The organism is Bradyrhizobium lablabi, assembly GCF_018131005.1.
GTDB lineage: Bacteria > Pseudomonadota > Alphaproteobacteria > Rhizobiales > Xanthobacteraceae > Bradyrhizobium > Bradyrhizobium lablabi_D.
On the sequence record NZ_JAFCJK010000005.1, the window covers coordinates 461,374 to 516,906 of the forward strand.

Below are 55,533 nucleotides of genomic sequence, written 5' to 3' on the forward strand. Positions count from 1 at the left end.
AGGTCGCCTCGGGCGAGCGCACTGGATGAGGAAGGGCAATGACGATCAGGACAATACTGGTGGGCGCGAGCGGTGGTGCAGCCGGCAACGGAGCCATTGAGGTGGCCTGCACCCTGGCATTGCGCTTCGGTGCGCATGTCGAGGGCTATCACGTGAAGTTCGATCCCAATGAGATCATCGCCGCGGCAGCCGGCGGCGGATTGCCGATGCCCGTGGACGATGTGTGGATCGGCCGGATCATGGGAAGTGCCGACGATCTTGCCTCCCGCACGAAGGAGAATTTCCTCGCGACATGCGGCCGCTACGGCCTGGCGCAGGCGGACAAGCCGCCGCAGACCGGCGCCAGCGCGGCCTGGCTGGACGAGGTTGGGCGCGCGCCCGCGCTGCTCAGTGACCGCTCGCGCTTTTTCGATCTGGTGGTGCTCGGACGGTCGGACCGCGTCGTGGATCTGCCTGCGAGCGACGCCATCGAGAGGACCCTGCTGCATTCCGGCCGTCCGGTTCTGCTGGCCCCGTCCACCACGCCGCCCCCGCCAATCGGAGAGACGATCGCGATCGGGTGGGACGGCTCGCCGCAATCGGTGCGCGCCGTCATCGCCGCGATGCCCCTGCTGCGAAAGGCGAAGAAGATCATTCTTCTGACCGTGGGCAAAAAGCCGGAGGCAAATCCCGAAGCGGTGAGCGAATATCTGGGCTGGCACGGCCTGGCCAGCGAGCGGCAGATCATCCACGCGGTGTCCGGGGTCGGAGCGGGCGAGCAGCTTCTGTCATCCGCCCGGGAGGCGGGCGCCGACATGCTGGCGATGGGCGCCTTCGGTCATGCCACCTGGCGGGAGATGCTGTTCGGCGGAGCCACGCACACCATTGTCGGAACGAGCCTGTTGCCGGTGCTGCTGACCCACTGAGCCGGACCGCGCAGCCCGCTACCGCTACCGCGTGATCCGGAAAAGTGTGTCGCCCGTAGCGCGGATGAGCGAAGCGTAATCCGCCATCCATGACGTGATGAAGGAGAGGCGGGTTACGCCAGGCCAACCGCCCTGCGTGCTATTGCGTCTTCAGGACCCCGTTCGCGTAATCGTTCTTCGGATCGTACCCGGAGTCGTGCAGATTTCGGAGATACGTGGCATGGTCGCTGCTGTTGACGCCCGGCGGGACGACCGGAGGCGCGGCCACGTCGGTATTTGCGTTCGTCACGTTGTGATGATGAGCTCGATGATGAGCGGCCAAAGCGACAGAAGTTGAGAGAGTGAGGATGGCAAGGCCGAGAAAAATGCTTTTTTTGGTCATAGTTACAACTCCTCTGTGCATCCGCCCCAGGAGCGCAGATGTTCAAATTATAGCGAACAGCGGCGCTCCTCCGTTCACACGTTCGCGCGAGCGCTCGCGCCGCTTCGCACATTTTTGTTTCTGTTGATTGCTAGTTTAGCCCGCAGGGCCGATCAGCGAAGTGAAGAACGAGTCGGTAGTCGGTAGGGCGGATCAGCGTAGCGTAATCCGCCATCCAGTATTTGAAGAAGAGGCGGGTTACGCAATGCTAACCCGCCCTACGCGACTCATCATAGGCTTTGCGAGGGTCTTCACGACGCATCTTCCCAAGACGTTAAGCCCGTCGGGAATGGCGGGCTTCGTTCGTACCGCTAATGTCTCGGGTCGGATGCCTGGTGCGTTTTCAAACTGCCGCTGCGAGATCGCAGCGCCCGATTAGGGTCACCTTCGCGCGAAGCTCTCCCAGGGCCTGAAAACGATCTGCCTGGCAAGTTGGCTGTAGAGTTCACAAATCTTCTGCGACTCGGCGACGAAGTTTGCATAAACCAGCTTTGCGAATTCGGTCTGAACCTCAATCGCCTTGTCAAGCGATCGCACGGCCATCAGCTTCTCGACAAAGGACCCGGTCTCCTGGAGCGACTTCTCTGCATAGTCCCTGTAGGCATTTGCGATAGTTTGAATATGGACTGGACAGTCGTCCGACCTGACTTCGCCGATCGAAGGGGCATCCGCCTGTACGGGCTCGCTCGAGGGGAGATCCACCGGCGCCGTTGTGCCGATTGGAGGAGCATCCATCGCTGCGACTTCGCCGATCGAGGGCTCGGGTGCCTCGCTTGAGAGAGGCTCGGCCGCAGTTGCGCCGTCCGTGACAGTGTCCGTGTCCGTGTCCGTTGAAGCGACCATGGCGCCGATCAGTTCTTCCTGCTGCTGCTCGAGCTTCGGGCTCTGCTGCTGTTCATCAGGTTTCTGGCCTCGCTGCTCTGCCTTCCGGCTGCGCTGGCGTGGCTTGCCGCGCGGTTTGTCCTTCTGTGTAGTCGTCATTGCTGAACTCCCCTGTTCCGAATTAAACCAGAGGCCAAGACTCCGCCATGTTTGCGATGAAATCGCGGTTCTGCCATGTTCGTTACGCGACGTTGCTGTGGTGGGTGGAACCCTGCATGGAACGTCGCGGAACTTAGTGCGCAGCCATTTCTTTTGACGTCAGCCCGATCTTCGCTGGCCATCCGTCGGGGTTGGCACATCGATCGCGTTCTTAGCAAGTCCGTTTCGCTACGGCACCGCGCGCCCGATGCGGTCATGCCGGTTCGGCGCGATATTCAATACGCTGACTGCCCGCAGATTGTGCAGACTGGCTGGATTATAGGACGGATGGGCTAGCGTAAGCCGCCATCCATGATGTGAAGAAGGAGAGGCGGGTGACGCCAAGCTAACTCGCCCGACGCTGCCGCGGAGGTGGAGGTTCCATCTGTTGCTGATCGAGGCGACGAGGACGCCGAACAAGGGCGATGTCTCGACAGCCGCGCCACGGAAAGTGGTGTGACGGCAACTCGTGCACAACAAGCCTGTTGTGATCGCCGTAAGGATGAAGTCAACGAAAATTGGGGTTTCGATGCGGCAGTGGCGCTGCATCCAGCGGCCGCGAAGAGCCAACGACGGTATGCGCGCCGACGGCGCTGCCCATGCTGTAAGGAACAGGTTCAAGCAGCTCGCTAAAATTCAGGACGAGCGCCCAGCGAACCCTTCGTCAACACTTGAAACAGCAGGCCTCCGCCGCCGCGGAAGGGATGCCTTTGTCGCGAACCTCTTCTTGCCGGAGGCCTCTTGTTCGACGCCAGCTTCCTGCCTGTTCACACGCTGTAGAAAATCTTGATTCCCCACAGCAAGACGACGATGGCCGATACAAGCGTGGCCACCGTTAGTGCACTCTCTAAGGAAGCGACTCTCATACTACTCTCCGCTTCCCAGCCCCGTTAGCGATCTAGTTGATTCGTTAATTCCACTGCAATTGCGCCGTCGAAATGCCTTGAACGCTGCGGCGGGTTGTGCCCTTGGGGCCACACATCTCCGTAGAATCCCGGGTTGGCGGTGCCTGATCATGCGCCCTTTGCTCGCCGCAGTGAGGCGCGCGCTTGGACGGCGAATGAGCGAAGCGTAATCCGCCGTCCATTATTTGATGAAGGAGAGGCGGGTTACGCCAAGCTAACTCGCTCTACGCGCTCAGGAAGCCGCCTTCTTGTCTCGTAGGTCCTTAGCGGCGGCGGAAGTCGTCGCCTGAAAAGCAAGTGACTTCGCAACTTGATCTGTGCCACCGGCAGTTTTGAACAGGGCTACGACTGATTCTATCGCCTTACCTATCTCCGATGTATCCAACTGCGGATTCGCCCAGCCCGCCGCAGCATGCGGCGTCGTGTGGAATCGGGAAAGACTCAAGTAAGTGAGAATGTGAAAGATCACGTTGTTTCTGAAGCCAGCGCCCTCATCCGGGAAGTGAGAAGCTAGCCACTTTGCAATCTCGCGCTTAGCAAGGATTACATTCTTGAAGGAGTCGAGATCATAACCTTCAGAAAACAACGATTGATAGTCGACGTCGGATTTAAGCAACGAATTCGGCCTCCCGCGCGCATCGCTCGATCTAAATAGAAAGGCCGCCATCAGGGCCTGAGCCAACTCCGAAAGAGTAACGATGGAGGAACGCGCCTTGCCGGCGTTCTTGTATTGATTTTTACGCCGTTCATAGAAAAGGCCACTCGCTTTGAGATGGTCTTCAATATTTCGATGCACGCGGTCCATTCCTCGAAGATACGGCTTCGGAATATGAGTTTGGCTATTGGTCGCTTTAATGATCTCGTCCCGCACCTTTTCGTTGGGCGGCACGATGATTTTGGCCAGCACCATATTTTTGCAACGCAGGGCCTTTGTTTCAGGTTTCACCGCTAGGTCGTTCATGAACGTAAAGATCACATTTGACGTCTGAAGACCATTCACCAGGAGCGGCTCAATCATTGCCAGCTTCTTCCCTTTCTGGTCGGCGTTAGAAGCGACAATTGTAATGCCGTTGTTCAACCACCAAAAATCCTCTTCAGCGAGGTTTTCGAGGGTTGACCAGATGGCATCATTCACTTCAGTCTTTCCGAGAAAGTCCCTAACGTTCGCGTCGAATAGCCCTCTAATCAGATTTCCTTTTTCATCGCTCAGAAACGCGATAAGAGCCTCTATCGTCACCAAACAGGCAAATGAATCGCCGTTGTCTGAGGAAATCGACTGCTGCACTTCCAGCTCTTTTTTCCTGGTGTTTGGCAGCCGCGAAATGGCAACGAGTTGCTCGGCGCCATAGAAATCGACAGCGACGTCTGTGGTAGCAGCGCGTCCTGCAAGATCACTCTTCAGCGCCGCTGCGGTCGCATGTACCGTCGCATGTATGTTTGCAGTGCTACCTGATGACGCGTAGTAAACTCTGACGCGAATCTTCGAAATTCTTCCTGCGGATGCCAATAAGGCCTTGCGAGCCAGCGCAAATTTGTCCTGCAACAACTGGCTGTACTGGGGCAGATATGCCGAGTACTGCTGATTAAGATCAAGTAGGTCATTTACCGTCCCGCGAATACTTTTCAACGGGTTTTCAGCGAAGGCGTCCGTCTTCTTCGACTGGATGAGGACAATATCGATTTCAAGAGGGCCCTTCTCCGGCAATTCGTCCGTCTCTTCACCCGATAGGGCGGCGCCGTTAACGACAACGAACATTGCATCGATCTGACCGTCGCCGCTTCCATCGGTCATGCCAGCGTCGATTTCGTCCACACTCAGATCGTATGGCATCATCAAGAGCGAAACTGCAAGGTTCTCGAATGCTTCTGACGCGTCGGTTGACAATTGCTTGGAGCGCTCCTCGACTGCAGCATCGAGCAGCGTCTTATAAGTCTCATCTGACATTGGGGTTTCCAAATTTCTTTGCTTCGAAAAAGCATCGGCGGCGAATCTTGCGAGTTGTTACCATGGCCCATCACAACCCAACAAGACGCCTGCTTCGCGCGAACGTAGCTCGCTCGCCCATCAAGGGGACGCTCCACTGAAACGTAAGCCGGCACCTAACCGCGCTCAGCCCCAGCCCCCCGCAAAAATGAATCGCCCAGATTCCAAAATGCGCGTTGTATAAGACCTATATGGGCCAATAGGCACTTCGTATCGCGCGCAAATCCGAAATTCCCCAACCCGATCAACGCGATTCACCCTGTCCACTCCTCCCGCAGAAAATATTCCTCTTCCGGCGTCGGGCAAATCAGCGCTGGGACTCCGCCCGTCTCACCCGACACGAGGGGCGGCTCGCGATCGTCACGAACGTGGTGTGGGATGCGGTGGACGCTGATTGCGCGGCTGACGAGCGCGCATGAAGCGGACGGCGAAGTCGCGTGGTCCTGACGCCCCAGTGGCTGGCGTTAAGTTGCGTGGGATTCGTTCTTTCGCAGCGACGGTGACAACCAAGCCCGGTCTCGCCGGGGAGAGCGCGAAGTAAGCCGTAAACCATCGCGCAGGGAAGGCCGGGATGTTTCCGGTTACACCTGTGGTCCTACCCCGTGCTTTTTGTTGCACGGGACCCGCGGGTGCGATCGGCGCCCGGTCTTCCCTGCGCCCTCGATTGATCGAGAGGGCGGAACGACAAGCAAAGCTCGGACGGTTCACGTCGCGAGAACGCGAAGGCGTATCCTCACGTTCAGGTCGCATCACAGTCATCCCGGGGCATTCATGCTATGCTTCGGCCGATGCGAATCCGGGTCTTCCTGCAACGGCTTGATGCAATTGCGGGAATTCCCTGTGGCGGGGCTGGGAGAGCCTGTGTATAACGCGACCTTTCCTCGACCGTCCCTTAAGTTGCGGTTTTTGCTCAGGAGTTGACGATATGTCCGAGCGGTGGAGCCCCGATAGCTGGCGCTCAAAGAAGGTCGTTCAGGTGCCCGATTATCCCGATGCCAAGGCATTGGCCGATGTCGAGGCCCAGCTTGCGACCTTTCCGCCGCTGGTGTTCGCAGGCGAAGCGCGCAACCTGAAAAAGGCGCTGGCGCGGGTCGCGGCGGGCGAATCCTTCCTGCTCCAGGGCGGCGACTGCGCCGAGAGCTTTGCCGAGCACGGCGCCAACAATATCCGCGACTTCTTCCGCGTGTTCTTGCAGATGGCCGTCGTCCTCACCTATGCCGGCGCGCTGCCGGTGGTGAAGGTCGGCCGCATCGCCGGGCAGTTTGCAAAACCGCGCTCGTCGGCGACGGAGAAGCTGAACGGCGTCGAACTGCCGAGCTATCGCGGCGACATCGTCAACGACATCGCCTTCACGCCGGAAGCGCGCACGCCCGATCCGCAGCGCCAGTTGATGGCCTACCGGCAATCGGCGGCGACGCTCAATCTGCTGCGCGCGTTCGCGACCGGCGGTTATGCCAATCTCGGCAGCGTGCACCAATGGATGCTCGGCTTCCTGAAGGATTCCCCGCAGTCCCGCCGCTACAAGGAGCTCGCCGACCGCATCTCGGATGCGCTGAACTTCATGCGCGCCTGCGGCCTCGATCTCGAGAGCCATCCCGAGCTGCGCGCGACCGATTTCTACACCAGCCACGAGGCGCTGCTGCTCGGCTACGAGCAGGCGATGACGCGGGTCGATTCCACCACCGGCGACTGGTACGCGACGTCAGGCCACATGATCTGGATCGGCGACCGCACCCGCCAGCTCGATCACGGCCATGTCGAATATTTCCGTGGCATCAAGAACCCGATCGGCCTGAAATGCGGCCCGTCGCTGAAAGCCGATGAGCTGTTGAAGCTGATCGATTTGCTGAATCCGGACAACGAGCCGGGACGCTTGACGCTGATCAACCGCTTCGGCTCCGACAAGGTCGGCGAGCATCTGCCGGGCCTGATCCGCGCCGTGCAGCGGGAAGGGCGCAGCGTGGTGTGGTCGTGCGATCCGATGCACGGCAACACCATCACCTCGACCACGGGCTACAAGACCCGGCCGTTCGACCGCGTGCTGTCGGAGGTGAAGTCGTTCTTCCAGGTCCACGCTGCCGAAGGCACTCACGCCGGCGGCGTGCATCTCGAAATGACCGGACAGGACGTCACCGAATGCATCGGCGGCGCGCGCGCCATCACCGAGGAGGATCTCAACGACCGTTACCACACGGTCTGCGATCCCCGACTCAATGCCGAACAGTCGATCGACATGGCCTTCCTGATCGCCGAGCTGCTGAAGCGGGAGGGCGTCGGCAAGGCCAAACCGATGCCGGCGGCTGCGGGGTTGTGATTTGGGGGCTGTGACTTGCTGAGGTTCTGGCGGGCCACCATCAACTCGCGCAACGGGCTGGCCTTCGCCATCCGCTCGGAGCAGGCGATTCGCGAGGAGGTGGCGGCGCTGGTGCTCTCGCTGCCGCTGGCGTGGCTGATCGGCGCCACCGTGATGCGCCGCGTCGAGCTGGTCGCAGCCGTCGCGCTGGTGCTGGTGATCGAGCTGCTCAATACCGCGATCGAGAAGCTCGCCGATCGCCTGACCATGGACCACGACCCGCAGATCGGGCGGGTCAAGGACATGGGCTCGGCCGCGGTCGGCGTCGCGCTGGTCATGTCCGGGCTGTTCTGGCTGTTTGCCCTCGCCGAGCGCATGGGCGCGTTCTAGGAGCATGATGAGATTAAGTCGAACGGTGATGGCGAAGCCTCCCTCTCCCCCGTTCTTACGGGGTCGAGACGAGCGGAGCTCGCTCTTAGAGGGCCGGGGTGAGGGGCTGCTTCCGCATACACGGCGATCGACGGACTCGCGGCGGCTCCCCCTCACCCGGAACGCATCTGATGATGCGTTCCGACCTCTCCCCGCACGCGGGGCGAGGTGTGCGATTTTCTGCAATCGCACCATGATCGGAAGGCGATTGAAGTTTGCTCTTGCGCAGGACTACATAAGGGTATGAGCGAACAACAGATCAAGATCACGCTGGCGCAACTCAATCCGACGGTCGGCGACGTCACCGGGAACGCAGCCAAAGCGCGCGCGGCGCGCGACCAGGCGCGGACAGATGGCGCCGATCTCGTGGTGTTCTCGGAACTGTTCATCTGCGGCTATCCGCCGGAAGACCTGGTTCTCAAGCCCGCGTTCCAGTCGGCCTGCCGTGTCGCGATCGAGGAGCTTGCGCGGGAGACCGCCGATGGCGGTCCCGCCGTGCTGATCGGCACGCCCTGGGTCGAGGAAGGCAAGCTCTACAACGCATGCGCGCTGCTCGACGAGGGCCGCATCGCGGCGCTGCGCTTCAAGGCCAATCTGCCGAATTACGGTGTGTTCGACGAGAAGCGGCTGTTCGCGCGCGGGCCGGCTTCGGGTCCGGTGACGGTGGCCGGCGTGCGGGTCGGCGTGCCGATCTGCGAGGACATCTGGCTCGAGGAATCGGAGGAATACGAGAACGTCGTCGAGTGTCTGGCCGAGACCGGCGCGGAAATTCTCGTCGTGCCGAACGGCTCCCCCTATGCGCGCGACAAGAATGACCTGAGATTGTCCATCGCGGTCGCCCGCGTCACCGAAAGCGGGCTGCCGCTGATCTATCTCAATGAAGTCGGCGGTCAGGACGAACTGATCTTCGACGGCGCCTCCTTTGCGCTCAATGCCGATCTCTCGGTCGCGGCGCAGCTCCCGGCATTCGAGGAGAGCATCACGACGCTGTCCTGGCACAAGACGGCGGACGGCTGGCGGTGCAACGGCCCGGTGACGGAGGTGCTCGAGGGCGACAGGGCCGATTACGCCGCCTGCGTGCTGGGGCTGCGCGACTATGTCCGCAAGAACGGATTTCCAGGCGTGCTGCTCGGCGTCTCCGGCGGCATCGACTCCGCGCTGTGCGCGGCGATCGCGGTGGACGCGCTCGGCGCCGACAAGGTGCGCGGCGTCATGCTGCCGTTCCGCTTCACCGCGCAGGTCTCGCTCGACGATGCGGCAAAACTCGCGGCGGCGCTCGGCATTCGCTACGAGGTGCTGCCGATCGCCGACGCCGTGAACGGGTTCGAGAAGATTTTGGCGGCGGTGTTCGCGGGCCTGCCGCGCGACATCACCGAGGAGAATCTGCAGGCGCGCGCCCGCGGCACGCTGTTGATGGCGATCTCCAACAAGACCGGCGCGATGGTGGTGACCACGGGCAACAAGTCGGAAATGTCGGTCGGCTACGCCACGCTCTATGGCGACATGAATGGTGGCTTCAATCCGATCAAGGATATCTACAAGACGGAAGTGTTCCGCCTGTCGTCGCTGCGCAATTCCTGGAAGCCGGACGGCGCGCTCGGCCCCTCGGGCGAGGTGATCCCGGTCAACATCATCACGCGCCCGCCGACCGCGGAGTTGCGCGAGAACCAGACCGACCAGGACTCGCTGCCGCCCTACGACGTACTGGATGCGATCCTCGAGCGGCTGGTCGAGCGCGAGGAGCCGCTCGCCGACATCATCGCCGCCGGTTTCGACAAGGACGTGGTGACGCGCGTGGATCGCCTGCTCAACATCGCCGAATACAAGCGAAGGCAGGCGGCGCCCGGCGTCAAGGTGACGCGCAAGAACTTTGGCCGTGATCGCCGCTATCCCATCACCAATCGCTTCCGCGACACCGGCAAGACCTTGCCCCAGCCGGACGAGACGCTCGTGACCCGGGCAAGCCGCGCCTCGGCGGAAGCGTTCGAGGGGTAAATTGGGTCGAGTTCAGCTTCGGCTATTGCTTCGACGGAATGAAGGTCGGCCCGACCGTGCGGATTCCGCTGCTGGACGGCGTGGTCGCGGTTGTCGTCGTATCAGCCGTGGCCGGTTGCGGCTGCGGGTTGGCCGCCGCCGGAGCAGCCGGTGCGCCCTTCTTGCCGGCAGGCGGCTTCGTCACCTGCTGCTGTCCGCGCTGCTGCATCTTCTTCGCGCTCTCTTCGGTGACGATGATGTCGCCCTGCTGCTCGGCGGCGGCCTTGTCGTCGATCGATTTCAAGGCCTCCGACCAGGTCTGGCCGGCTGCCTTGCACGCGCAGGACGGATTGAACTCGGTGCGATATTTGAACGCATTCGGCAGCGAGCTGTAGGGCTGGCCGCTGATCGACACCGCCTGGTTGATGTCCTCGCCGGGATTGCGATAGGTGAACAGGTTCGCCTCCGCCGCGGGGCAGAGCGCCTTGCAAGTCCTCTCGTCATCGGCGAACCGCGCCTGCACGGTGGCGAAGGAGACCGGGAAATAGGCGCCGTCGCAGGTGCGGACGCAGACGGTGCGGTAGGTGCCGGACTGCCCGCCATAGTCGGCGCTGGGCGGCGGCAGCGGATTGACATTGTTGCCGCCGAACAGATTGTCGAGGAAGCCGCCCGGTCCGCGCGCGGCCGCGGCATATTGCGGGCCGCAATTGTTCTGCGCGAGCGCGATCAGAACGGAGCGGCGCTGGTTCTCGCGTTCACCGCCGCCGAGCCCGCCGGTGCGCAGCCGCTCCAGATTCGAGGTCATCTGGTCGAGATTGGCACGCATCTGCTGGATCTGGTTGTTGACCGGTCCGCACTGCGCCGAGTTGTTGTTGAACAGCGAGAAGAAGCCGGAACTGTCGCAGCCCATGCGCCTCGCCTGCGACGTGACGCGGTCGAGTTCGGCCTGCTGCCTGCCGGCGGCATCCTGGTAGCGGCGGATCTGGTCCTCCCTGGCCGGGTCGCCGCCCCCGCGGTCGATCGTCGCCAATTGTCCTTCGAGGCGGCTGCACATCGGGTTGGGTTGCGCGCTCTGCTGGGGTGGCCCCGAGGGCGGGCCCGGATCCATCTGCGCGAACGCGTCAGAGGCGGGCAGGGCAATGCCGGCCAGCAGCGCGCAAGTCAAAAGCCATCGGAAGGAGCGAAGATCGGGGGTCCTGGGCATATCCGGCCATTGCAACGACGCCGCGCGGCGTGAACGCCAATCGCGCGGCCAAGGCGCCCGCAATAGCCTTTTCTCGGGGCAGCGTCACGTCGTTTCCGGGGCACCGGTATGGCAAAAAGCCGGGCGCGGCCAGCCGCTTGGAAGGATTTTCAGCGCTGGCAGGTGATGGCAACATACTCGCCGCAGCTATTTTTCGTGCATTTGCGGTTTGCAGCGTGCGGAACCGCGTTGGTGATCTCGTCGGGATCGACGCGACGGAAGCTCGTGGCCTTTGCAAAATCGCGTGACTGGCAATAGGCCCGAGCTGCGTAGGCTCCGCATTTGTCGCCGCGTGCCAGGCACTGGTCGATGCCGTAGCCGTCGGCCTCGTTGGCGACGATGAAGACGCGACTATCGGCGACGGCCGCCGAGGCGGCGAGGAGGCCAATGCTGGCAATCAATGCTGAAATGGGCCGCATGGTGCACCGGTGAAAACGCGAGAGATCGGCATGCACCGGATAGGCCCAAATGCTTAATAATGATTAATCATGAGGGACTTGGCGCCAATTTCGGCTGCGAAATGGGCGCAAACTGCCCCTTGACGCAATTAAAGGGCCGTGAGAGAGGTGGAACCATGAACGGTCACCTCGCCATCTGCAGCATTTGCCGCGAGATTATTAGCTAGCGATTCGCTGGCTGAGGCCGTCTTTTCTCAATCACTCTGAGATCATTGGACCGCCCGGCCGCAACGGATGGGTTTCCATGGAATTGCGCCTTTACGATACGTTGACCCGGGAAAAGCGGCCGTTCGTGCCGCTCGATGCCAACAACGTCGGCATGTATGCCTGCGGACCGACGGTCTACGATTTCGCGCATATCGGCAACGGCCGCGCCGCTGTTGTCTTCGACGTGCTGTTCCGCGTGCTGCGCCATCGCTATGGCGCCGATCACGTGACCTATGTCCGCAACGTCACCGATGTCGACGACAAGATCAACGTCCGCGCCGCGCGGGATTATCCCGGCGTGCCCTTGAACGAGGCGATCCGCAAGGTCACCGAGCAGACCTATCAGCAATATCAGGACGACGTCACTGCGCTCGGCTGCCTGGCCCCGACGGTGCAGCCGCGCGCGACCGAACACATTCCGGAGATGCGGGCGATCATCGAGAAGCTGGTCGCCGGCGGCTTTGCCTATGTCGCCGAGGATCACGTGCTGTTCTCGCCACAGGCGATGAACGCGGCCGATTCCGCGCTGCCGCGCTACGGCGCGCTGTCGAAGCGGACGCTGGACGAGATGATCGCCGGCGCCCGCGTCGATGTGGCGCCCTACAAGCGCGACAACACCGACTTCGTGCTGTGGAAGCCGTCGAAGCCGGGCGAGCCGTCATGGCCGTCGCCTGCCGGGATCGATGTCGAGGGACGGCCCGGCTGGCACATCGAATGCTCGGCGATGGCCTGGAAGCATCTCGGCGAGAAATTCGACATCCATGGCGGCGGCATTGACCTGGTGTTCCCGCACCATGAGAACGAACTCGCGCAGACCTGCTGCGCGTTCCATTCCGACCGCATGGCCAATGTCTGGATGCACAACGGCTTCCTGCAGATCGAAAGCGAGAAGATGTCGAAGTCGCTCGGCAACTTCTTCACAATCCGCGATCTGCTGGCCGATTGGCCGGGCGAGGTGCTGCGGCTGAGCATGTTGAGGACGCACTACCGATCCCCGCTCGACTGGACGCTGAAGGCGGCGGAAGAGGCCGCGAAGACACTCGACGACTGGTACGCGGTCGCGGCTGACGCCGAGCCCGGTCCGCCGCCGCCGGCGATGATCGAGGCGCTCTACGACGACCTCAACACTGCGCAGGCGATCGCGGTCCTGCATGGTCTGCGGAATGCCGCGTCTAGCAGCGAGGCGAGCCGCAAGGAGCTTGCCGGCTCGCTCCATTTGCTCGGCTTCCTCTCGGAAAGCGCGGCGGCGTGGCAGAGCCGCAAGCGACGGGCGAGCGGCATCGACGCCGGCGCGGTCGAGGCGTTGATCGCGGAACGCAGCGCGGCGCGCGCGCGGAAGGATTTCAAGGAATCCGATCGCATCCGCGACCAGCTTGCCGCCATGGGCGTTGTGATCAAGGATTCCAAGGACGGCACCACCTGGGAGATCGCACGATGAGCGGTTCCACACCCACGCTGCGTCCGTTCCTGCCTGCCGATACACCGCTGCTCGCGGCGATCTTCGCCGCGTCGATCATGGATCTGACCGGCGACGATTACAGCGAGGCCCAGCAGGAAGCCTGGGCGATGGCGGCGGAGGACGAGGAAGGCTTCGGCAAGAAGCTCGCCGGCCAGCTTACGCTGATCGCGATGCTGGAAAACGCGCCGGTCGGTTTCGCCTCGTTGAAAGGAGCCGACCACATCGACATGCTCTACGTGCATCCGAGCGTGGCCGGGCAGGGCGTCGGCGCCGCGCTGTGCGACGCATTGGAGAAAATCGCCGGCGCCCGCGGCGCCAAGACGCTGACGGTGGATGCAAGCGACACCGCGCTCGATTTCTTCCGCAAGCGCGGCTACGTCGCGCAGCGACGCAATTCGGTTACCGTCAACGACGAATGGCTTGCCAATACCACGATGCAGAAGACACTCGACGGCGCACCAGCGCCCGGAGGCCGCGCATGAGTCGCGAACGCCTGTATCTCTTCGACACTACGCTGCGCGACGGCGCGCAGACCAACGGCGTCGATTTCACGCTGCAGGACAAGCGGGTGATCGCAAGGATGCTGGACGAACTTGGCATCGACTATGTCGAGGGCGGCTATCCCGGCGCCAATCCGACCGACACCGAGTTTTTCAGCAGCAATCCCGGCTTCGATCATGCGCGCTTCACAGCCTTCGGCATGACGCGCCGGCCCGGGCGCTCCGCCTCGAACGATCCGGGATTGGCCGGAATCCTCGAGGCCAAGGCGGATGCGATCTGCTTTGTCGCAAAGTCCTCCGCCTATCAGGTTCGCGTCGCGCTCGAGACGACCAATGAGGAGAACCTTGCCTCGATCCGCGACAGCGTTGCCGCCGCCAGGGCGCTGGGCCGCGAAGTGATGGTCGACTGCGAGCATTTCTTCGACGGCTACAAGGAGAGCCGCGACTACGCGCTCGCGTGCGCCAAGGCTGCCTACGAGTCCGGTGCGCGCTGGGTGGTACTGTGCGACACCAATGGCGGCACCATGCCGCACGAGGTCGAGGCCATCGTCGGCGATGTCGTCAGGCATGTGCCCGGCAGCCATGTCGGCATCCACGCCCATAACGATACCGAGCAGGCGGTCGCCAACTCGCTCGCCGCGGTGCGGGCCGGCGCGCGGCAGATTCAGGGTACGCTGAACGGGCTTGGCGAGCGTTGCGGCAATGCCAATCTCTGCTCGCTGATTCCTACGCTGCGGCTGAAGGGCGAACTTGCTGACAGGTTTGAAATCGGAGTCACGGCAGAGAAGATGGCGACGCTGATGAAGGTGTCGCGCACGCTCGACGACATGCTTAACCGTGCGCCCAACCGTCACGCGCCTTACGTCGGCGAAAGCGCCTTTGTCACCAAGACCGGGATCCACGCGTCCGCGGTGCTGAAGGATCCGCAGACCTACGAGCACGTGTCGCCGGAATCGGTCGGCAATCACCGCAAGGTCCTGGTATCGGATCAGGCCGGCCGTTCCAACGTGATCGCCGAGCTCGATCGCGCCGGCATCGCCTACGACAGGAGCGATCCGCGGCTGACGCGCCTCGTCGAGGAATTGAAGGAGCGTGAGGCGGCGGGCTTCGCCTACGAGTCGGCCAATGCGTCGTTCGATCTGCTGGCGCGGCGCACGCTCGGCAAGGTGCCGGAATATTTCAAGGTCGAGCAATTCGACGTCAATGTCGAGCAGCGCTACAACGCCAACGGCCAGCGCGTCACGGTGGCCCTTGCAGTGGTGAAAGTCGACGTCGCCGGCGAGCGGCTGATCTCGGCCGCCGAAGGCAACGGCCCGGTCAATGCCCTTGACGTCGCGCTGCGCAAGGATCTCGGCAAGTACCAGAAGTACATCGAGGGCCTGAAGCTGATCGACTACCGCGTGCGTATCCTCAATGGTGGCACCGAAGCGGTTACGCGCGTCTTGATCGAGAGCGAGGACGAGAACGGCGAGAGCTGGACGACGGTCGGCGTGTCGCCGAACATCATCGACGCCTCGTTCCAGGCGCTGATGGATTCGGTGATCTACAAGCTCGTGAGATCATGCGCTCCGGCGTGAGGCCGGTGCGCGCCGAGAGCGGCGTCATTTGCGAGCATAGTGAAGCAATCCATATCACCGCCTGCTACACGATGGATTGCTTGGTCGCTGGCGCTCCTCGCGATGACGGGGAGAGAAGGATGCTTGCATGATCGACCACGTCTCCGTCGGCGTCAGCGATCTCGACCGCGCGACGCAGTTCTATGAACCGGTGCTGGCCGCGCTTGGCCTCGCGCGCCTCGTCACGCGTCCCGCGACCGTTGGCTTCGGCAAGGCCTACCCCGAATTCTGGATCAATCTGCGCCCGGCGATGCCGCCGGTGCCGCATGAGAGCGGCACGCATATTTGCCTGCGCGCCAAATCCACCGCCGAGGTCGACGCCTTCCATGCTGCCGCGCTCACGGCGGGCGGCCGCTCCGATGGCGTGCCGGGCTCGCGGCCGCACGACCGCGTCCGCTATTACGCCGCCTTCGTCCTCGACCCCGACGGCAACCGCATCGAGGCCGTGACGTTTCCGGGAGAATAGGGGTTACAGCCGCCGCGCCACCTCGGGTGCGAGCTCCTTGGCGCCCTTGGGCACGTGCGCGGCCGCGCTGCGCAATCTCGGCAGGATGTCTTCCACGCGGTCGGCCATCAGGACGTTGACGTCGAGGGTTGCACGGATGAACCCGGTCGCGCGCATATGGCTCAAGAGCGAGAGCAGCGGTTCCCAGAAATTGTCGATATTGGCGAGCAGCACCGGCTTGGAGTGCCGGCCGAGCTGCTGCCAGGTCAATTGTTCGACCAGTTCCTCCAGCGTGCCGACACCGCCGGGCAGGGCGACGAACGCATCGGAGCGCTCGAACATCAGCCGCTTGCGCTCATGCATGTCGGGCGTGACGATCATCTCCTGAACGCTCGTCAGCGCGTTCTCGCGCGCCCGCAGAAATTCCGGGATGATGCCGGTGACCAGGCCGCCGTGATCCAATGTCGATTTCGCCACCGCGCCCATCAGCCCGATCGAGCCGCCGCCATAGACCAGGCGGACATTGCTCTCGGCGAAGCTCCTGCCGAGCGCGATGGCAGCTTCAACGAAACGCGGATTGTTGCCGGGGCCGGAGCCGCAATAGACACAGACGGTTTTGATTTGATTCATGCAATCCATGTGGCACTGCAACGTAAACAGCGTCAAGAGTCCGATATGGGGATCGAGGACCGGAAAGTCCCGTAAATTCACGCGAATCACGAAAGAATTTGATCACAAGTCTGTACTGAACATTCAAACAATCTATATGACGAGGACAATGTCAAACCATGGAAAAGATGTGACGGCGAGCCGGTGCGCCGTTTCGGGACTGGTAGCCTGCTGATGGCGCCCTCACAGCCCCATGTGCCTTCTGTCGAAGCGCTCGCGGCGGCGGCGGCCGCCAACGAGAAGGCGACGCTGATCGGCACGCTCGTTCATCTCTGGCCCTATATCTGGCCGGGCGATCGCGCCGACCTGAAGATGCGCGTCATCTGGTCGGTGGTGTTGCTGCTGTTTGCCAAGCTCGCGACGCTGGCGGTGCCGTTCACCTTCAAATGGGCGATCGATGCGCTGAACGGCACGGGCTCGGCCCCCGTTGCGCCCGGCAACTGGATGGTGTGGCTCATCGCATCACCGCTGCTGATGACGGTCGGCTACGGCGCGGTGCGGATCATCATGGCGGTGCTCACGCAATGGCGCGACGGCATCTTTGCCCACGTTGCCATGCATGCGGTGCGCAGGCTTGCCTACATCACCTTCGTACATATGCACGAGCTGTCGCTGCGCTTCCACCTCGAGCGCAAGACCGGCGGCCTGACCCGCATTCTGGAGCGCGGCCGGACCGGCATCGAGACCATCGTGCGGATGGTGATCCTGCAGCTCATCCCGACCATCGTCGAGGTCGCGCTGCTGTCGGCCGTGCTGTTCTGGCAATTCGACTGGCGCTACGTGGTGGCGGTGCTGCTCACGGTCGTGGTGTTCATGTATTTCACCTATGTCGCGACCGAATGGCGGATCGAGATCCGCCGCAGGATGAACGATTCCGACACCGAGGCGAACACCAAGGCGATCGATTCGCTGCTCAACTACGAGACGGTGAAATATTTCGGCGCCGAGCAGCGCGAGGCGCGGCGCTACGACCGCTCGATGGAGCGCTACGAGCAGGCCAGCGTAAAGACTTACACCTCGCTCGCGCTGCTCAACACCGGGCAGGCGATCATCTTCACCGCAGGCCTGACCGCCACCATGGTGATGTGCGCCTACGGTGTCCGCAAAGGCACCCACACCGTCGGCGATTTCGTCATGATCAACGCCATGATGATCCAGCTCTACCAGCCGCTGAATTTCATGGGCATGGTGTATCGCGAGATCAAGCAGGCGATCATCGATATCGAGAAGATGTTCGAGGTGCTTTCCCGCAACCCCGAAGTGAGGGACATCCCGACCGCGAAGCCGCTCGCCGTCTCTTCGGGCAGCCTCCGCTTCGAGGACGTGCGCTTCGCTTATGAGGCCGACAGGCCGATCCTGAAGGGCGTCAGTTTCGAGGTGCCCGCCGGCAAGACGGTCGCGATCGTCGGCCCCTCCGGCGCCGGCAAGTCGACGATCTCGCGGCTCCTGTTTCGCCTCTACGACGTCTCCGGCGGCCGGATCCTGATCGACGGCCAGGACATCAAGTCGGTGACGCAGGCCTCGCTGCGCGCGGCGATCGGCATGGTGCCCCAGGACACGGTGCTGTTCAATGACACCATCCGCTACAACATCCGCTACGGCCGCTGGAACGCTGATGACGCCGAGGTGGAAGAGGCCGCGCGGCTTGCGCAGATCGACAATTTCATCCGGATGTCGCCGAAGGGCTATGAGACCCAGGTCGGCGAGCGCGGGCTGAAACTGTCCGGCGGCGAGAAGCAGCGCGTCGCGATCGCGCGCACCATACTCAAGGCGCCGCCGATCCTGGTGCTCGACGAGGCGACCTCGGCGCTGGACAGCCACACCGAGCATGAGATCCAGGAGGCGCTGGAGCGCGTCTCGCGCAACCGCACCTCGCTTGTGATCGCGCACCGGCTTTCGACCATCGTCGGTGCCGACGAGATCATCGTGCTGGACCAGGGCCGGATCGCAGAACGGGGCACGCATGGGCGGCTTCTGGCCGCGGGCGGCCTCTACGCCAGCATGTGGAACAGGCAGCGCGAAGCCGAAGCGGCCCGCGAAAAGCTCGCCCAGATCGACGACAGCGGCGAGGCGCCGAACCGCCTGCCGCCGGCGCTCGCCGAGCCGATCCCGGATTCCGTACCAGACGCCGACGAGAAGCCCTTGCCGACCGCCGCCGAATAGTCGAAGTAAGGCGCGATCTCCCGCCAGAGGGGTGGGGAACCACAGCGAGCTTAGATGTCGATCGCCAATTCGATCCGCGCTCAGATCCCGCCTATTCATCCGGAGGGCTATCCCTTCATCGGCGGCTTCGCATTGGCGAGCCTGATCCTGTTCTGGATCTGGACGCCGCTCGGGTGGATCGGCACGGTGCTGACCATCTGGTGCGCGCTGTTTTTCCGCGATCCCGTGCGCGTGACGCCGGTGCGCGACGGCATCGTGGTGGCGCCGGCCGACGGCCGCGTCTCGATGGTCGTACAGGCGTTGCCGCCGGCCGAACTCGGCCTCGGCGACAAGCCGCTGCCGCGGATTTCGATCTTCATGAGCGTGTTCAACTGCCATGTGAACCGCAGCCCGGTCACGGGCCGCATCGACCGCATCGCCTATCGGCCCGGCGCCTTCATCAATGCCGAGCTCGACAAGGCGAGCGAGGACAATGAGCGTAACTCGCTCGTCATCTCGACCCCGAACGGCCGGATCGGCGTGATCCAGATCGCGGGGCTCGTGGCGCGGCGCATCGTCTCGTTCGTCAAGGAGGGGCAGTCGATCGGCGCCGGCGAACGCTTCGGGCTGATCCGCTTCGGCTCGCGGCTTGACGTCTACCTTCCCGAAGGCACCAAGGCGCTGGTCTCCGAAGGGCAGACTGCGATCGCCGGCGAGACCATCCTGGCCGACTTCCGTGCCGCCGATCCGGGGCGGACGTTCCGCGCCGATTAACTCTGTCTTTCCTGGCGGATCGGGCGGTTCCACGCGCGATGGCGGAGCGGGGCCGGGGTTGCTATATTGGCGGATATGATGCTGCACGATCCCGACCAATCCGACTATCGCCGCCGCCGGTTTCGCCCGATCCCGGTGCGCATGCTGGTGCCCAATGTCATCACGCTGCTTGCGATCTGCGCCGGACTGACCGCGATCCGGCTGTCGACCGAAGGGCGGATGGAGCTGGCGGTCGCCGCGATCGTGTTCGCCGCCATCCTCGATGGCATCGACGGCCGCGTCGCACGCATGATCAAGGGGCAGTCGAAATTCGGCGCCGAGCTCGACAGCCTTGCCGACTTCGTCAATTTCGGCGTCGCGCCGGGCCTGATCCTGTACTTCTGGCAGCTCCACGAACTGAACAATGGCGGCTGGATCGCCGCGATGGTGTTTGCGATCTCCGGTGGCTTGCGGCTCGCGCGCTTCAACGCCTCGATCGACGATCCGAACAAGCCGGCCTTTGCCACGAATTATTTCACGGGCGTTCCGGCGCCGGCCGGCGCGATCACCGTGCTGCTGCCGGTTTATCTCGGCTTCCTCGGCGTGCCGATGCCGCCGGCGGTGCTGACCGCGTTCTACACGCTGCTGGTTGCGTTCCTGATGGTGTCGCGCCTGCCGGTGTTCTCCGGCAAGACGGTGAAGATGCGGGTGCCGCCTGAAATGGTGCTGCCGGTGTTCGTCTCGGTGGTGTTCTTTGTCGCGCTCTTGATCGGCTATCCCTGGCATATCCTGTCGGCTGGTTCGGTGCTCTACCTGATCAGCCTGCCGTGGGGCTGGAAATCCTACCGTGACCACGAGCGCAACCTCGCCGCGCAGACGCAAGCCGCAAGTGCGGATGCGCCCGCATCGCCTCCCGCACCGACCTATACGTCGCCGGTCACCGCCAGCGATCAGGACGACCGTCCGACACGGCTGAACTGACGCGCGGCAACGTTCTGAGGACCTCGCGATTGGGAGCAGTGCGGGCCTCACCAAATATCAGCCATTCGCGTTCCCCGAGTTGGGTTCACGGCCGATCTCGGCTATAGGCGGAGGCCGACCAGCACAACCAATAATCAGGAGAAACGCCGTGACGACATCCGCTTCCGCCCCGCTGCCTTCGTCCGTCCTCGCAGCGTTGGCGCGCTACGACACCCCGACGATCTGCAATGCGATGGAGATCGTGGCGCCTGAGCGCAGATTGATCGGCTATACAGTGAAGCCGCTGGTGTGTCCGTTTCCCAACCTGCCGCCGATCGTGGGCTATGCCCGCACGGTGACGATCCGCTCGGTGCTGAAATCGGGCCTGTCGGCCGAGGAGCAGTCGAAGCGCCGCATCGAATACTACGAATATGTCGGCACCGGCTTCGGTCCACGCATCTCGGTCATTCAGGACATCGATGGCCCTGACGTCGGTTATGGCGCATTCTGGGGCGAGGTGCAGAGCAATGTGCACAAGGCACTCGGTTGTCTCGGCGTCGTCACGGACGGCTCGATCCGCGACATCCCGCAATGGGCGCCGGGCTTCCAGGCCCTGGCCGGCTCGATCGGCCCGTCGCATGCCTGGGTCCATGCCGAAAGTTTTGGCGGCGAAGTTCGTGTCGCCGGCATGACGGTGCGCTCCGACGATCTGATCCATGCCGATTGCCACGGCGCCATTGTGATCCCGCATGATGTTGCAGCAAAGCTTCCCGAAGCCGCCGAACTGTGCGGCCGCCGCGAGACGCCGATCCTGGAAATCGCGCGCTCCAGGGATTTCTCGCTCGAGAAGCTGAAGGAGGCGCTGAAGCGCTCGGCGGAGATTCACTGACGCAGTATCAGCGTCTTCAGCGGAATGGCGGGCCAACAGGCCCGCCATTGTGTATTCGGGGTTGAAATGGTCAGGCCGATGCGATCCGGGTGACGTCGGAGATCCCGCGAACCGTCATGTCGAGGGCGACGTAGAGGATCACCAGCAGGCCGACATAGGCGATCCAGCGATGCTTCTGCAGCAACCGCGCGATGAAGGCGGCTGCCGCGCCCATCATCGCGATCGAGAGCACCAATCCGAAGATCAGCACGATAGGTTGTTCGCGCGCGGCCCCTGCGACCGCCAGCACGTTGTCGAGCGACATTGAGACATCGGCGACGATGATCTGTGTCGCGGCCTGAACGAGCGTCTTGCGCGGCGGCTGCTTGCCATCCGGCCCATGACCGGCGTTCGTTTCATTGGCGGATGAGCGCAGTTCGCGCCACATCTTCCAGCACACCCAAAGCAGCAGGATTCCGCCCGCCAGCAGCAGGCCGACGATCTGCATGAGCTGCGTGGTGACGACGGCGAACAGGATGCGCAGGGCCGTTGCAGCACCGATGCCGATCAGGATCGCCTTGCCGCGTTGCCGCTCGGGCAGGCCGGCTGCCGCAAGGCCGATGACGACGGCGTTGTCGCCGGCAAGCACGAGATCGATGAGGACGACCTGTAGCAGGGCGCTGAGCGTTTCGAGCGAGACAAATTCGGACATGGGTCATGCTCCCCTTGGCGTCGGGGAGTGGCTCGATGTCGACGTGGGGGTCGCTATCCGGCGGAAGAGGAATCCACCGTGATGCAAGATTGCGCCACGGGTCGAAGCGGGGCCACTCCAACTTGGTTCCAGTCCGACATCGCAGCTTGCGGCTGCCAGAGGGGCCCGGCCTGGGATTTACGGTCGCGAGTTCGAACGATGGGCGGGCTGTTCCTCGAAGAACAGCGCCGCCTGGTCAGGCTCGCCGAGGATCGCCGCCGCGCACCCCATCAAGGTGAACGCACCGGCGAGATCCCACAGGTTCAAGGTCGCGGACGTCTTCTGCACATGAATTGCGAGCGCAACGACCGCGGCAATCGCCGCCTGCACGAACAGCAGCAGGCTGAGCGCAGGCAGGACGAGCCCGGGCTCAAGCAGGCGAATCGTCACGATGGCCGGCAACGCGATCAGCACGCCAAGCAACAGCAACATGCCGAATGGCTCCAGCGAGGGAGCCTTCCGGATCGTCCTGCTTGGAATGGATGAGAACATCCCGTCCTCGTTCGTGCCTGCCACAGCGTCGCGGCATCGTTGACGTCGCGAAGGATAGCAGAACGCATCCGCGCAGACCCGTGGCGCGGCGCCGCAGATCGGTGTAGTGCTATGCGACCGCAGGCCGCGCGACAAACTGCGCAAACAAACGGCGCAAGCAGAAACAGAGAATGGAACCGGTCGATGGACATGAGGGGCAAGACGGTACTGATCACCGGCTCTACCGACGGTGTCGGCCGCTATGTTGCGATGAAGCTCGCAGCGGAGGGCGCCAAAGTCCTGATCCACGGCCGCGATACGACACGGGCGCAAATGCTGGCCGACGAGATCAGGCGGCTGGGCGGCAGTGAGCCGATGTTCTATCAGGCCGATCTCTCCTCGCTCTTCGAGGTCCGCGAGCTCGCCGAGCTCGTGCTTGCCGACCACGAACGCCTCGACGTCCTGGTCAGCAACGCCGGTATCGGGTCGCAAAACGAAGGGCCGGCGCGCCAGACCAGCAAGGACGGCCACGAGCTGCGCTTTGCGGTGAACTATCTCGCCGGCTTCCTGCTCGCGCATCTGCTGTTGCCGCGGCTGAAGGCGAGCACACCGGCGCGCATCGTCAATGTCGCTTCGCTCGGCCAGCATCCGATCGATTTCGACGACGTCATGATCATGCGGAACTATAGCGGTGGCCGCGCCTATGCGCAGAGCAAGCTGTCGCAGATCATGTTCACCATCGACCTCGCCGACGAGCTCCGGGGATCAGGCGTCGCCGTCTACTCGCTGCATCCGGCGACCTACATGAACACGACAATGGTGCGCGCCGGCGGCATCACGCCGATCTCGACGGTGGAGCAGGGCGGCGATGCCATCCTGCGCCTCGTGCGCGGCGACGACGTCGCCGACAAGAGCGGTCTGTTCTTCAACGGTATGAACGAAGCCCGCGCCAATCCGCAGGCCTATGACGTCGATGCCCGCCAGCGCCTGCGGGCGTTGAGCCGGAAGCTGACGGGGTTGCCAATGCCGTAGGGTGGGTTAGCCGGAGGCGTAACCCACCGTCTTCGTCGCACACAAAGCGGTGGGTTACGCTTCGCTCATTCCGTCAAGCTGCATTTTTCATAGCACTTTCAGCGACCTAAGCCAACGGCAGCTCGTGCCGAGCTAACGCCGCGCTAACATCGTGCTTTCCGGCTATGCTCCCCCGATGCCGAGGAAGAAAAAGGAAAGCATTGCCACCGCCCGCTACGCCGAGCTTAAGGCCAAATGGGCAGAGCGGCGCAACGACCCGAACTATGCCGGTAGCGGCGACTGGCTGGTCGATAAGCCTGAACTGGCGCTCGATGCCGTGCCATTTCTCCAGACACTGCGGACGCTCGGTAACCTCACGCAAGACCCACGCTGCGCCGATCTGCATCAGGCGATCATGCGAAGCGAGCTGGTCGATCTCGCAACCGGGAAATGGTCGCGATACGGCACCGCCGTCGCGAATCCGGCGACGTGGGATATGTGGGAGATGATCGAGGACCTGATCAGTCAAGGAACATCCGAGCGCTTGGCCATTGCCGAGGCCGTTGCCGAACTGGCCATCGGCGCACAATCGTTCGACGCAGCATGCAAGAGCGTCAAGCGCGTGCTGGACGAGTGCAGAAAGTTCCTGAGACAAAAACCGGTCTGAAAAAGTCTCAAGCAAACCGTCGCGAAATGTATCATCTAGGTGTTCGCCAAATTTTTGGAGGGCGGACACCATGACAGAGCGGGTACTAGTGCGGATGCGGGATCGCTATCCCACCGCGTCGCGAATGACCCAGTGGCGCATACGCCAGCAGCCGGGGTTTCCGAACGCGGTCGATCAACTCGGGACCGAATGGTTCTACGCGGATGAGTTGGAAGCGTTCGAGGAAAAACGCCGCCGATTGGCATCTAAGAAGACCACCACCAAGTCCGAAGCCACATAGAAGCCGGGCACTGCGGACACAGCGCACCGGCCACCTATGTGGGTCCTCGACAAGTCTTGCATATGAACGACCGCGCGACGCGACGCAAGCCCGGCCCCTCAAACGAGGAACCGAGCCAATGACCACCGATATTGTCACACCGTGCAACACCGATCCCGATGCCACCGAGATCGGAGAGCTGTATTCACGCGCACGCGGATCGATGGTTGATGCCGTGCGTCAGGCCGTCGCTTGCGGCGAGAAGCTAATCGCCAAGAAAAAGACTTTTGCGCATGGCCACTGGAACCAGTGGCTCCAAGCGAACGCCGAGATTCTGGGCTTCGGCGAACGCACCGCGCGGATGCTGATGAAGGCGGCGTCAAATCGGCAGCTAGCTTCCGATTTGGATAATGCTACCGCGCTCGCGATCAGCCGGAAGATTTGGGGCCACACGCAATCACAAGAGCCGAAAGAATCGAAGCCCGAGCGCATACCGTTCGCCGATCCGATGTCGCGCTCGGAGCAGCAGCGCGTGATCGAACAACTGACCGCCCGGATCACCGAACTAGACGAGGAGATCGACGCTCTCAGGCAGACGGAGGAGACCACCGATGCCACGCACCAAGGCGACGCCGATTACGACGCGGTTGTTCTGCTCTCGGCGCTGCAGCGTGCCGTCAATGCCGCGAACGAGCTAGGCCGGAAATGGAAGGTCATCTCCGAGCTGCGTAAGCGGGAGATCGACAAGGAGATCGAGGTTGTGCGGACCGCATTGTCCCGGTTGATGGAGATGCGGCTCACCGAACTGGAGCAACGGGCCAAGAAGCCGTCGGCACAACGTGCGAGCAAGAGAGGCGACAACCATCAGGTTGGCCGTTCCGGCCAACCTGGCGTCTCCGCGGCTTGAGGGGAGCCGCATCGATGCCGACCACCCACGCCCAGCCCGCCACCTTCCAAGAGCGCGACGACTGGATGCGAGCCATCTTGAAGGCCGAGCTGCCGCACGTGGCTGTACGGGTCGCGCTGGCCATCGGAGCCCATCTCCATGTGAAGTCCGGCCGCTGCGACCCGAGCTTCGCCGGGATCGCCGTCGCGAGCCATGTTTCGGAGCGGACGGTCTACCGGCTGGTCTCGCTGCTTGAGCACACCGGCTGGATCGCGATGCAGCGGACCGGCGGACGACAGCGGAATCAGTACACGCTGCTCAACCCTGTCACAGCTCCGTCAGGGTTTAACCATGACAAAGCTCGGTCAGGGTTCGATGATGCCAACCCTGACACAGCTCTGTCAGCGTCAACCCTGACAGAATGCGCGTCCAACCCTGACACCAAGGTGGCAGTTAAAAAGCGTAGAACAGCGAAGAAAGAGAGAGAGGGAAAGAATATATATCCCGCCCCCGGTTTTGCTGCGCCGGATTCGGGTGATGACACGCCAACGAACCGCGCAGAGGGCGGCAAGGCTGAAATCATCAAATACAGCGCGAGGGATGGAGGCCAAGAAGTCCGCTGGGACGTTCGCCAGTACACGGTATCAGCACTGACGCACTATCAGGCGGGACCCAGTCCGTGCGTGTGGATCGGGAATCTGCGAAAGGGCTTTCGCAAGTGGAGCAGCATCTGCGTCAACCCCAATAGCTACTGGTTCTGGACCATCGAGCAAGACGGGTGCGTCATCTACGACAGCAGGTGGGACATTCCATGCGCCGTCACCCCGCCTGATCCGCCGCCGCCTGATCTGAAATCAACCACCGCCTTCGCCGAATTCTGGGCCGCCTATCCGTTGCGCAAGGCCAAGGCCGCCGCCGAGAGAGCGTTCATCGCCAAGATCAAACGCGGTGCCGATCCCAATGCGATGATCGCAGGAGCGAAGCGCTACGCCAACGAGCGCGCCGGACAAGACCCGAAATTCACGAAACATCCGGCGACGTGGATCAACGGCGAATGCTGGCTCGACGACCCGTCCCCCGGCACAGGCCCGCCCACCATCGACAACAGCACCGGCAGCGTCATCGCCGATCAGGAGCCGCAGAGTGCGGAAGACTATCTCACCCAGCTCCGTGGTCCGAGCAGAAGTTGGGGCGACACATGACGGCGCTTATCAAATTCCCCGGCACCGCCGTCGCGCTGCGAGAAGTACAGCGGCAAGGCAACGCGCTGATCAGCGCAACGATGCGCAGACTAGCTTCGCCCATGGAAGTCGCCGGTCGCTGCAGCGAGGAACTAAGCCACGAACTGCGGCTGACCCGCACCAGCGATCTGCACCGCGCCAATCTGACCGACGCCATAATCAATCACGGCCGGATGCTGCCGCGCGCCGTGATCGTCAACGCGGCACACGCCGCACTGTGGCCGGTAGCTCACCCGCACATGGTGGCGACGCCCGTCGTCACGGTTCAAACCGCCTTCCTGATGCTGACCGTGCTATTGCGGTCAGTCGGAAAAGTGAAGAACGTCGAGACAGACGCGCTGCTCGCGCAGTGCATCGAAATGTTCAATCCAGATTCCGACGTTGCCGGACAAGCAACCGGCATGTGGACGCCGATCTCGAAGCATCCGGTAATTCTCGCGCTCGCCATCAAGAAGCTGATCTACAAATCTGTTTTCACTTCGGCCGCTGAATTCCGCGAGGCAATGGCGGAGGCGCGAGCTGCAATCTTGCGTCTCGTCAACGACACGGAAAACTGGAGCGAGCTGCTCCGCAAAAGCGACCGCTGCGTTTTCGAATTTGATCGCGCCGCGTGGGATACGGCCTACGCTCGCGTCGGAGCCGACGTCGTGCGCGCGATGCAAGATCACGACGAAGAACCTTACGAGGAAGACGACGGCGAGGAAGTACCGGCATTGCCCCGCTGGCTGGCGCTGGAGCAAATGCGACTGGCGAAACAGGAGTGCGGAACATGAGCACGACGTTTTGCCCGACCTGCCATCGTTCAATGCCGCCCGAAACACGCGCCGGGGTCAGACTGACTCCGCTGAAGGCTCGTATCTTCGATGTAATTCGCCGCGCCGGTGTTGACGGGATATTTGCCGAGGACATCAACGCGATAGTTTTCAACAGCGAGCGAAGCGTGCAGACGATAAAAGCGCACGTCTGGCAGATCAACGACCTGCTAGCCGACACCGACATCATCATCCGCAACGTCGGTGGTCACGGCCCGACGCACGGCACTTATCGAATTGATAGACGGAGGCCAAATGATGCATGACCGCTCATCAGATTCCGCCCGCAGGCGCGCCGCAAAGTCAGCACGGAAGGCTCGCTATCGCGCACTTCTCAAGGCTGGCGGTGCGGTCTTGGTGCTCCATGTGCGGGACAAGAACGCACTGATCCGCGCGCTGTTGAACAGACGCTGGCTTGAGGAAAGCGAAAGTGAGGATTGGAGCATTGTCTCCACCAGAGCCAGCGTCATGCTCGACGAGTTTGCCGAGCGTTACGGCGGCGAGTTGTCCCCTGTGGACAGACAGCCCGAGAAACCTGTGCCATCCTCACGCCCATGAACAGGCCACCTAACGCAGCCGCGCTCCGCGCCGAGTTTGGACGCCCGAGCGACGTCATCATCCGCAACGCCATCGTCGAGGCGCGCCGCATCGCCGCGCACATCAGGGGCTTCAGCACGCCCGATCCGACGCTGCAGACCCGCGCCGCCACCGCGCCCGCCATGACCGGCGCAACCGGCTGGGCGGACACGCTGGCCACATCCTCCGTCGCCGATCTGGTCGTCGGTGACGCGGTGCTGGGCGCGCCGTTCGGCTCGCGCGAACTGTTTCGGCGGGCGCTGCAGCTCAGCTTCGGCCGCAGCAATGCGATCAGCGTGCCCACCATGGTCATCACGCCGACCGGCCGTAGCCCCTTCTTCCGCGAGGGCAAGCCGTTTCCGGTACGGCAACTGGCGTTCATGGGTCCGCCGATGGAGCGGCACAAGGTCGGTGTCGGCATCTCGATGACGTTCGAGATGTACGATACGCCGAATGCGATGACCTACACGCGGGCCGGTGTCGAGGAAGGTTTGGCGGCCGATCTCGATGCCGTCACGTTCGGCGAACAGGCTGGCGTCCCGGACCTTCAACCGCCCGGCCTGCGCCATGGCGTCCCCGGTCTGACGCCGAGCGCTGGCGGTGTCGAACAGGCGATGGACGCGGATATCGCCGCGCTGGTGAATGCGGTCAGTCCGATTGCGAGGACTAGAATTGCGTTGTGCGTGTCGCTGGACCTGTATCACTCGGTGACGACGCGGCGCGGCGGACCGCCGCCCTATCCGATCATCGCGACGTCCGGTCTGCCGGACAAAACCGTGATGGCGGTGGCGCTGCCTGCACTGGCTGTTGCGTTTGGCGACAGTCCCGGCTTTCGCGTCGCCGACGATGTCACCCTGCACATGGACGATACCAACCCAGTCAACATCGGCACGCCGGGCTCGCCTGCGGTCGTCGCCGCGCCGAGTGTCGGCACTCTCCAGACCGACAGCATCGCGCTGCGGCTGATCCTTGATCTGTCTTGGACCTTGCGCGCGGCGAACGCGGTCGCGTGGGTCGAGAACGTGACGTGGTGACCATTATGGATGATTTCAAAACAGCCTTTGACAACTTGGATCGCCTCGCCTGTTTCGAAGCCGATCCTTACACCATGGAAAAACATCTTGCAGAAAAGCCGGACGTGCTCTCGCAACCGGGCGCGTTCAACCGATGGCTGGCGCGGCAGCCGGACATTGGGACATCGATGCCCCCATCGATCCCTCCCGAGATCATTCCGCCTGAGCCGACACCGAAGGCGGTGACGGAAGACAACGTCAAGGAGCTAGTCAAGGAAGCGCTGGCAGAGCATGACGAGATTTGGCACGACGCTGTCGGCGCGGTGATCGCTCAGGAGCGCAAGAGCGTTGCCGCCGAACTGGCTAAACTGGAGCTTCGCTTCGACGCCCAGATGCGCGAGACCACCAACCGGCAAGCCATCGCGGCCGACGTAGAACGTCGCGAGGCCGAGGTAATCGGACTGCTGCGGCGGAGCCAGCGCCATGGATGAATACGAGGATGCTAGAGCCACCGCGCTCGCCATCGACCTATTGCAGCGGGCAACCATCAACCAGCTCCGTGACGACGCGACCGAATTGGCGGAGGTATTCGCCGGGCTGACGGAACACCAGCACGAGCGGTTGCTTGCGTTGCTCTTCTGCGAGCGGGTGGAGGATATATAGACAAGGCTGGTAGGAAGGCTTTGGCCTTAAAAACTGGGCGGAGGGGGGCCCGTCCCACGAAAACGGGTTCCTCAGGTTGCGAGCGGCGGAGCGCTCTTGCTATAGAAGAAAATCCTTCTACGCCATAGATTTTGGTGAGAGGAATGTAGCTGGCTGCACGCGCAAATCGTGGGGAGGATGGCCCTCGGACATCAGCGGACCATCCGCGCAACGTAGTGATGATCCGAACCCGCGGTCATGAGCATGGTCGGCTCCCCTAAACGCTTGTCCCTATGGATTTCCAAATCCGTGCGAGCCCCAAAGGTCGCATCAACGATCTCGTTATCGGTCAAATGGCGCGCGGCTAGTCGCTCAAGCAAGAGAATTACCCGGCTCTCATGACCAGTGACCTCCAGCGATAGGCCGGTAGGGTCGCCCCCTTGGAACCCCTCAATCAACCATTTTGGCATAGGATTGGCTCTCCTTGCTGGATCGTCGTCGCGCCCTAGAATGCCGATTAGGAAAAGCGATGGTCGATACTAGAACCAAGGAACAACGCTCGCGCATTATGAAAAGCGTGAGCACCCGAGATACCGGTCCGGAACTGTTGGTCCGCCGGTTGCTTCATCGCCTCGGCTACAGATACCGGCTACATCGAAAGGACCTCCCCGGTCGTCCGGACATCGTATTTCCGGGACGAAAACGGGTGATTTTCATTCACGGCTGCTTTTGGCATGGCCACGAATGTAGCAAGGGAAAACTCCCCAAATCTCGCACGGAATACTGGACTGCGAAGATCAAAGCGAATCAGGATAGAGATACGAAAGTCATCGGCCTTCTCGAAAAGGACGGCTGGAAGACGCTGACCGTATGGCAGTGCGAATTAAAGCACTTGGACGAGATCGAGCGCGTTCTGCGAGGGTTCCTTGGGCCGCCGTAGGCGGCCCAGGTCTGATCGAGGGGTTAGATGGGAAGGCCGATAGGGATCGATCTGTTCGCCGGTGCTGGGGGCATGAGCCTTGGCTTCGAGCAGGCTGGGTTTGACGTCAAAGCAGCCGTGGAAATCGATCCAATCCACTGCGCTGTCCACAAGTTTAATTTTCCGGATTGCGCGGTTCTCCCGCAGTCCGTGCAAGAGCTGACTGGTGCCGACATCCGCCGGGCGGCCGGGATCGGGAACGCCCCCGTAGACGTGGTGTTCGGCGGGCCGCCCTGTCAGGGTTTCTCGCTTATCGGACACCGCTCTCTCGACGATCCTCGCAACCACCTCGTGCTGGATTTCGTCCGCATCGTCGCCGAGCTTAAAGCCAAGACTTTCGTTTTCGAGAACGTGAAGGGGCTTACGGTCGGCCGTCAGAAGTCGTTTCTGAGCGAGTTGATCAAGGCATTCGAAGAGGTCGGATATAACGTACGGACCGACTGGCAAGTTCTAAACGCCGCACGTTACGGCGTTCCGCAATACCGCGAGCGACTCATCCTTCTAGGAGCCAAGCGCGGTGTGAAGGTGCCCGAATATCCGCCGCGCGCGACATTCCCGGCGGATGCAGAAGCGGTGGAGTTGGAAGACCACAGGCTTCCCGCCGGTCCCACCTGCAAGGACGCCCTCGGCGACCTTCCCGACGCGGATGCTTTCGAAGAACTCGACATCGGCGACGCGGTCCGAGCAAAGTTCGGGAAGCCAAGCGACTATGCGGCCGAGCTGCGGTGTCTCACAAACGACGCTTGGCACTATGGGTACCTGCGAAAGTGGAATCCGGGACTGTTGACGTCGAGCGCCAAGACCGAGCACACCGAGATTTCAAAGCGACGATTTGCGGCGACCGAGCCGGGTTCGGTCGAGCCGATCAGCCGCTTCTTCAAGCTGGATGCGAACGGTCTATCCAACACTCTTCGCGCGGGGACGGATGGCGCGCGCGGAGCGTTCACTAGCCCTCGCCCGATCCATTACGCCCGTGACCGATGCGTAACCGTGCGCGAGATGGCGCGGCTTCACGGATTTCCGGACTGGTTTCGGTTTCACGCGACGAAGTGGCACGGCGCGCGGCAGATCGGAAATTCCGTTCCGCCACCACTCGCTCGTGCGGTTGCTCGCGAAGTCATGAAGGCGTTAGGTATTCGGCCGCGCCGACCGACCCGTGAAATAGAACTCGGCGAGGAGATGCTCTTAAATCTCGTTTTGGCGCAGGCCGCCGATCATTTCGAGGTCGCTAAGCCGAATTCGAAGCGGGACCGAAAGAGCGGCGCGAAGAAGCGCAAGCAGGTTGAAACGGAAGCCGCTCGGCTTGCGTCGCTGGAGGCGTTCCGTGGCTAAGCCCGTTCTGGGAGCCGAAACGAATCGCTACAAGCAACTTATCGAGAAGATTTTCTTCGACCGTTATAAAAAGGGCGCGACCAGTATCGACTGGGTCAGAGATGACCTAGTCAAAACAGCGAAGGCGTTGAAGATCGAACTGCCCCTAAATCTCGGGGATGTGATCTACGCCCTCCGTTACCGCACCCCAATGCCTCAAAGCATCACATCCACCGCTTCGAAGGGCGCGGAGTGGATCATCGAGGGCACTGGTCGCGCGGAATATCGTTTTTCCTTGGTCAAATTAAACCGGATCGTGCCGAATGCCACGCTCGCGACAATCGGCATTCCGGATGGGACGCCCGAAGTAATACGCGCGTATGCTCTCGACGACGAGCAAGCTCTTCTTGCCATCGTGCGCTACAACAGACTAATCGATACCTTTCTCGGACTAACGACGTTCAGCCTACAAAATCACCTTCGCACCACGGTGAAGGGCATTGGGCAGATTGAAATCGACGAACTGTATGTCGGCATCGACCGCGATGGATGCCATTACGCTATCCCGGTCCAAGCCAAGGGCGGCAAAGATCAAATCTCCGTAGTTCAGGCTAAGCAGGATATCACTTGGGCCGGTACCAAATTCCCCGGTATGAAGTGTCGCGCTATTTCGGCCCAGTTCATGGAGAACGAACGAGTGGCCATGTTCGAACTGACGATCCAGAACGATATGGTCGTCGTAGTGGACGAGAAGCACTACAAACTTGTTCCTGCGACGGACCTCGATAAGCAAGCGATCATCAACTATCGCTGATCGTCAGCACGGACCGGCGCGCATCGAGCGGGCTTTTCAAGCATTATTTCTTTTGCGGAAGTTGCTTGGGTAGGCTTTGCTCTTGCTTAGGAAGATTTTGCTCAATCCAAACTTGGATCATCGATTGCACTTCTTTTTGCGTCAGATTCGGCGCGAGCTTCGCGAGCAGGAAGTATGAGGCGACTCCAACGGCTAACGTTGTCAAGACTATTAGAGCCACAACTTTGAGCCAGTAATTTTTGACGATGTGGAGAAGCGCCTGATCGAGTATATCCTTTTTTATCTTCTCAGAGACTTTCCCCGCCATTTCATCTGATAACACTTCAGTATTCAGGAATGTCGCCGGGAAGCTGCCAATGATCTCATTGTGGCGCTTCTTGATGTATTCCTCTGCACTCATTTTTTCCCGGAATGGCCTGAATTCATTTGGCACCTCCGCGTGTGTCATGAAGGCCACCCGAAAAAACTCCTCCCCTTTTCTCAAGGGCACGTCGTTTTTCGAGAAGTTTATAACGATAGAACCGATAGGTCCTTCGAAATCAGCGTCCACCATCCCCACATCGAGAGCAAGCAGGCCCTGTTTCGTAAACGTACTCCGGAGCGTGACCAGCGCAGTTATCTCATGGGACTTAATGCTGAAAACTTCTTTAGAGACCACCCAAGCCACTTGGCGCGGCTTGACCACCAGCATTTCGAGTGGCTTTTTGAAATCGAAGTTTTTCGCCTCTTCCCCAACTGGTATGATCGCTCCGATAGTGAGGTAATAGCTAGAGTTTTTAATATGGCTTCTATCTGCGTCCTTAAGTAGATTCTGCTTCAGAATCTCATCTCCCACGATCAGCATGTTCTTGGACTCCTGAGGTAGCTATGACGACGTATCAATGCGACAGCTGGGACGCGCGATTCTTTTCGGTTTGTCTACTTCTCAGCACTTGGAGTGAAGATCGAAGTCGTCACGTGGGCAGCGTAGTAGTCGGGCCGGGTAACGTAATTTTGGGTACGGGCTACAACGGATTGCCTCGCAACGTATCAGCCGACTACGAGGCCAGACATTCTCGCGAGAATGGGGAAAAATATCTCTGGTTTGAGCACGCTGAACGCAACGCAATCTACAACATGGCGCGAGCAGGAGTGTCAACCTCAGGGTGCCGAATGTATGTCAATAATTTCCCTTGCGCCGACTGCGCGCGCGCCATGATCCAGTCTGGCATTGTTCAGTTGAATAGCTTCGCGCCAGACATGACGGATGCAAACTTCGCGAGGCACTACAGTGCGGCTGAGACCATGCTTGCAGAGGCGGGAATCGAGGTTAAGCTGTTCGATAAAGATGACGCTTCCTTAAGCGAGCTTAGGAAGCGCTTCTCTTCACCGCCGTAGTCCGTCGGCAGAAACTCAGGCTGCAGCTTTAATATCCTCGCACAGCGCCTCGTTGAGCGTCTCGTGCAGCGACCGTTCGATCACCGTCGCCATTTCGCGCCGTAGGTCGAACTTGTCCCATCGCGCGTATACCGCCGTCACGCCCTTGCGAGTGTGGGCGAGGAGCGCACCGATCTGTTCGAGCGAGTAACCTGCCCGGTCTAAGATTGTCGCGGCAGTCCGCCGAAGATCGTGCGGCGTCCACCGCTCCATCTCAAGGCCGCTAACGATGCGCTGGGCCGCTTCACCTAACTTGTTACGTCCGGCTAGTTTGAAGAGCCGCGTCTGCGGCTCGGTCTTGAGATGCGGCCGCAACAGTTCGAGCGCCAAGCCGGAGAGCGGCGTAATGAACGGGCTCCCGGCCTTCATGCGCTCGGCGCTGAGCGACCAGTGCGGTCCGTGTTCACTCGGCCCGCTCAGGTCGCGCAGTTCGCCACCGGTCATGCCCGCCACCATGCCGGGCCGCGCCGCTGTGACGAGGATTAGCCGCAGCGCGGCCGCAACGTCGCCCGAGACCTTGAACCGCTCCGGCTCGTCGAGGGCGCTCCAGACCTTTCGAATTTCGGCGGTGCTCAGGAAGCGTTCGCGGGCAACCTTGGCACCGCCGGGCGCGGGAAGATCGGCGAACGGATTCACGGTTACGAACTTGCGGCCGGGCTGCTTGGCCCATTTGAACAACGCATGGACGATGTGCTTTGTCTGGTTCGCCATGGCTCTCTTGCCGCGCCGATCTGCGATGTCGAGCAGCATGGCGGCTGCATCGTCGTCGGTGATGGAGGTCGCAAGCCGGTCGTCCCAGCCGTAGACCCGCCCGATGCGCTCCAGCGTCAGACGAGTCTTGCGGCCGCTGCGATGCGTGCTCAGCTTGGCGTCGTAGTAGAGTTCGACCAGCTCGGCGTAGGTCTTAGTTTTTTTTTCCGCTTCGGCGCGCTCGGTTTTGGGCGTCAGCGGTGTACCGCCGCCCGCCACGGTCTTGCGTGCGTCGTTGGCGATCTCGCGCGCTCGGGATAGCGGCACGTCCGGGTAACGGCCGAGCGTGAGCCAAGTGATCTTGCCCGTACCCTTGTTGCGATAGGCGAAGGCGAACGTCTTGACGGCCTTCGGTGTGATCCGGAGGCACAGGCCGGGACAGGCGGCGTCCCCGATGGCGTATTGGGCGGCGCGCGGCTGATAGGACCGGATACCGGTGTCGGTGAGCTTCACTTTCATGATGACGTCTCTCAGGGCTGTTGTTAGCGTGCGCTAACAAAAGGGGCGATACACTAGGGTACGCCGAGTGACGGCAAGAAAGGGGCGAGATACGCCGAAAAGCCTGTAAGTATAGGGGTTTACGTGTCCCACACCGTATCAGGCCGTCACACCGCGTATCTCAAAATTATTTTGCTTCGCTAACCCACCCTACGCTTTTTCTTCGAGTCTGGTATCCATTCCCTGCCGCATGCCTCGGCAGCGACTTCGGCCTTGCGCCGCTTTTCCGTCTATCCTACGCAACCTCTGACCATCACCGCGAAATCTCAGCACGTGCGCCAATGTCCGCAGGGAGCCGTCATGACCAAGAGCAATGCCCGCACCGGAGGCCAGATCCTCATCGACCAGCTCGTTGCCCAGGGCGTCGAGCGCGTCACCTGCGTGCCGGGCGAGAGCTATCTCGCGGCCCTCGATGCGCTGCATGACAGCCCGATCGACGTCGTGATTTGCCGCGCCGAGGGTGGGGCGGCGATGATGGCGGAGGCCTACGGCAAGCTCACCGGCCGCCCGGGCATCTGCTTCGTCACTCGCGGCCCCGGCTCGACCAATGCGAGTCACGGCGTGCACATCGCAATGCAGGATTCCACCCCGATGATCCTGTTCGTCGGCCAGGTCGATACCGGCATGCGCGACCGCGAGGCGTTTCAGGAACTCGACTACAAGGCGGTGTTCGGCACGATGGCGAAATGGGCGGTGGAGATCGATCGCCCCGACCGCATTCCGGAGCTGGTTGCGCGCGCCTTCCGCGTCGCGCTGCAGGGCCGGCCGGGCCCGGTGGTGATCGCGCTGCCGGAGAACATGCTGACGGAGACGGCGGCGGTCGCGGACGCGCCGCGCGTCGAGCCTGCCGCAAGCTGGCCGGCGCCGGCAGATATCGAGCGCCTCGGCACCATGCTGGCGGGCGCGAAGGCGCCGATCGTCGTCCTCGGTGGCTCCGGCTGGACCGCGGAGGCGGCATCCGGCATCGCGCGCTTTGCCGAACGCTTCGACCTGCCGGTCGCGACCTCATTCCGCCGCGCATCGCTGTTCGATGCGGACCATTCGCATTATGCCGGCGACCTCGGCATCGGTCCGAGCCCGCAGCTCAAGGCACGCATCACCGGGGCCGACGTCATTCTGCTGATCGGCGGCCGGATGTCGGAGATGCCGTCGTCGTCCTACACGCTGCTCGATATTCCGGTGCCGAGCCAGAAGCTCGTTCATGTGCATCCTGGCTCTGAAGAACTCGGCCGCGTCTATCAGCCGGCGCTCGCGATCCAGGCGACGCCGGCCGCCTTCGCCGCCTCCGTCGAGACCATGAAGCCCGCAGGCACGCCGGCCTGGAAGGGGGAGGCGGCAAAAGCGCATGCGGACTATCTCACCTGGACCGAGAAGCCGCGCGAGCTGCCGGGCGATTTCCAGTACGGCCAGGTGGTCACATGGTTGCGCGACCGCCTGCCGAAGGACGCGATCGTCTGCAACGGCGCCGGCAACTATGCTGGCTGGCTGCATCGCCATCATCGTTTCCACACCTTCGCCTCCCAGCTCGCACCGACCTCGGGCTCGATGGGCTACGGCGTGCCGGCGGCGGTGATGGCAAAACGGCAATATCCGGATCGCGTCGTCGTCGCCTTTGCCGGCGATGGCTGCTTTTTGATGAACGGGCAGGAGTTCGCCACCGCCGTACAACATGACGCAGCCTTGATCGTCGTCGTGATCGACAACGGGCAATACGGCACCATCCGCATGCACCAGGAACGCGACTATCCCGGCCGCGTCGTCGGCACCCAGTTGAAGAATCCGGACTTCGCGCTTTACGCGAAGGCGTTCGGTGGCCATGGCGAGCGGATCGAGCGCACCGAGGAGTTTGCTCCCGCCTTCGAGCGCGCGCTCGCCTCGGGCAAGCCCGCGATCCTGCATTGCCTTGTCGATCCGCGCGCAATCTCGGTCGGCAAGGACTTTGTGCCGCAGTAGACTGCGCGCTTATCACCGCAACGCGTCGTCGTGCTGTGCGCCAAAGATCGAAGGCGATCCCGTGTGCGGGCCGCGTGGCGTCCGCGGCGTCAACTGGTGCGCATGAGAGAAACCGCGCCTCACGAGTTTCAGGAGGCGCGGCGTTGCGTGTCTCTTACGTACCGGGCGTTTTGACGACCAGTTTTATGTTCAAGAGGTTGACGCCCTTGAACGGGTTCGGCGCGCTTTCGATAGTGCCCGTGCCCGTAGCGTTCGCATAGGCGCCCGTGCCGGAGAGGATCGCATATTCGCCTTTTGACTGGCCGTCCTTGACCGCGCCGGTATAGCGCGCCGTGATCGAGCCATCCTCGAACGTGTAGGTGCTGTAGCCGAAGAAGGTACCCGAACCCTTGAGCAAGTCTGATGAATTGACAAATTCTTTCACCCCGATGCGACCGTCCTTGAAGACGGCGACGCCGAACAGCTTGCCGGACGCGACCGTCTGGCCTTCGATGTTTGCTGCCTCCACTACTTTGTAATCGATCGGCTTGGTGACGAGCTTGAACTCGAGCACCTGCTCACCCGCGAGAACATTCGAAGCTGCTGTGGCGGCAAATGCCGCCGAAAAGAAATAGCAAGCGTAGCGCGTTCGCATGATTTCCCCTCCAACATAACTACTGAAAAAAATGCGTCCCACTTTGGCGGGACGTCGATTTCTAGCACAACCACGGTGGCCTTATCGAACGATGTTGGGACAGTGATCCTGACGCGACACGCCGGCGCGTAACGCTTTGATGTCAGCGAAGACAACCTCGGCTCGCCTCGCCGAAAGTCGGATCACTGATTTGCCCGACGCCGCAAGTTCGCGCATGAAAAATATTGTGCTTCGTGTTTGACCCAAATCAGGTGTTGAATCCGCCCGTCTCACCCGATCGAGGGGCGCGTCGCGATCGTCACGAGTGTTGGGTCGAGATGCGGTGGACGCGCAGCGTGTGATTGACGAGCATGCGCAACGCGGACGGCGAAGTCGTGTGGTTCTGACGCCCCGATGCAGGTGTCAAGTTCGCAGCAAAGTGCCGCTGCGGATGACGGTGACAACAAAGCTGGTCTCACCGGGAAGATCACGAGATAAGCCGTAAACCATCGCGCAGGGAAAGCCGGGTTGTTTCCGGTTACACCTGTGGTCCTACCCCCGTGCTTTTTGTTGCACGGGACCCATGGGTGCGATCGGCACCCGGCTTTCCCTGCGCCCTCATTCCATCTTGAGGGTGAGAGTAGAGCATACCTCGGACAATTCATGTCGCGAGAATGTGGACGCATGTTCAATTGTATCCCCGTCATCCCCGCGCAGCGGCTTTGCCGCTGTCGCTGGAGGAGCGCGCTCTTGCGCGCGTCTCGAAGGATGTATGGTGACCAGCCGGGCCGTGCATCCTTCGAGGCTCGCGCCGCTCGCACCTCAGGATGACGGGTTCGATAATCGTGGCGCGACGGCGTGGTACTTTGAGCGAGAAGCCAACCTCAACGTCGTCCCGGCGAAGGCCAAGACCCAGTACCCCAAATGCCGGCTGTCGCGCGATGCTGGGGTCGCAGTTTTCTCGCAACGAAGTCGGTGGCTATGAGCCCTGGCCTTCGCCGGAGCGACGTCGCCGTGGTTCGATCGTGGCCTGGCGACGAAAAATGGCACCCATCGAACCCGACCGGCATGAAGCCTTTTTCCTCCTGTTCATCTTGACAATGACTGACCAGTCAGTCATATATTGATCATGACCCGACAGAGCGAAACCATGACACCTGCAAAGTCCGGGAAGCGCCGCGCATCCGCCCAGACCGCGCGCGCCAAGACGCAGGCCGTCGCCTCGCCAAGGCTGTCCGGGACAAGACCTGCCGCCAACCGGGCCGAGAAGTCGGCGGAGCGGCGAATGGCGATCATCGAGGCTGCGATGGAGGAGTTCGTCGCGCGCGGCTTTGCCGCAACCAGGCTCGACGACGTGGCCAAACGGGCGGGCGTCGCCAAGGGCACGCTTTACCTGCACTTCAAGGACAAGGAGTCGATGTTCGAGGAGCTGATCCGCACCGCGCTGGTGCCGTTGATCAGCCGCATGTCCGCGCCGCCGCCGATCGGTGGCTCCGTGCGCGACGCGGTCGAACGCTTCGCCGAGACTTTCATCCTCGAGATCGCCTCGACCCGCCGCGGCGACATCATCCGTCTGATCGTTGCGGAGGGGCCGCGCTTTCCGGCGATCGCCGATTTCTATTTTCGCGAAGTGGTTTCGAAGGGGCTCGCCGGCATGCGTGCGCTGATCGAGCTTGCGATTGCCCGCGGCGAGATCAGGGAGAACAAGCTCGCGCAATTTCCTCAATTGCTGGTCGCGCCCGCAATCGTGGCGGTGATCTGGCAGAGCCTGTTCGCACGGCACGCGCCACTCGATGCGATCGCGATGTTCAAGGTTCATCTCGATCTGATTTTCGGCGAACGGAGGACGACATGACCTCGTCGCGGTGCATGAAATTGCTGGTGGTGCTGGCGCTTGCCGCGGCGCTCGCCGGCTGCAATGAGAGGAAGGATCCCGGCTTCCAGGGCTGGGTCGAGGCCGACATGATCTTCGTCAGCCCCGACGAATCGGGCCGGGTGACCAAGCTGAACGTTCGCGAAGGCGACGAGGTCAAGCCCGGCGATCATCTCTATTCCGTCGACGACGATTTGCAAAAGGCCGACCTCAACCAGAACAACGCCACACTGGCGAACGCTCAGCAGACCTATGATCGCGCGGCGTCCTTGCGGGGCACCGGCGCGGGCACGCAGGCAAACCTCGACGCTGCCATCTCGGCGCTCCGCGTTGCGGAGGCACGCGTCAAGACCTCCGAGACGCGGCTGGAGCGTCGGAGAGGCTACGCGCCGGTCGCGGGCACCATCCAGCAGATCTATTTCCGCGAAGGCGAGATGGTACCGGAGCGGCGGCCGGTTCTGTCGATCATGCCGCCCGGCAACATGAAGCTGCGCTTCTTCGTCCCCGAAGCCGAGCTGCCGAAGCTTTCGATCGGCGACGAGGTGAAGGTAACCTGCGACAATTGCGCCGCCGATCTCACCGCAAAAATCTACTTCATCGCTACCACGGCCGAGTACACGCCGCCGGTGATCTACAGCCTCGACGAGCGCAACAAGCTCGTTTACCTGATCCAGGCGCGGCCGAGCCGGCCCGATGCGCTGCGCGTCGGCCAGCCGATCAGCGTCTATCTCAATGCCAGGACTCCTGTGGCGGCCCGGCAATGAGCACCGCCTCGACCAATGCACCCGGCATCGCAATCGATGTCGAGGGCCTCTCGAAATCGTTCAGCGGGCGCGAGGTCGTCCACGATCTGTCGATGCAGGTCAGGCGCGGCTCGATCTACGGCTTCCTCGGCCCCAATGGCAGCGGCAAGACGACGACCATCCGCATGCTCTGCGGCCTGCTCACACCGGACAGGGGCAACGGCACCTGCCTTGGCTATGACATCCGCCGCGACGCCGACAGGATCAAGCGCAAGGTCGGCTACATGACCCAGCGCTTCAGCCTGTATCAGGATCTCTCGGTGCGGGAGAACCTCGAATTCGTGGCGCGCCTCTACGGCTTGCCTGACGCGCGCGCCGCTGCGCGCGACATGATCGCGCGCATCGGCCTCAAGGGACGCGAGGAGCAGCTTGCCGGCAATCTTTCCGGCGGCTGGAAGCAGCGGCTCGCGCTCGGTGCCTGCACGCTGCCCAATCCGCAATTGCTGCTGTTGGATGAGCCGACCGCAGGCGTCGATCCCAAGGCGCGGCGCGACTTCTGGAACGAGATTCATGCGCTCGCGGCCGAAGGTCTGACGGTGCTGGTCTCGACCCACTACATGGACGAGGCCGAGCGCTGCCACGAGATCGCATACATTGCCTACGGCCATCTGCTTGCGCACGGTACTGTGGACGAGGTGATCGCGAACTCCGCGCTCTCGACCTACACCGTCACCGGCGACGATCTCAACGGGCTCTCGGAGCAACTCACCGGCAAGCCCGGCATCGACATGGTGGCGCCGTTCGGCACCAGCCTGCACGTCTCCGGCCGCGACAAGGCGGCGCTCGAGGCAAGCGTCGCGCCCTATCGCGCCGAGGCGAAATGGCACTGGCAGGAGAGCGAGCCTTCGCTCGAAGACGTGTTCATCGACCTGATGGGTCGCGCAAGGGACAATTTCCAATGAGCGCGATCGATGCGATCCGGATCGGCGAGGCGAGGGAGCCGCGTTTCGGCTTCTGGCGGCGCAGCTACGCGATGCTGGTCAAGGAGTTCATCCAGCTTCGCCGCGACCGCGTCTCCTTCGCCATGATCGTCATGATCCCGGTGATGCAGCTTCTGTTGTTCGGCTACGCCATCAACACCACGCCGCGCAACCTTCCGACGGCCGTGCTGACGCAGGAAGACAGCGACCTCGGGCGCTCGATCCTGAAGGCGATGGAGAACACTGCCTATTTCCGCTTCACTCGCGAGGTCCATACCGTCGAGGAATTCGATAACCTGCTGAAGTCAGGCAAGGTGCTGTTCGGCGTCGAAATCCCGCGCGGCTTCGAGCGCGCGGTCCGGCGCGGCGACAAGCCGGCGCTGCTGGTCGCAGCCGACGCCACCGATCCGATCGCGGCCGGTTCGGCACTCGGCGCCTTGGGACCGCTGGTGCAGACCGCGCTGGAGCACGATTTGCACACCGGTGATCCGCCGTCGATGCCGTTCGAGATCCGCACCCATGCGCGCTACAACCCTGCCGCGGAATCGCGGCTCAACATCGTACCGGGCCTGGTCGGGACCATCCTGACCATGACGATGCTGATCTTCACCGCGCTTTCGGTGACCCGCGAGATCGAGCGCGGCACCATGGAGAGCCTGCTGTCGATGCCGATCAAGCCGGTCGAGGTGATGTTCGGCAAGATCATCCCCTACGTGATCGTCGGCTTCGTCCAGGCAAGCCTGATCATCGGCATCGGCGTCTTGCTGTTTGGCGTGCCGATCCTCGGCAGCATGTTGTTGCTGGCATTGCTCACCACGCTGTTCATCACGACCAATTTGTCGATCGGCTACACCTTCTCCACCATCGTGCAGAACCAACTGCAGGCGATGCAGCTCTCGATGATGTTCTTCCTGCCGAGCATCCTGCTCTCCGGCTTCATGTTCCCGTTCGCGGGTATGCCGGTCTGGGCGCAGTATATCGGCGAGGTCCTGCCGCTGACCCATTATATCCGCATCGTCCGCGCCATCATGCTGAAGGGCGCGGTCGTGCAAAATTTGCAATACGACACCATCGCGCTGATCGCCCTGATGCTGATCGCCATGACGATTGCGGTGACGCGCTTCCGCCGCACACTCGATTGAGGCAGAATGTACCGGCAGGATGTCATTTCGGCGCGTCGCGTCAGCGAGGAAACCGGAATCTCGAGATTCCGGGTCCGGCTCTTCGGACCGTCCGGGAGTGGCGGGCGAGGGGACATGGCTGGATTCTGGGGCAAGGACAAGGCGCAAGGCACGACGGTGTCAGCCGACTTCCAGCATGCACTGATGCGGCAAGTGATGAGCACGGAGCTGCTGCGGATCAAGGTGCTGATCTGCACCGCCGCATTGCTCGGGGTCATGATCTGGATCACTTATTTCATCGAGCCCGGGTCGATGATGCGCGTGTGGCACGGCGATCTCAAGCCGTCCTATCTCTACGCGGTTATCGTGCCCTTTATCCTGTTCGAATTGTGGGTGCATGGGTCGATCACCCGGCACATGCGGCAGGGGCGCGATCTGCCAGTGATCCGGCGCTACATCGGGGCGTTTATCGAGACCTCGATGCCGACGGCGGCGCTGGCGATCCATATCGACAACATGGGTTCGGTCGCGGCACTCGGCTTCGTGGCACCATTCATCTATTTCATCTTCATCATAGCCTCGACGCTAAGGCTGGATTTCTGGCTATCGACCTTCACCGGCTTTGTCGCGGCAGCGCAGCTGTTCTGGATGGCGATGTATTATCGCCCCGAGGGGAGCGTCGATCCCGAGCCCGTCCTGTTCTACCACGCCGCGCGAAGCGTCATCGTGCTGATCTGTGGCATCCTCGCAGGGGCGGTCGGGATGCAACTGCGCCGTCAATTCGGAGCGAGCATTCTTGCCGCAACCGCGCGTGACCGCATCACGAATCTGTTCGGCCAGCATGTATCCCCGCAGGTGGTCGAGCGGCTGATGGCCGAGGGCGCGAGCACCGAGAGCGACATCCGCCGCGTCGCGGTGATGTTCGTCGATTTCCGCAGCTTCACAGCAGGCGCCAGGACGCGCACGCCGCGGGAGGTGGTGGAGCGGCTCGACGGAGCCTTTGCCGTGCTGGTCGAGGTTCTCGATCGCCATGGCGGCATCGTGAACAAGTTTCTCGGCGACGGCTTTCTCGCACTGTTCGGCGCGCCCTTCGAGACCGGCGATGCCGCACGGCACGCGGTCGCCGCCGCGCGCGAGATGCTCGCGGCAAACGAGCGTATCAACGAGACATCAAGTTGGCCGCTGCGCATCGGCATCGGCATCCATATCGGCGAGGTCGTGGCCGGGAGCATCGGTTCACCCAGGCGCAAGGAGTACACGGTGATCGGTGACACCGTGAACTTTGCCGCTCGACTGGAGGCGCTGAACAAGGAGTTCGATTCGCAGCTGCTCGTGTCTTCCGCGATCCGGGACGCGTTGGGCGACTCGTGCGACGAGGCCATTTCGCATGGCGAGGTCGCGATACGTGGCTACGACCGGCCGATGACCGTCTGGCAGTTGAGCTAGGCATGTCGACCCGGCGATTGCACCGAGTGCTCTGAAAGACGTTCTCGCGACCGTGTTACACTGGGCATTCCGGTCGAAGGTGGCCGGAGGGAAAAGGGACACGAATGATGCAGCGGCGCTACATTACTGTCGACGTTTTCACCGACCGCGCGTTCGGCGGCAATCCGCTCGCCGTCGTGCTCGACGCCGGCGGGCTGTCGACGGCGCAGATGCAGGCAATCGCAGCCGAATTCAACTATTCGGAGACGACTTTCGTGCTGCCGCCGCAGGATGCCGCGAACGATGCCAAGGTTCGCATCTTCACGGTGCGCTCGGAGATCCCGTTCGCCGGCCATCCCAACGTCGGCACCGCGTTCGTCCTGGCAACACAGGCGGCGAAGGCGCCGGCGCGGCTGACATTCGAGGAGAAGGCCGGCCTGGTGCCGATCGAAATCCTGTCCGAGCAAGGCAAGGTGATCGGCGCCGAACTGACCGCGCCACAGCCGCTGAAGCGGCTCGGCGAGGCGGGCGCTGCCGAAGCGGCTGCCTGCCTCTCGCTATCCTCGAGTGACGTCAAAACGGACCGTCATGCGCCGCAGGTCGTCTCGGTCGGCCTACCGTTCCTGGTGGTCGAGGTGGCCTCGCGGGATGCGCTGAAACGGGCTCGGCCTGATGCCGGGGCCTTCGCGGGCATCCTCCCGCGCCTCGGCAGCGACGCCGTCTATTTCTACACGCGCGACGTGCCGTCGAGCGAGCAGCCGCTGGACCTGCAGGCGCGCATGTTCCATCCGGGATCGAGCGGCCTGTCCGAAGACCCGGCGACCGGCAGCGCGACCGTGGCTGCCGCGGCGCTGCTCGCCGATCTCGATGCCGCACGCGACGGTGAACTGCGGCTGCGGATCGGCCAGGGCGTCGACATGGGAAGGCCGAGCCTGCTGCTGACACGGGTGCGCAAGCAGGGCGGCGCCATCGTATCGGCGCATGTCGGCGGCGGTTGCGTGCGGATGATGGAAGGAACGATGCGCGTCGCGGGCGGGGGCGGCTAAACCTGCGGCGCCATCAGATTCTCCACTTTCACGCCCTCGCGATCCCTGATGATCTCAGCGATCCATCGCCGATGGCAGTGGCTGTGATCGCGCTCGAAGCAGAGAATGCACACCGGGCCGGACTTCTGCACCAGCGACGCAAGCTGGTCGAGGTCCTCCTTGGCTTCCGACGTCTTCAGGTGGGCCGAATAGATCCTGTGCAGGACATCATACTTCCCGCTGCGCGCGGCTTCGCGGCCGTTCTTCGGCGTACCCAATCCTTTGAGGTGAAGGTACGAGATGCCGCGCTCGTCGAGGCCGGCCGCGAGCTGGTTCTTGGAAAATCCCGGCCGCCGCGACGAGACGACCGCGCGCACGTCCACCAGCAGCTTCACGCCGGCATGTTCCAGCTCGTCGAGCACCGCTTTCGCGGGCGTCTGCTCATAACCGATGGTGAACAGCTTCTTCGACTTCGCCATGGTTGCTTGCGCCTACTTCACGCGTTCGATCAACTCCATCGCGCCGGCCGGGGCGCGGATCTTGCCCTCGTGGATCACGTAGGCAAACACGTCGCGGGGCGCCTTCTTCGGCTTTGCCTTGTCGACGCGCGGGAGGTCGTCCGGCTCGCCGCCGTCTGCCCAGTCCTGAAACCGCTTGGCCCAGGCATCGAGCTGCTTGGGCGGATAGCAGGTCTCGATCTCGTCATCGCCCTTCTGCAGACGCGCGTAGACGAAGTCGCCCACGACATCGGCAATCGCCGGATATTTGCCGTGCTCGGCAAATACTACGGGCGTCTCGAACTCGCGCAACAGCGCGACGAATTCGGGGACGCAGAAGCTGTCGTGCCGCACCTCGACCACGTGTCGGAGCGTACGTCCGTCGAGCTTGCGCGGCAACAGCTCGAGGAACTTGCCGAAATCGGTGCCGTCGAATTTCTTGGTCGGCGCGAACTGCCAGAGCACCGGTCCGAGCCGGTCCCTCAGTTCCAGTACACCGGAATCATAGAATCGCTTCACGGAATCGCCGGCCTCCGCCAGCACGCGCCGGTTGGTGGCGAAGCGGGGCCCTTTGAGCGAGAAGATGAAACCGTCGGGCACCTCGCCTGCCCATTTGCGGAAGCTCTCTGGCTTCTGCGAACCGTAATAGGTGCCGTTGATCTCGATCGAGGTCAGCTTCGAGGCCGCGTAGGCGAGCTCCTTCGATTGCGCGAGTTTTTCCGGGTAGAACACGCCCCGCCACGGCTCGAACGTCCAGCCGCCGACTCCGATATAGATATTGCCTGCGTTGCTCTTTGCACTGTTCTTGGGCGTCTTGTTGGAGGTTTTGACCACGATTGCACTCATCGTGAGGAGGGAACACGGACCAGAGTAGTCAAAATAATCGTGATTGGCCAGTTTGCCACCGAGGTGACGGCGGCGCTTATCGCCGCCGGGTCTATTCGCTAGGATGCGTCAAAAGGGAGAAGAACAATGCGCATGCTGATTGCGACTGTCGTTTTGGCCACGTCCTCCGCTGCGATGGCCGACGAGGTCGACGATGCGCACAGGCTCGCGGTGACTGGCCGCGATGCCTACTGGAATTGCCTTGCCCGCGAATATCCCCGCGACAGTAACAAGACAATGTCGGACCAGGAGTTCACCGCGCTGATCGCGACCGTCTGTCCCTCGGAGCGGCAGAATTTCCGGGTATCGATGATCGACTTCCTGGCGCTGCAATATCCCAAGCAAGACGCCGACCAGCATCTCTCGACTGCAAACCGTGCCATCGAGCTCGCCCAGAAGGATGTCGTCACCGCCTTTGTCCGGCGCAAGACCCCCGCCAAATAGGCGTTCAACTCCTGTTGCCGCGGGCCGATTCTTGATATCAATCCGCCCAGAGGCGAGGGGGACGAATCCGGCATGACTTCTCAATCGGTGGCGGGGCTGTTGGGCGCTGTTGTTGCGGTGATTGTGCTGGCGGCCGCTTTCATCTATGGGCCGTCGCCCAGCCAGATGGGCAAGCCGGCCCAGCCGGCGGCGGTACAACAGCAGGCGCCTGCCCCGCCGGTCGCCCCGGCACCGAGGGGGCCGGTGATCCGGGAAGTCCCAAACAACTAGCGCCGTCGAGGCGCCCTTGCGGATCGCGTCTGTCCTTCCTATTTGTTTTTGTGAGGTGACGTTGCAGCTTATTGGCTCCGTCGCCGGACGATCACGGCATTGATCGGTTGCGCCGGATGTACGCGCGCCGCTTTGTTCGTGGTCGTTGGTATTTTTGGGGTGATTCGCCGGTTTTCCCGCCTCACGAGAGGGTGTTCCGGCCATCGCGCCTTGGCAGCGCGGGGGGCTGCGGCTATACGCTGGCGCTCATGAGTGATGCCATCAAGCCGGGCTCCGAAACCCCGTCGCAGGCCGCTGGTTTGCCGCAACTTTCGGTGGTCGTGCCGACGTTCAACGAACGCGACAATGTCACGGTGCTGTACCGGCGGCTTGACGCGACGTTGAAGGACATTCCTTGGGAAGTGATCTTCGTCGACGACAACTCGCCCGACGGAACATGGACCGTGGTGCGCGGCCTGGCACGGCAGGATCCGCGGGTCCGCTGCATCCGTCGCGTTGGCCGGCGCGGCCTGTCGGGTGCCTGCATTGAGGGCATCCTTGCCTCAAGCGCGCCCTATGCCGCCGTCATCGACGCCGACCTGCAGCATGACGAGACTCAGCTCCCCAAGATGGTGGGCCTGCTGCAGAACGGCGAGGCCGAGCTCGTGGTGGGCAGCCGCTACATCGAGGGTTACCGCGCCGAAGGGTTCAACAAGCAGCGCGCCGGCGCCAGCGCCTTTGCGACCGAGATCGCGCGTCGTTCGCTGCAGGTCGAGATCGCCGACCCCATGAGCGGTTTCTTCATGATCCGCCGTGACCGCTTCGAGCAGCTCGCGCCGCAACTGTCGACGCAGGGCTTCAAGATCCTGCTCGACGTGGTCGCGACCGCGCAAGGCAAGCTGCGCACGGTCGAAGTTCCCTACACTTTCGGCGCCCGCCAGCATGGCGAGAGCAAGCTCGACTCCATGGTCGCGCTTGATTTCCTCGGGCTCGTGCTGGCGAAGCTGACGAATGACGTGATCTCGCTGCGCTTCCTGATGTTCGCGATGGTCGGTGCGCTCGGCCTGCTCGTGCATCTCGTCGCGCTCTTCATCGCGCTCGAAGTGTTCCACGCGCCGTTCCCGGAGGCGCAGGCGACGGGCGCGATCGTTGCGATGACCAGCAATTTCATCCTCAACAACTTCCTGACCTACCGCGACCAGCGGCTGAAAGGCATTGCGATCCTGCGCGGCCTGTTGCTGTTCTATCTCGTCTGCAGCGTCGGCCTGCTTGCGAACGTCGGCGTCGCGTTCTCGGTCTATGACCAGGAGCCGATCTGGTGGCTCGCGGGCGCTGCTGGCGCGTTGATGGGCGTGGTCTGGAACTACGCGATGTCCGGTCTGTTCGTCTGGCGCAGGCGATGATGTCGGCATGAATCCGAACGAGGCGAGGCTCGTCCTCAACACCGTCCTCACGGTGTGCGCGCTGGTCGTGCTGCGACTTGCCGCCGCGGCCTGGACCCCGCTGACCTTTGACGAAGCCTATTACTGGATGTGGTCGAAGGCGCTCGCCGGCGGCTATTACGATCATCCACCGATGGTCGCGCTCGTGATCCGGCTCGGCACCATGATCGCCGGCGATACGCAATTCGGTGTGCGGCTGGTGTCGATCCTGCTCGGCCTGCCGATGAGCTGGGCGGTCTATCAGGCCGCTGCGATCCTGTTCGGTGGCCAGAAGGTCGCTGCGAGCGCGACGATCCTGCTCAACGTCACGCTGATGGCCGCGGTCGGCACGCTGATCGTGACTCCCGACGCGCCAGTGCTGGTTGCCGCGAGCTTCCTCCTGTTCGCGCTCGCTAAAGTGCTGGAAAGCGGCCGCGGCGCCTGGTGGCTTGCGGTCGGCGCCAGCGCAGGGGCGGCGCTGTTGTCGAAATACACCGCGTTGTTTTTCGGACCCGCGATCCTGATCTGGCTCGCCATGGTGCCGAAGCTGCGGCACTGGCTGATCTCGCCCTGGCTTTATCTCGGTGGCCTGGTCGCGCTCGGCATGTTCGCGCCGGTCATTCGGTGGAATGCCGCCCATCATTGGGTCTCCTTCATCAAGCAGATGGGCCGCGCGCGGATCGAGGATTTCAGGCCCGTCTTCGTCGCCGAACTGATCCCGACGCAGATCGCGTTCGCGACGCCGCTCGTCTTCGTTCTGGGCGCGATGGGCCTTTATGCACTATCCAGGCGCCGCGCCGGTGCTATGGCCGCGCGTGTGCTCGTCAATACGATGTTCTGGACCATCGTCGCCTATTTCGCCTGGCACGCGCTGCATGCGCGGGTCGAGGCGAACTGGTTCGCCCCGGTGTATCCCGCCTTCGCGGTCGCCGCCGCCGTCGCCGCGATCCAGGTGCAATGGGCGCCGCGCGAGCAGCGCACCGTCGATTTCTGCCGGCGCTGGGCAGCTCCGGGCGGGGTGCTGCTGTTCGTGCTGCTGATCGTACAGGCCAACACCGGCGTGCTCTCGGGCTATCGTCGCGATGCCACCGTGCGCAGCGTCGGCGTCGGCTGGCGCGAACTCGCCGCCGAGATCGAGGCGGTGCGCGCGCGCGTCGGTGCGGCTTGCGTGCTGGCGCCGGATTACGGCACAACCGGCTGGCTTGCATTCTACCTCCCCGAGGGCACGTGCGTCGCACAACAGGGCCAGCGCGTCCGCTGGGTCAACATGCCCGAGCCGAGACCCGAGCAACTCGCCGGCAAGCTGCTCTACGTGCACGAGGCCGGGCAGGGGCCGTCCATGCGCGGGATGTTTGCGCGGACCGAGCAGGTCGCCGAGGTCAAGCGGGTGCGCGGACCGCTCACTGTCGAAACCTATGCCCTCGATGTGCTGGAGGGGCCGAAAGGGGAGGTGTTCGACCGCTCCCCGCCGCCGGAACTACAGTAGAAATATTTGCCGAAACGTCGGATCGCCCAATACCGGAGCGTCTTGTATCCATACGCTCACCAAGCGAGGTCCTGACCATGATCGGTTCCGCCCTGAAACTCGCCGCTGAACTTGCCAAGACCAACACCGCACGCTTTCCCAACGAGAGCGCCGACTATCGCCGCGCCCGCCAGGCGCTGCTCGCCGAGGAGATCGAATTGCGCCGTCACATCGAGCGTGTCGCCGAGATGCGCCGTGCGCTGCCGCCGGGCGGCGAGGTGACCAGGCGTTACGAGTTCATCGGGGAAGCCGGCACGGCCACGCTCGCGGACCTCTTCGCCGATAAGCAGACGCTCGTGATCTACAGCTACATGTTCGGCCCGCAGCGCGAGAAGCCGTGCCCGATGTGCACCTCCTTCATGAGCACGTGGGCAGCGAAGCTGCCGGATGTCGAGCAGCGCGTCTCCCTTGTGTTCGTCGCGCGCTCGCCAATTGCGCGGCTGATCGAAGCGAAGAACGCGCGCGGTTGGACGCGCCATCGGATTTACTCCGATCCGTCCAGCGACTACACGCGCGACTATGTCAGCAGGGAAGATGCCGACGCGCCCGGCTACAATGTCTTCACGCGCCGCGACGGCGCCATCCGCCATTTCTGGGCGGCCGAGATGGGGCAGGACACCGCCGATCCCGGCCAGGACCCGCGCGGCGCGCCGGACTTCGATCCGCTCTGGACCATCCTCGACACCACGCCCGAAGGTCGAGGCAAGGATTGGTATCCGAAGCTGCGCTATTGAGGAGGCTATTTTTGCAAAAACCCCCGGGGATTCCGGGGTCTTTCTGCAATGGAATTCTCCGCGTCTTACTAGCCCTCCCAGGGGCTTCGAAAATGTCCCATGATGGGACAGAAAATCGGGGCCCGAGGGCACACGCCATCTTAAAAAAGCCCCATGCCACAGGCACTTCGCGTGATGCAGGGGACTGCCTCAAGTTAAATCACATTTAACTAAAAGTCGTCTTAATGGCCATCCGCGCCCCTGCGAGATGCTGAGCCGAAACGTCATTCGGCGTGAGATCGAGCGAGGGACTAGGTGGAACTGTTTCGAGCGCCGGGCGTATGAGTACGAGTACAAGTGCGTATGACCCTGTGGCCCCCGGCCGCCGGAGATCCTCCCGAAAGATTCTTCCTCAACGCGTCGCGGGTAGCGCCGCCGTTGCCGGCCTGGTGGTCGGCTGCGCCTGGACCGTCTACGCCAACATCTTCGCTGCGAGCGTCTATCCCTCGGTCAACAGCGCAGCGTTCGATGCGCCCGTGATCAAGCGGCCCGTCGAGGTCGCTGCACGGCCAGCGCCGCCCCCCTTCAACGAGGTGTTCGCACAGCTGACGCCGCCGCCATCGACGGCTCCGAAGGCGGAGACAGCCGGACCTTCGCTGATGTTTGACGAAAGGTTTGCAGCCGCCTCCCCGCAGGGCCAGCCGTCGCGGGTCGTTGCCGACGCTACACCGCAGACCGATGCGGTGAAGTCCACCGATGCGAAGATCGCTGAAGCGTCGAGGCCCGCTGCCGTGCCGAAACACGCCGATGCGTCCAAGACGATCCCACCAAGATCGGTTGACGCCACGAAGAAGGAAGCCGCGGCCAATCTGCAGGTCGCGCTCAACACGCCGACGGGCCAGGTCGAGACCCGGCCCGCCGAGGCGAAGCCCGCGGCAAAGTCCTCCGGCCTCTCGGTCCGCGATATGGCGGCGCGCGCCAAGGCCGCGGTGATGTCGATTGCCTCGAACGACAGGCAGACCATGGTCGAGAAGCTGTGGGGCAAGCGCGAGCAGACCAACTCGCTGCTATCCTTCGCATCGGCCGACGCCAGCGTCACCGGCAGCATTCCCTCGACGCTTGACCAGAACCCCATGCTCGGCGGCTCGCCGCCCTATGACCGCCAGACCGCAGTCTACGACATCTCGGCCAGGACGGTGTACCTGCCCGACGGCACCCGGCTCGAGGCGCATTCGGGCCTTGGCTCGAGGCTCGATGATCCGCGTTCGTCGCATTTGAAGATGGTCGGCGTGACGCCGCCGCACATTTACGAACTGAAGCCGCGCGAGGCGCTGTTTCACGGTGTGCCGGCGCTGCGGCTGACGCCAATCGGCGGCGAGAGCAAGATCTTCAACCGCAGTGGCCTGCTCGCGCATACCTTTATGCTCGGCCCGAACGGCGACTCCAACGGCTGCGTCTCGTTCAAGGACTACTACGCATTTCTCGACGCCTACCGCAATAAGGGCATCCGCCGCCTCGCGGTGCTCGCGAAGATTCAATAGGACGGAGAACCCGAGAGGTTTGCGAGACAATTCCCCGTGAAGCAAAGCTTCACGTTCTCGCGACACGACTTGGCACTTTTGCTGCTATACTCCGAGCAGACCGAGTCTCAGCTCGATAGCAAATACGGTGCAAAGCGAATGGGTCCTGCACTGCTCGTCGAATTGCCGCCAGCCATCGCCACCGAAGCATTCGTAGACGCCGGCGCGGCGGTCGCCCGCCTTGAAGAGATCTATCAGCGCAACACCCAGTTCCTGCGCGATCGCTTTGAAGCTTACGTCAATGGCCGATCGTTCACGACGCGCGCGCGCGCCTGCTATCCTTTTGTGCGGATCACGACCGCGACGTATGCGCGGCTCGATTCGCGTCTCGCCTACGGCTTTGTCGCGGGGCCGGGCGTACACGAGACCAGCGTGACGCGGCCGGACATCTTCCGGAGCTATCTCACGGAGCAGATCGAGCTCTTGATCAAGAATCACGGCGTGCCGGTCGAAGTCGGCGAGTCGAACGAGCCCATTCCGATCCATTTCGCCTATCGGCGCGACATTAACATCGAGGCAGCGCTGACCATCGCCGACAGCTCGGCCTTTACGCGGTCGCTGCGCGACGTGTTCGATACGCCCGACCTTGCCGCCATGGACGACGCGATCGCTGACGGTATTGTCGGGCTGCCATCCGGCGCGCCCGAGCCGCTGGCGCTGTTCCGCGCGGCGCGGGTCGACTACTCGTTGCGTCGGCTCTATCACTACACGGGCACCGACCCGGAGCACTTCCAGAACTTCGTGATCTTCACGAACTATCAGTTTTACGTCGATGCCTTCGTGCAGTTGTGCCAGCAGCGCCTCGCCTCGGGCCAGGTTGGCCCTGAGGCCTTCGTTGCGCCCGGGAACGTGATGACGCGCAATGCGCGGCTTGGTGGCGGCACCACCGGGATCCCGCCCGAACGCGCGCCGCAGATGCCGGCCTTCCATCTCGTCGAGCCAGACTATCGCGGCTTCACCCTGATCAACATCGGCACCGGGCCGTCCAACGCGCGGAACGTCACTGACCACGTTGCGGTACTGCGGCCGCACGCCTGGCTGATGGTCGGGCATTGCGCGGGCCTGCGGAACACACAGCGGCTCGGCGATTACGTGCTCGCGCATGGTTACGTCCGCGAGGATCACGTGCTCGATCACGAGCTGCCGCTGTGGGTTCCGATCCCTGCGCTTGCTGAAATGCAGGTCGCGCTCGAGGAGGCGGTCGGCGAGGTCACCGGGCTTTCCGGCTTCGAACTCAAGCGGCTGATGCGCACCGGCACGGTCGCAAGCGTCGACAATCGGAACTGGGAGATCAGCGGTCCATCGGTCATTCGACGCCTGTCCCAATCGCGCGCGGTTGCACTCGACATGGAATCGGCGGCGATCGCCGCCAACGGCTATCGTTTCCGCGTGCCATACGGCACGTTGCTGTGCGTCTCCGACAAGCCGCTGCACGGCGAGATCAAGCTCGCCGGCATGGCCAGCGAATTTTACCGGCAACGTGTCGGTCAGCATCTTGAGATCGGCCTGAAGGCGCTGGAACGATTGAAGCAGCAGGAATCCGAGCGCCTGCACTCACGCAAGCTGCGCAGCTTCGCCGAGGTCGCGTTCCAATAGCTCGTCGAACGCCCTCAAATTCCACGCAACAGACAATTCACGAAACTATCACCTCAACTCACCAGGGGGTGCGATATGAGTTCGCGGTCGTTGCGGTCGGCGATGTTTCGCTGAGCAAGACGTCTTCGGCACGAGCTTTGCAGTCGTCTCAATGGAAATTTACTGACGGTTGTGAGCTCGGCCACAATGGCCGTTGCCGGTGCCGTGTAGTCAGGAGATGATCGTTTTGCAGCATTCTTTGCCGGAATTTTAGGCGACAAGGATATTTATTTTCGACGAAGGTATTTCGAGCTGAAGCCGGTTTGATGCGCAGCTTGATTGCGACAGCGGAGCTCGGGCGGCGATGTGTGCCGAGCTTTTCACACGAAAGGTCGACGGAGTTGCTGGTGCAGAATTATTCGCTCGCTGCCGTCCAGACGAACAAAGAGCGGTGCGTAGGTGGCGAATTCGTGGCGGCACACGACGAACGATCCTTCAGGAACCTGAACGTCATTCCAGAGCACTGGAGATTACATGGGACGCTCAAATTCCAACGAGTTCGAGAAGCCGAATGCCTCGACCATTTCCTTTGGATCGTTGTCGGCAGAGGATCTCAACAGGCTGCTTCCACCGTTTTATCTCGGCCTGGATTTTGACGCGAGGCGAGCCCGGTTTGGGTGTGCGGTCTCGGACGAGTCGATCATCCGATATTGCAGCGGATTGAATACAGATCAGGCGGTCGTTGTCGGATGCTGCGGACCAGCCGGGTTGGTTGCTGCAATTGAACTTCATCCGCTGTCATCGAGCTGGGACGATGCCGAGCTTGCCATCGCTGAGGCGGTAACAACGGACAGGATCATGATCCTGGGACACCTCCTTCAGCTTGCCGCATTCGCTGCTGGGAAGAGGGGCTGCGGCGCGCTTGTCATTTCCCTGGGAGCGTTCGAGCGCGATTTGCTTCGATTGCTGCGGGGCATGAGCCGGGTCCGCGTGAGGGGTGACAGCGCCCGCGTCGAACTCGACGAATATGCGCGACTGCAAACACTCTCGACGGCCAGGTGATGACGATGTCCGCGAACGATCAAGCGTTCTATCTCATCGCGGTGATTGTCTGTCTCTGCATTTGCCTGATCCGGGCGCTTAGCGAGATCGAGACGTGGCGTGAACACCGGCGCCGCAGCCGGGAACAGGTGCGCGACGCCATGCAATCGGTGGCTCCGGTTGCAGGACGTCGCAAATAGGCGTCAAGACCGACCGCCGGCATTCCTACGAATGTTAGCGTGCATGGCCTCTGTAATGGAGCACCGCTGCTGGCACAAATCGAGGGGACCTGCAGCCGCCGGATTGTTGCAGACAAGGGATGCGACTGCGCACAGATTGCGATAACGTTCATTTCGCCGTGGTCCGGAATTAGGCCAGCCGTCAAACCGTCGGTGGTCAATGCAGCAGATTGCGGAGTGGCTCGAGAAGCTGGGGCTTGGGCAATACGCGCAGCGTTTTGCCGAGAACGGTATTGACGTTGGTGTTCTCCCCGAACTGACGGATGAGGACTTCGACAGGCTC

57 protein-coding genes (1 of these 57 only partly in view) are annotated in these 55,533 nt (G+C 62.4%); 43 read left to right on the plus strand and 14 right to left on the minus strand.

Annotation, left to right across the window (positions count from 1 at the left end; translation table 11 throughout):
* Positions 1–38 precede the first annotated feature (38 nt).
* On the plus strand, positions 39–905 hold the full coding sequence (locus JQ553_RS18005; RefSeq protein WP_212501313.1) for a universal stress protein: 867 nt from the start codon (positions 39–41) through the stop codon (positions 903–905).
* A 139-nt stretch (positions 906–1,044) separates the two neighbouring features.
* Here JQ553_RS18005 and JQ553_RS18010 read toward each other — a convergent pair whose 3' ends face one another.
* The 3 genes from JQ553_RS18010 to JQ553_RS18020 form a co-directional block, all read right to left on the minus strand.
* Complete coding sequence (locus JQ553_RS18010; protein WP_212501314.1) at positions 1,045–1,287, minus strand: hypothetical protein; 243 nt, start codon at positions 1,285–1,287, stop codon at positions 1,045–1,047.
* Positions 1,288–1,707: 420 nt separating this feature from the next.
* Complete coding sequence (locus JQ553_RS35095; RefSeq protein WP_312015158.1) at positions 1,708–2,307, minus strand: phasin family protein; 600 nt, start codon at positions 2,305–2,307, stop codon at positions 1,708–1,710.
* Positions 2,308–3,483: 1,176 nt separating this feature from the next.
* Positions 3,484–5,196 (minus strand): AIPR family protein, encoded by a 1,713-nt coding sequence (locus JQ553_RS18020; RefSeq protein WP_212501315.1) that lies wholly within the window; start codon positions 5,194–5,196, stop codon positions 3,484–3,486.
* A gap of 964 nt (positions 5,197–6,160) precedes the next feature.
* Between JQ553_RS18020 and JQ553_RS18025 the strand changes: the two genes are divergently transcribed.
* The 3 genes from JQ553_RS18025 (at position 6,161) to JQ553_RS18035 (ending at position 9,952) form a co-directional block, all read left to right on the plus strand.
* Positions 6,161–7,549: a class II 3-deoxy-7-phosphoheptulonate synthase gene (locus JQ553_RS18025; RefSeq protein WP_212501316.1), complete on the plus strand. Its 1,389-nt coding sequence runs from the start codon at positions 6,161–6,163 to the stop codon at positions 7,547–7,549.
* Between the two features lie 15 nt (positions 7,550–7,564).
* Complete coding sequence (locus JQ553_RS18030) at positions 7,565–7,918, plus strand: diacylglycerol kinase (protein ID WP_212501317.1); 354 nt, start codon at positions 7,565–7,567, stop codon at positions 7,916–7,918.
* Between the two features lie 282 nt (positions 7,919–8,200).
* A complete protein-coding gene (locus JQ553_RS18035; protein WP_212501318.1) occupies positions 8,201–9,952 on the plus strand; it encodes an NAD+ synthase in 1,752 nt (583 codons plus the stop codon).
* A 22-nt stretch (positions 9,953–9,974) separates the two neighbouring features.
* Here JQ553_RS18035 and JQ553_RS18040 read toward each other — a convergent pair whose 3' ends face one another.
* Both JQ553_RS18040 and JQ553_RS18045 read right to left on the minus strand, forming a co-directional pair.
* Positions 9,975–11,135: a DUF2865 domain-containing protein gene (locus JQ553_RS18040; RefSeq protein WP_212501319.1), complete on the minus strand. Its 1,161-nt coding sequence runs from the start codon at positions 11,133–11,135 to the stop codon at positions 9,975–9,977.
* Between the two features lie 149 nt (positions 11,136–11,284).
* Positions 11,285–11,593, minus strand: coding sequence for a hypothetical protein (locus JQ553_RS18045; protein WP_212501320.1), 309 nt, complete (start codon positions 11,591–11,593; stop codon positions 11,285–11,287).
* A gap of 283 nt (positions 11,594–11,876) precedes the next feature.
* On the opposite strand from JQ553_RS18045, the gene cysS reads away from it, so the two are divergent.
* The 4 genes from cysS (at position 11,877) to JQ553_RS18065 (ending at position 15,880) form a co-directional block, all read left to right on the plus strand.
* A complete protein-coding gene (cysS, locus tag JQ553_RS18050; protein WP_212501321.1) occupies positions 11,877–13,277 on the plus strand; it encodes a cysteine--tRNA ligase in 1,401 nt (466 codons plus the stop codon).
* Positions 13,274–13,780 carry a GNAT family N-acetyltransferase gene (locus JQ553_RS18055; RefSeq protein WP_212501322.1) on the plus strand — a complete coding sequence of 169 codons (507 nt, stop codon included), beginning with the start codon at positions 13,274–13,276 and terminating at the stop codon, positions 13,778–13,780. The genes cysS and JQ553_RS18055 overlap by 4 nt, the downstream gene beginning before the upstream one ends.
* Complete coding sequence (cimA, locus tag JQ553_RS18060; RefSeq protein WP_212501323.1) at positions 13,777–15,375, plus strand: citramalate synthase; 1,599 nt, start codon at positions 13,777–13,779, stop codon at positions 15,373–15,375. Before JQ553_RS18055 ends, cimA begins: the two co-directional genes overlap by 4 nt.
* A gap of 127 nt (positions 15,376–15,502) precedes the next feature.
* On the plus strand, positions 15,503–15,880 hold the full coding sequence (locus tag JQ553_RS18065) for a VOC family protein (RefSeq protein WP_212501324.1): 378 nt from the start codon (positions 15,503–15,505) through the stop codon (positions 15,878–15,880).
* Positions 15,881–15,883: 3 nt separating this feature from the next.
* Here JQ553_RS18065 and JQ553_RS18070 read toward each other — a convergent pair whose 3' ends face one another.
* A complete protein-coding gene (locus JQ553_RS18070; protein ID WP_212501325.1) occupies positions 15,884–16,489 on the minus strand; it encodes a TIGR00730 family Rossman fold protein in 606 nt (201 codons plus the stop codon).
* 213 nt (positions 16,490–16,702) lie between these two features.
* Here JQ553_RS18070 and JQ553_RS18075 point away from each other — a divergent pair, with 213 nt between their 5' ends.
* The 4 genes from JQ553_RS18075 (at position 16,703) to JQ553_RS18090 (ending at position 21,272) form a co-directional block, all read left to right on the plus strand.
* Complete coding sequence (locus tag JQ553_RS18075; protein ID WP_249144367.1) at positions 16,703–18,691, plus strand: ABC transporter ATP-binding protein/permease; 1,989 nt, start codon at positions 16,703–16,705, stop codon at positions 18,689–18,691.
* A gap of 54 nt (positions 18,692–18,745) precedes the next feature.
* Positions 18,746–19,444 (plus strand): phosphatidylserine decarboxylase, encoded by a 699-nt coding sequence (locus tag JQ553_RS18080; RefSeq protein WP_212501326.1) that lies wholly within the window; start codon positions 18,746–18,748, stop codon positions 19,442–19,444.
* 78 nt (positions 19,445–19,522) lie between these two features.
* Positions 19,523–20,404, plus strand: a complete 882-nt coding sequence (gene pssA, locus JQ553_RS18085) for a CDP-diacylglycerol--serine O-phosphatidyltransferase (RefSeq protein WP_212501479.1) — start codon at positions 19,523–19,525, stop codon at positions 20,402–20,404.
* Between the two features lie 148 nt (positions 20,405–20,552).
* Positions 20,553–21,272, plus strand: a complete 720-nt coding sequence (locus JQ553_RS18090; protein WP_212501327.1) for an RraA family protein — start codon at positions 20,553–20,555, stop codon at positions 21,270–21,272.
* Between the two features lie 70 nt (positions 21,273–21,342).
* Here JQ553_RS18090 and JQ553_RS18095 read toward each other — a convergent pair whose 3' ends face one another.
* Both JQ553_RS18095 and JQ553_RS18100 read right to left on the minus strand, forming a co-directional pair.
* Positions 21,343–21,963, minus strand: a complete 621-nt coding sequence (locus JQ553_RS18095) for a TerC family protein (protein ID WP_212501328.1) — start codon at positions 21,961–21,963, stop codon at positions 21,343–21,345.
* Positions 21,964–22,140: 177 nt separating this feature from the next.
* The gene (locus JQ553_RS18100; RefSeq protein WP_249144368.1) at positions 22,141–22,494 is read right to left on the minus strand and encodes a hypothetical protein; all 354 of its coding nucleotides are present in this window, start codon (positions 22,492–22,494) and stop codon (positions 22,141–22,143) included.
* Positions 22,495–22,677: 183 nt separating this feature from the next.
* Between JQ553_RS18100 and JQ553_RS18105 the strand changes: the two genes are divergently transcribed.
* The 10 genes from JQ553_RS18105 to JQ553_RS18150 all read left to right on the plus strand — a co-directional run bounded on the left by JQ553_RS18105 (position 22,678) and on the right by JQ553_RS18150 (position 29,601).
* Positions 22,678–23,505, plus strand: coding sequence for an SDR family NAD(P)-dependent oxidoreductase (locus tag JQ553_RS18105; RefSeq protein ID WP_212501329.1), 828 nt, complete (start codon positions 22,678–22,680; stop codon positions 23,503–23,505).
* A 175-nt stretch (positions 23,506–23,680) separates the two neighbouring features.
* A complete protein-coding gene (locus JQ553_RS18110; RefSeq protein ID WP_212501330.1) occupies positions 23,681–24,151 on the plus strand; it encodes a hypothetical protein in 471 nt (156 codons plus the stop codon).
* Positions 24,152–24,354: 203 nt separating this feature from the next.
* Positions 24,355–25,317 (plus strand): hypothetical protein, encoded by a 963-nt coding sequence (locus tag JQ553_RS18115; RefSeq protein ID WP_212501331.1) that lies wholly within the window; start codon positions 24,355–24,357, stop codon positions 25,315–25,317.
* 14 nt (positions 25,318–25,331) lie between these two features.
* Positions 25,332–26,498 carry a helix-turn-helix domain-containing protein gene (locus JQ553_RS18120; RefSeq protein ID WP_212501332.1) on the plus strand — a complete coding sequence of 389 codons (1,167 nt, stop codon included), beginning with the start codon at positions 25,332–25,334 and terminating at the stop codon, positions 26,496–26,498.
* A gap of 212 nt (positions 26,499–26,710) precedes the next feature.
* Complete coding sequence (locus JQ553_RS18125; RefSeq protein WP_212501333.1) at positions 26,711–27,310, plus strand: hypothetical protein; 600 nt, start codon at positions 26,711–26,713, stop codon at positions 27,308–27,310.
* Positions 27,307–27,615 (plus strand): hypothetical protein, encoded by a 309-nt coding sequence (locus JQ553_RS18130; protein WP_212501334.1) that lies wholly within the window; start codon positions 27,307–27,309, stop codon positions 27,613–27,615. Before JQ553_RS18125 ends, JQ553_RS18130 begins: the two co-directional genes overlap by 4 nt.
* Positions 27,608–27,907: a hypothetical protein gene (locus JQ553_RS18135; protein ID WP_212501335.1), complete on the plus strand. Its 300-nt coding sequence runs from the start codon at positions 27,608–27,610 to the stop codon at positions 27,905–27,907. Before JQ553_RS18130 ends, JQ553_RS18135 begins: the two co-directional genes overlap by 8 nt.
* Complete coding sequence (locus JQ553_RS18140; protein WP_212501336.1) at positions 27,904–28,959, plus strand: hypothetical protein; 1,056 nt, start codon at positions 27,904–27,906, stop codon at positions 28,957–28,959. Before JQ553_RS18135 ends, JQ553_RS18140 begins: the two co-directional genes overlap by 4 nt.
* A 5-nt stretch (positions 28,960–28,964) precedes the next feature.
* Positions 28,965–29,429: a hypothetical protein gene (locus JQ553_RS18145; protein ID WP_212501337.1), complete on the plus strand. Its 465-nt coding sequence runs from the start codon at positions 28,965–28,967 to the stop codon at positions 29,427–29,429.
* The gene (locus JQ553_RS18150; protein ID WP_212501338.1) at positions 29,422–29,601 is read left to right on the plus strand and encodes a hypothetical protein; all 180 of its coding nucleotides are present in this window, start codon (positions 29,422–29,424) and stop codon (positions 29,599–29,601) included. Before JQ553_RS18145 ends, JQ553_RS18150 begins: the two co-directional genes overlap by 8 nt.
* A 191-nt stretch (positions 29,602–29,792) precedes the next feature.
* Here JQ553_RS18150 and JQ553_RS18155 read toward each other — a convergent pair whose 3' ends face one another.
* A complete protein-coding gene (locus tag JQ553_RS18155; protein WP_212501339.1) occupies positions 29,793–30,050 on the minus strand; it encodes a hypothetical protein in 258 nt (85 codons plus the stop codon).
* A gap of 59 nt (positions 30,051–30,109) precedes the next feature.
* On the opposite strand from JQ553_RS18155, the gene JQ553_RS18160 reads away from it, so the two are divergent.
* Genes JQ553_RS18160 through JQ553_RS18170 form a run of 3 tightly spaced genes read left to right on the plus strand, consistent with a single transcriptional unit; the run spans position 30,110 to position 32,684 of the window.
* A complete protein-coding gene (locus JQ553_RS18160) occupies positions 30,110–30,520 on the plus strand; it encodes a very short patch repair endonuclease (protein WP_212501340.1) in 411 nt (136 codons plus the stop codon).
* A 27-nt stretch (positions 30,521–30,547) separates the two neighbouring features.
* Complete coding sequence (locus JQ553_RS18165; RefSeq protein ID WP_212501341.1) at positions 30,548–31,891, plus strand: DNA cytosine methyltransferase; 1,344 nt, start codon at positions 30,548–30,550, stop codon at positions 31,889–31,891.
* On the plus strand, positions 31,884–32,684 hold the full coding sequence (locus JQ553_RS18170) for an endonuclease (RefSeq protein ID WP_212501342.1): 801 nt from the start codon (positions 31,884–31,886) through the stop codon (positions 32,682–32,684). The genes JQ553_RS18165 and JQ553_RS18170 overlap by 8 nt, the downstream gene beginning before the upstream one ends.
* Before the next feature lie 43 nt (positions 32,685–32,727).
* Here JQ553_RS18170 and JQ553_RS18175 read toward each other — a convergent pair whose 3' ends face one another.
* Complete coding sequence (locus tag JQ553_RS18175; RefSeq protein WP_212501343.1) at positions 32,728–33,528, minus strand: dCTP deaminase domain-containing protein; 801 nt, start codon at positions 33,526–33,528, stop codon at positions 32,728–32,730.
* 23 nt (positions 33,529–33,551) lie between these two features.
* On the opposite strand from JQ553_RS18175, the gene JQ553_RS18180 reads away from it, so the two are divergent.
* A complete protein-coding gene (locus JQ553_RS18180) occupies positions 33,552–34,061 on the plus strand; it encodes a deaminase (protein WP_212501344.1) in 510 nt (169 codons plus the stop codon).
* Positions 34,062–34,076: 15 nt separating this feature from the next.
* Here JQ553_RS18180 and JQ553_RS18185 read toward each other — a convergent pair whose 3' ends face one another.
* Complete coding sequence (locus JQ553_RS18185; protein ID WP_212501345.1) at positions 34,077–35,309, minus strand: integrase arm-type DNA-binding domain-containing protein; 1,233 nt, start codon at positions 35,307–35,309, stop codon at positions 34,077–34,079.
* A 339-nt stretch (positions 35,310–35,648) separates the two neighbouring features.
* Here JQ553_RS18185 and JQ553_RS18190 point away from each other — a divergent pair, with 339 nt between their 5' ends.
* Positions 35,649–37,301 (plus strand): thiamine pyrophosphate-binding protein, encoded by a 1,653-nt coding sequence (locus tag JQ553_RS18190; RefSeq protein ID WP_212501346.1) that lies wholly within the window; start codon positions 35,649–35,651, stop codon positions 37,299–37,301.
* Between the two features lie 154 nt (positions 37,302–37,455).
* On the opposite strand, the gene JQ553_RS18195 is transcribed toward JQ553_RS18190, so the two are convergent.
* Positions 37,456–37,977, minus strand: coding sequence for a hypothetical protein (locus tag JQ553_RS18195; RefSeq protein WP_312015159.1), 522 nt, complete (start codon positions 37,975–37,977; stop codon positions 37,456–37,458).
* Positions 37,978–39,064: 1,087 nt separating this feature from the next.
* Here JQ553_RS18195 and JQ553_RS18200 point away from each other — a divergent pair.
* The 6 genes from JQ553_RS18200 to JQ553_RS18225 all read left to right on the plus strand — a co-directional run bounded on the left by JQ553_RS18200 (position 39,065) and on the right by JQ553_RS18225 (position 45,102).
* Positions 39,065–39,769 (plus strand): TetR/AcrR family transcriptional regulator, encoded by a 705-nt coding sequence (locus tag JQ553_RS18200; protein WP_409363074.1) that lies wholly within the window; start codon positions 39,065–39,067, stop codon positions 39,767–39,769.
* Positions 39,766–40,551, plus strand: coding sequence for an HlyD family secretion protein (locus tag JQ553_RS18205; protein ID WP_212501348.1), 786 nt, complete (start codon positions 39,766–39,768; stop codon positions 40,549–40,551). The genes JQ553_RS18200 and JQ553_RS18205 overlap by 4 nt, the downstream gene beginning before the upstream one ends.
* On the plus strand, positions 40,548–41,492 hold the full coding sequence (locus JQ553_RS18210) for an ABC transporter ATP-binding protein (protein WP_212501349.1): 945 nt from the start codon (positions 40,548–40,550) through the stop codon (positions 41,490–41,492). Before JQ553_RS18205 ends, JQ553_RS18210 begins: the two co-directional genes overlap by 4 nt.
* Positions 41,489–42,652, plus strand: a complete 1,164-nt coding sequence (locus JQ553_RS18215; protein ID WP_212501350.1) for an ABC transporter permease — start codon at positions 41,489–41,491, stop codon at positions 42,650–42,652. The genes JQ553_RS18210 and JQ553_RS18215 overlap by 4 nt, the downstream gene beginning before the upstream one ends.
* 114 nt (positions 42,653–42,766) lie before the next feature.
* Positions 42,767–44,077 carry an adenylate/guanylate cyclase domain-containing protein gene (locus tag JQ553_RS18220; protein ID WP_212501351.1) on the plus strand — a complete coding sequence of 437 codons (1,311 nt, stop codon included), beginning with the start codon at positions 42,767–42,769 and terminating at the stop codon, positions 44,075–44,077.
* Positions 44,078–44,184: 107 nt separating this feature from the next.
* Positions 44,185–45,102, plus strand: coding sequence for a PhzF family phenazine biosynthesis protein (locus JQ553_RS18225; RefSeq protein WP_212501352.1), 918 nt, complete (start codon positions 44,185–44,187; stop codon positions 45,100–45,102).
* Here the strand turns inward: JQ553_RS18225 and JQ553_RS18230 are convergent.
* Positions 45,099–45,560, minus strand: coding sequence for a DUF488 family protein (locus tag JQ553_RS18230; RefSeq protein ID WP_212501353.1), 462 nt, complete (start codon positions 45,558–45,560; stop codon positions 45,099–45,101). The genes JQ553_RS18225 and JQ553_RS18230 overlap by 4 nt on opposite strands.
* A 12-nt stretch (positions 45,561–45,572) precedes the next feature.
* On the minus strand, positions 45,573–46,412 hold the full coding sequence (locus JQ553_RS18235) for a DUF72 domain-containing protein (protein WP_312015160.1): 840 nt from the start codon (positions 46,410–46,412) through the stop codon (positions 45,573–45,575).
* Positions 46,413–46,550: 138 nt separating this feature from the next.
* Between JQ553_RS18235 and JQ553_RS18240 the strand changes: the two genes are divergently transcribed.
* The 10 genes from JQ553_RS18240 to JQ553_RS18285 form a co-directional block, all read left to right on the plus strand.
* The gene (locus JQ553_RS18240) at positions 46,551–46,907 is read left to right on the plus strand and encodes a hypothetical protein (protein ID WP_212501355.1); all 357 of its coding nucleotides are present in this window, start codon (positions 46,551–46,553) and stop codon (positions 46,905–46,907) included.
* Between the two features lie 72 nt (positions 46,908–46,979).
* The gene (locus tag JQ553_RS18245) at positions 46,980–47,177 is read left to right on the plus strand and encodes a hypothetical protein (protein WP_212501356.1); all 198 of its coding nucleotides are present in this window, start codon (positions 46,980–46,982) and stop codon (positions 47,175–47,177) included.
* A gap of 248 nt (positions 47,178–47,425) precedes the next feature.
* Positions 47,426–48,559 carry a glycosyltransferase family 2 protein gene (locus JQ553_RS18250; RefSeq protein ID WP_212501357.1) on the plus strand — a complete coding sequence of 378 codons (1,134 nt, stop codon included), beginning with the start codon at positions 47,426–47,428 and terminating at the stop codon, positions 48,557–48,559.
* A gap of 7 nt (positions 48,560–48,566) precedes the next feature.
* Positions 48,567–50,063: a glycosyltransferase family 39 protein gene (locus JQ553_RS18255; protein ID WP_212501358.1), complete on the plus strand. Its 1,497-nt coding sequence runs from the start codon at positions 48,567–48,569 to the stop codon at positions 50,061–50,063.
* A gap of 77 nt (positions 50,064–50,140) precedes the next feature.
* Entirely contained in the window at positions 50,141–50,836 is a 696-nt protein-coding gene (locus JQ553_RS18260; protein ID WP_409363075.1) for a DUF899 family protein, read from the plus strand.
* 320 nt (positions 50,837–51,156) lie between these two features.
* Positions 51,157–52,356 carry a DUF2778 domain-containing protein gene (locus JQ553_RS18265; protein ID WP_212501359.1) on the plus strand — a complete coding sequence of 400 codons (1,200 nt, stop codon included), beginning with the start codon at positions 51,157–51,159 and terminating at the stop codon, positions 52,354–52,356.
* A 138-nt stretch (positions 52,357–52,494) separates the two neighbouring features.
* On the plus strand, positions 52,495–53,991 hold the full coding sequence (locus tag JQ553_RS18270) for an AMP nucleosidase (RefSeq protein ID WP_212501360.1): 1,497 nt from the start codon (positions 52,495–52,497) through the stop codon (positions 53,989–53,991).
* 576 nt (positions 53,992–54,567) lie between these two features.
* Complete coding sequence (locus JQ553_RS18275) at positions 54,568–55,032, plus strand: hypothetical protein (RefSeq protein ID WP_212501361.1); 465 nt, start codon at positions 54,568–54,570, stop codon at positions 55,030–55,032.
* 5 nt (positions 55,033–55,037) lie between these two features.
* A complete protein-coding gene (locus JQ553_RS18280; RefSeq protein WP_212501362.1) occupies positions 55,038–55,211 on the plus strand; it encodes a hypothetical protein in 174 nt (57 codons plus the stop codon).
* Positions 55,212–55,410: 199 nt separating this feature from the next.
* On the plus strand, positions 55,411–55,533 hold the 5' portion of the coding sequence (locus JQ553_RS18285; RefSeq protein WP_212501363.1) for an adenylate/guanylate cyclase domain-containing protein. 3,237 nt of this gene lie beyond the right edge of the window; the window shows 123 of its 3,360 coding nt (coding positions 1–123); its start codon is at positions 55,411–55,413; its stop codon lies beyond the right edge, outside the window.

What these genes read in the sequence shown, in the direction of transcription:
- JQ553_RS18005 (WP_212501313.1), top strand. Translation starts at nt 39, where the DNA reads ATGACGATCAGGACAATACTGGTGGGCGCGAGCGGTGGTGCAGCCGGC.
- JQ553_RS18010 (WP_212501314.1), bottom strand. Translation starts at nt 1,287, where the DNA reads ATGACCAAAAAAAGCATTTTTCTCGGCCTTGCCATCCTCACTCTCTCA.
- JQ553_RS35095 (WP_312015158.1), bottom strand. Translation starts at nt 2,307, where the DNA reads ATGACGACTACACAGAAGGACAAACCGCGCGGCAAGCCACGCCAGCGC.
- JQ553_RS18020 (WP_212501315.1), bottom strand. Translation starts at nt 5,196, where the DNA reads ATGTCAGATGAGACTTATAAGACGCTGCTCGATGCTGCAGTCGAGGAG.
- JQ553_RS18025 (WP_212501316.1), top strand. Translation starts at nt 6,161, where the DNA reads ATGTCCGAGCGGTGGAGCCCCGATAGCTGGCGCTCAAAGAAGGTCGTT.
- JQ553_RS18035 (WP_212501318.1), top strand. Translation starts at nt 8,201, where the DNA reads ATGAGCGAACAACAGATCAAGATCACGCTGGCGCAACTCAATCCGACG.
- JQ553_RS18040 (WP_212501319.1), bottom strand. Translation starts at nt 11,135, where the DNA reads ATGCCCAGGACCCCCGATCTTCGCTCCTTCCGATGGCTTTTGACTTGC.
- JQ553_RS18045 (WP_212501320.1), bottom strand. Translation starts at nt 11,593, where the DNA reads ATGCGGCCCATTTCAGCATTGATTGCCAGCATTGGCCTCCTCGCCGCC.
- cysS (WP_212501321.1), top strand. Translation starts at nt 11,877, where the DNA reads ATGGAATTGCGCCTTTACGATACGTTGACCCGGGAAAAGCGGCCGTTC.
- JQ553_RS18055 (WP_212501322.1), top strand. Translation starts at nt 13,274, where the DNA reads ATGAGCGGTTCCACACCCACGCTGCGTCCGTTCCTGCCTGCCGATACA.
- cimA (WP_212501323.1), top strand. Translation starts at nt 13,777, where the DNA reads ATGAGTCGCGAACGCCTGTATCTCTTCGACACTACGCTGCGCGACGGC.
- JQ553_RS18065 (WP_212501324.1), top strand. Translation starts at nt 15,503, where the DNA reads ATGATCGACCACGTCTCCGTCGGCGTCAGCGATCTCGACCGCGCGACG.
- JQ553_RS18070 (WP_212501325.1), bottom strand. Translation starts at nt 16,489, where the DNA reads ATGAATCAAATCAAAACCGTCTGTGTCTATTGCGGCTCCGGCCCCGGC.
- JQ553_RS18075 (WP_249144367.1), top strand. Translation starts at nt 16,703, where the DNA reads ATGGCGCCCTCACAGCCCCATGTGCCTTCTGTCGAAGCGCTCGCGGCG.
- JQ553_RS18080 (WP_212501326.1), top strand. Translation starts at nt 18,746, where the DNA reads ATGTCGATCGCCAATTCGATCCGCGCTCAGATCCCGCCTATTCATCCG.
- pssA (WP_212501479.1), top strand. Translation starts at nt 19,523, where the DNA reads ATGCTGCACGATCCCGACCAATCCGACTATCGCCGCCGCCGGTTTCGC.
- JQ553_RS18095 (WP_212501328.1), bottom strand. Translation starts at nt 21,963, where the DNA reads ATGTCCGAATTTGTCTCGCTCGAAACGCTCAGCGCCCTGCTACAGGTC.
- JQ553_RS18100 (WP_249144368.1), bottom strand. Translation starts at nt 22,494, where the DNA reads ATGTTCTCATCCATTCCAAGCAGGACGATCCGGAAGGCTCCCTCGCTG.
- JQ553_RS18105 (WP_212501329.1), top strand. Translation starts at nt 22,678, where the DNA reads ATGGACATGAGGGGCAAGACGGTACTGATCACCGGCTCTACCGACGGT.
- JQ553_RS18110 (WP_212501330.1), top strand. Translation starts at nt 23,681, where the DNA reads ATGCCGAGGAAGAAAAAGGAAAGCATTGCCACCGCCCGCTACGCCGAG.
- JQ553_RS18115 (WP_212501331.1), top strand. Translation starts at nt 24,355, where the DNA reads ATGAGTTGGAAGCGTTCGAGGAAAAACGCCGCCGATTGGCATCTAAGA.
- JQ553_RS18120 (WP_212501332.1), top strand. Translation starts at nt 25,332, where the DNA reads ATGCCGACCACCCACGCCCAGCCCGCCACCTTCCAAGAGCGCGACGAC.
- JQ553_RS18125 (WP_212501333.1), top strand. Translation starts at nt 26,711, where the DNA reads ATGCTGCCGCGCGCCGTGATCGTCAACGCGGCACACGCCGCACTGTGG.
- JQ553_RS18130 (WP_212501334.1), top strand. Translation starts at nt 27,307, where the DNA reads ATGAGCACGACGTTTTGCCCGACCTGCCATCGTTCAATGCCGCCCGAA.
- JQ553_RS18135 (WP_212501335.1), top strand. Translation starts at nt 27,608, where the DNA reads ATGCATGACCGCTCATCAGATTCCGCCCGCAGGCGCGCCGCAAAGTCA.
- JQ553_RS18140 (WP_212501336.1), top strand. Translation starts at nt 27,904, where the DNA reads ATGAACAGGCCACCTAACGCAGCCGCGCTCCGCGCCGAGTTTGGACGC.
- JQ553_RS18145 (WP_212501337.1), top strand. Translation starts at nt 28,965, where the DNA reads ATGGATGATTTCAAAACAGCCTTTGACAACTTGGATCGCCTCGCCTGT.
- JQ553_RS18150 (WP_212501338.1), top strand. Translation starts at nt 29,422, where the DNA reads ATGGATGAATACGAGGATGCTAGAGCCACCGCGCTCGCCATCGACCTA.
- JQ553_RS18155 (WP_212501339.1), bottom strand. Translation starts at nt 30,050, where the DNA reads ATGCCAAAATGGTTGATTGAGGGGTTCCAAGGGGGCGACCCTACCGGC.
- JQ553_RS18160 (WP_212501340.1), top strand. Translation starts at nt 30,110, where the DNA reads ATGGTCGATACTAGAACCAAGGAACAACGCTCGCGCATTATGAAAAGC.
- JQ553_RS18165 (WP_212501341.1), top strand. Translation starts at nt 30,548, where the DNA reads ATGGGAAGGCCGATAGGGATCGATCTGTTCGCCGGTGCTGGGGGCATG.
- JQ553_RS18175 (WP_212501343.1), bottom strand. Translation starts at nt 33,528, where the DNA reads ATGCTGATCGTGGGAGATGAGATTCTGAAGCAGAATCTACTTAAGGAC.
- JQ553_RS18180 (WP_212501344.1), top strand. Translation starts at nt 33,552, where the DNA reads ATGACGACGTATCAATGCGACAGCTGGGACGCGCGATTCTTTTCGGTT.
- JQ553_RS18185 (WP_212501345.1), bottom strand. Translation starts at nt 35,309, where the DNA reads ATGAAAGTGAAGCTCACCGACACCGGTATCCGGTCCTATCAGCCGCGC.
- JQ553_RS18190 (WP_212501346.1), top strand. Translation starts at nt 35,649, where the DNA reads ATGACCAAGAGCAATGCCCGCACCGGAGGCCAGATCCTCATCGACCAG.
- JQ553_RS18200 (WP_409363074.1), top strand. Translation starts at nt 39,065, where the DNA reads ATGACACCTGCAAAGTCCGGGAAGCGCCGCGCATCCGCCCAGACCGCG.
- JQ553_RS18205 (WP_212501348.1), top strand. Translation starts at nt 39,766, where the DNA reads ATGACCTCGTCGCGGTGCATGAAATTGCTGGTGGTGCTGGCGCTTGCC.
- JQ553_RS18210 (WP_212501349.1), top strand. Translation starts at nt 40,548, where the DNA reads ATGAGCACCGCCTCGACCAATGCACCCGGCATCGCAATCGATGTCGAG.
- JQ553_RS18215 (WP_212501350.1), top strand. Translation starts at nt 41,489, where the DNA reads ATGAGCGCGATCGATGCGATCCGGATCGGCGAGGCGAGGGAGCCGCGT.
- JQ553_RS18220 (WP_212501351.1), top strand. Translation starts at nt 42,767, where the DNA reads ATGGCTGGATTCTGGGGCAAGGACAAGGCGCAAGGCACGACGGTGTCA.
- JQ553_RS18225 (WP_212501352.1), top strand. Translation starts at nt 44,185, where the DNA reads ATGCAGCGGCGCTACATTACTGTCGACGTTTTCACCGACCGCGCGTTC.
- JQ553_RS18230 (WP_212501353.1), bottom strand. Translation starts at nt 45,560, where the DNA reads ATGGCGAAGTCGAAGAAGCTGTTCACCATCGGTTATGAGCAGACGCCC.
- JQ553_RS18240 (WP_212501355.1), top strand. Translation starts at nt 46,551, where the DNA reads ATGCGCATGCTGATTGCGACTGTCGTTTTGGCCACGTCCTCCGCTGCG.
- JQ553_RS18245 (WP_212501356.1), top strand. Translation starts at nt 46,980, where the DNA reads ATGACTTCTCAATCGGTGGCGGGGCTGTTGGGCGCTGTTGTTGCGGTG.
- JQ553_RS18250 (WP_212501357.1), top strand. Translation starts at nt 47,426, where the DNA reads ATGAGTGATGCCATCAAGCCGGGCTCCGAAACCCCGTCGCAGGCCGCT.
- JQ553_RS18255 (WP_212501358.1), top strand. Translation starts at nt 48,567, where the DNA reads ATGAATCCGAACGAGGCGAGGCTCGTCCTCAACACCGTCCTCACGGTG.
- JQ553_RS18260 (WP_409363075.1), top strand. Translation starts at nt 50,141, where the DNA reads ATGATCGGTTCCGCCCTGAAACTCGCCGCTGAACTTGCCAAGACCAAC.
- JQ553_RS18265 (WP_212501359.1), top strand. Translation starts at nt 51,157, where the DNA reads ATGAGTACGAGTACAAGTGCGTATGACCCTGTGGCCCCCGGCCGCCGG.
- JQ553_RS18270 (WP_212501360.1), top strand. Translation starts at nt 52,495, where the DNA reads ATGGGTCCTGCACTGCTCGTCGAATTGCCGCCAGCCATCGCCACCGAA.
- JQ553_RS18280 (WP_212501362.1), top strand. Translation starts at nt 55,038, where the DNA reads ATGTCCGCGAACGATCAAGCGTTCTATCTCATCGCGGTGATTGTCTGT.